The 50,673-nt window shown below is 61.4% G+C and carries 50 protein-coding genes, 2 tRNA genes and 1 riboswitch; of the genes, 11 read left to right on the forward strand and 41 right to left on the reverse strand.

The window, feature by feature from the left end:
* Positions 1 to 2: 2 nt before the first annotated feature.
* Together Q8O69_RS20445 and Q8O69_RS20450 are read right to left on the reverse strand one after the other, a co-directional pair.
* Positions 3 to 76, reverse strand: a tRNA-Met gene (locus tag Q8O69_RS20445).
* A 202-nt stretch (positions 77 to 278) separates the two neighbouring features.
* Positions 279 to 355, reverse strand: a tRNA-Met gene (locus tag Q8O69_RS20450).
* Between the two features lie 205 nt (positions 356 to 560).
* Here Q8O69_RS20450 and Q8O69_RS20455 point away from each other — a divergent pair.
* The gene (locus Q8O69_RS20455) at positions 561 to 776 is read left to right on the forward strand and encodes a zinc-ribbon domain-containing protein (protein WP_305594103.1); all 216 of its coding nucleotides are present in this window, start codon (positions 561 to 563) and stop codon (positions 774 to 776) included.
* 23 nt (positions 777 to 799) lie between these two features.
* Positions 800 to 1,861, forward strand: coding sequence for a DNA polymerase IV (gene dinB, locus Q8O69_RS20460; protein ID WP_305594105.1), 1,062 nt, complete (start codon positions 800 to 802; stop codon positions 1,859 to 1,861).
* A gap of 63 nt (positions 1,862 to 1,924) precedes the next feature.
* Here dinB and rhlB read toward each other — a convergent pair whose 3' ends face one another.
* The 5 genes from rhlB to rnd form a co-directional block, all read right to left on the reverse strand.
* The gene (gene rhlB, locus Q8O69_RS20465; protein WP_305594107.1) at positions 1,925 to 3,367 is read right to left on the reverse strand and encodes an ATP-dependent RNA helicase RhlB; all 1,443 of its coding nucleotides are present in this window, start codon (positions 3,365 to 3,367) and stop codon (positions 1,925 to 1,927) included.
* A gap of 104 nt (positions 3,368 to 3,471) precedes the next feature.
* On the reverse strand, positions 3,472 to 4,635 hold the full coding sequence (locus Q8O69_RS20470) for a dipeptidase (RefSeq protein ID WP_305594109.1): 1,164 nt from the start codon (positions 4,633 to 4,635) through the stop codon (positions 3,472 to 3,474).
* Between the two features lie 175 nt (positions 4,636 to 4,810).
* Complete coding sequence (locus tag Q8O69_RS20475; RefSeq protein WP_305594111.1) at positions 4,811 to 5,767, reverse strand: D-2-hydroxyacid dehydrogenase; 957 nt, start codon at positions 5,765 to 5,767, stop codon at positions 4,811 to 4,813.
* Positions 5,768 to 5,772: 5 nt separating this feature from the next.
* Positions 5,773 to 6,066: a YcgL domain-containing protein gene (locus tag Q8O69_RS20480; protein ID WP_090253148.1), complete on the reverse strand. Its 294-nt coding sequence runs from the start codon at positions 6,064 to 6,066 to the stop codon at positions 5,773 to 5,775.
* Positions 6,063 to 7,196, reverse strand: coding sequence for a ribonuclease D (gene rnd, locus Q8O69_RS20485; RefSeq protein ID WP_305594113.1), 1,134 nt, complete (start codon positions 7,194 to 7,196; stop codon positions 6,063 to 6,065). Before rnd ends, Q8O69_RS20480 begins: the two co-directional genes overlap by 4 nt.
* Positions 7,197 to 7,343: 147 nt before the next feature.
* Between rnd and Q8O69_RS20490 the strand changes: the two genes are divergently transcribed.
* Positions 7,344 to 8,405: an SMP-30/gluconolactonase/LRE family protein gene (locus Q8O69_RS20490; RefSeq protein ID WP_305594115.1), complete on the forward strand. Its 1,062-nt coding sequence runs from the start codon at positions 7,344 to 7,346 to the stop codon at positions 8,403 to 8,405.
* 66 nt (positions 8,406 to 8,471) lie between these two features.
* On the opposite strand, the gene Q8O69_RS20495 is transcribed toward Q8O69_RS20490, so the two are convergent.
* The gene (locus Q8O69_RS20495) at positions 8,472 to 9,155 is read right to left on the reverse strand and encodes a spermidine synthase (protein WP_305594117.1); all 684 of its coding nucleotides are present in this window, start codon (positions 9,153 to 9,155) and stop codon (positions 8,472 to 8,474) included.
* A gap of 169 nt (positions 9,156 to 9,324) precedes the next feature.
* On the opposite strand from Q8O69_RS20495, the gene Q8O69_RS20500 reads away from it, so the two are divergent.
* From Q8O69_RS20500 to Q8O69_RS20515, 4 genes are all read left to right on the forward strand, one after another.
* Positions 9,325 to 10,179 carry a sulfurtransferase gene (locus Q8O69_RS20500; RefSeq protein ID WP_305594119.1) on the forward strand — a complete coding sequence of 285 codons (855 nt, stop codon included), beginning with the start codon at positions 9,325 to 9,327 and terminating at the stop codon, positions 10,177 to 10,179.
* A gap of 235 nt (positions 10,180 to 10,414) precedes the next feature.
* The gene (locus Q8O69_RS20505; RefSeq protein WP_305594121.1) at positions 10,415 to 10,894 is read left to right on the forward strand and encodes a hypothetical protein; all 480 of its coding nucleotides are present in this window, start codon (positions 10,415 to 10,417) and stop codon (positions 10,892 to 10,894) included.
* A gap of 165 nt (positions 10,895 to 11,059) precedes the next feature.
* Positions 11,060 to 12,307, forward strand: a complete 1,248-nt coding sequence (locus tag Q8O69_RS20510; RefSeq protein WP_305594123.1) for an OmpP1/FadL family transporter — start codon at positions 11,060 to 11,062, stop codon at positions 12,305 to 12,307.
* 70 nt (positions 12,308 to 12,377) lie between these two features.
* Positions 12,378 to 12,995, forward strand: coding sequence for a response regulator transcription factor (locus Q8O69_RS20515; protein WP_305594125.1), 618 nt, complete (start codon positions 12,378 to 12,380; stop codon positions 12,993 to 12,995).
* Between the two features lie 8 nt (positions 12,996 to 13,003).
* Here the strand turns inward: Q8O69_RS20515 and Q8O69_RS20520 are convergent, their stop codons facing one another.
* From Q8O69_RS20520 to ttcA, 24 genes are all read right to left on the reverse strand, one after another.
* Complete coding sequence (locus Q8O69_RS20520) at positions 13,004 to 14,890, reverse strand: hybrid sensor histidine kinase/response regulator (RefSeq protein WP_305594127.1); 1,887 nt, start codon at positions 14,888 to 14,890, stop codon at positions 13,004 to 13,006.
* 3 nt (positions 14,891 to 14,893) lie between these two features.
* Positions 14,894 to 15,964 (reverse strand): lipase secretion chaperone, encoded by a 1,071-nt coding sequence (locus tag Q8O69_RS20525; protein WP_305594129.1) that lies wholly within the window; start codon positions 15,962 to 15,964, stop codon positions 14,894 to 14,896.
* Positions 15,965 to 16,011: 47 nt separating this feature from the next.
* Positions 16,012 to 16,938 (reverse strand): triacylglycerol lipase, encoded by a 927-nt coding sequence (locus Q8O69_RS20530; protein ID WP_275962511.1) that lies wholly within the window; start codon positions 16,936 to 16,938, stop codon positions 16,012 to 16,014.
* 107 nt (positions 16,939 to 17,045) lie between these two features.
* A complete protein-coding gene (locus tag Q8O69_RS20535) occupies positions 17,046 to 17,597 on the reverse strand; it encodes a glutathione peroxidase (protein ID WP_305594132.1) in 552 nt (183 codons plus the stop codon).
* A gap of 40 nt (positions 17,598 to 17,637) precedes the next feature.
* Complete coding sequence (locus Q8O69_RS20540) at positions 17,638 to 17,763, reverse strand: hypothetical protein (RefSeq protein ID WP_256665152.1); 126 nt, start codon at positions 17,761 to 17,763, stop codon at positions 17,638 to 17,640.
* Positions 17,760 to 18,968, reverse strand: coding sequence for an MFS transporter (locus tag Q8O69_RS20545; protein ID WP_305594135.1), 1,209 nt, complete (start codon positions 18,966 to 18,968; stop codon positions 17,760 to 17,762). The genes Q8O69_RS20540 and Q8O69_RS20545 overlap by 4 nt, the downstream gene beginning before the upstream one ends.
* Positions 18,969 to 19,181: 213 nt before the next feature.
* Positions 19,182 to 20,069, reverse strand: coding sequence for a hypothetical protein (locus Q8O69_RS20550; RefSeq protein ID WP_305594137.1), 888 nt, complete (start codon positions 20,067 to 20,069; stop codon positions 19,182 to 19,184).
* 37 nt (positions 20,070 to 20,106) lie between these two features.
* The gene (locus Q8O69_RS20555) at positions 20,107 to 20,832 is read right to left on the reverse strand and encodes an adenosylcobinamide-GDP ribazoletransferase (protein WP_305594139.1); all 726 of its coding nucleotides are present in this window, start codon (positions 20,830 to 20,832) and stop codon (positions 20,107 to 20,109) included.
* Positions 20,829 to 21,404 (reverse strand): alpha-ribazole phosphatase family protein, encoded by a 576-nt coding sequence (gene cobC, locus Q8O69_RS20560; RefSeq protein WP_305594141.1) that lies wholly within the window; start codon positions 21,402 to 21,404, stop codon positions 20,829 to 20,831. Before cobC ends, Q8O69_RS20555 begins: the two co-directional genes overlap by 4 nt.
* Positions 21,401 to 22,456 (reverse strand): nicotinate-nucleotide--dimethylbenzimidazole phosphoribosyltransferase, encoded by a 1,056-nt coding sequence (gene cobT / locus Q8O69_RS20565; RefSeq protein WP_305594143.1) that lies wholly within the window; start codon positions 22,454 to 22,456, stop codon positions 21,401 to 21,403. Before cobT ends, cobC begins: the two co-directional genes overlap by 4 nt.
* A complete protein-coding gene (cobU, locus tag Q8O69_RS20570; RefSeq protein ID WP_305594145.1) occupies positions 22,453 to 22,974 on the reverse strand; it encodes a bifunctional adenosylcobinamide kinase/adenosylcobinamide-phosphate guanylyltransferase in 522 nt (173 codons plus the stop codon). The genes cobT and cobU overlap by 4 nt, the downstream gene beginning before the upstream one ends.
* Before the next feature lie 202 nt (positions 22,975 to 23,176).
* Positions 23,177 to 24,628, reverse strand: coding sequence for a cobyric acid synthase (locus Q8O69_RS20575; RefSeq protein ID WP_305594147.1), 1,452 nt, complete (start codon positions 24,626 to 24,628; stop codon positions 23,177 to 23,179).
* A complete protein-coding gene (gene cobD / locus Q8O69_RS20580) occupies positions 24,625 to 25,617 on the reverse strand; it encodes a threonine-phosphate decarboxylase CobD (protein WP_305594149.1) in 993 nt (330 codons plus the stop codon). The genes Q8O69_RS20575 and cobD overlap by 4 nt, the downstream gene beginning before the upstream one ends.
* 8 nt (positions 25,618 to 25,625) lie before the next feature.
* Positions 25,626 to 26,534 (reverse strand): adenosylcobinamide-phosphate synthase CbiB, encoded by a 909-nt coding sequence (gene cbiB / locus Q8O69_RS20585; RefSeq protein ID WP_305594151.1) that lies wholly within the window; start codon positions 26,532 to 26,534, stop codon positions 25,626 to 25,628.
* On the reverse strand, positions 26,531 to 27,178 hold the full coding sequence (gene bluB / locus Q8O69_RS20590) for a 5,6-dimethylbenzimidazole synthase (protein ID WP_305594153.1): 648 nt from the start codon (positions 27,176 to 27,178) through the stop codon (positions 26,531 to 26,533). The genes cbiB and bluB overlap by 4 nt, the downstream gene beginning before the upstream one ends.
* Positions 27,175 to 28,482 (reverse strand): cobyrinate a,c-diamide synthase, encoded by a 1,308-nt coding sequence (locus Q8O69_RS20595; protein WP_305594155.1) that lies wholly within the window; start codon positions 28,480 to 28,482, stop codon positions 27,175 to 27,177. Before Q8O69_RS20595 ends, bluB begins: the two co-directional genes overlap by 4 nt.
* The gene (gene cobO / locus Q8O69_RS20600) at positions 28,479 to 29,090 is read right to left on the reverse strand and encodes a cob(I)yrinic acid a,c-diamide adenosyltransferase (RefSeq protein ID WP_305594157.1); all 612 of its coding nucleotides are present in this window, start codon (positions 29,088 to 29,090) and stop codon (positions 28,479 to 28,481) included. The genes Q8O69_RS20595 and cobO overlap by 4 nt, the downstream gene beginning before the upstream one ends.
* Positions 29,091 to 29,199: 109 nt before the next feature.
* Positions 29,200 to 29,565: riboswitch (cobalamin riboswitch) on the reverse strand.
* A 63-nt stretch (positions 29,566 to 29,628) separates the two neighbouring features.
* Positions 29,629 to 29,949: a hypothetical protein gene (locus Q8O69_RS20605; protein WP_167144814.1), complete on the reverse strand. Its 321-nt coding sequence runs from the start codon at positions 29,947 to 29,949 to the stop codon at positions 29,629 to 29,631.
* A gap of 6 nt (positions 29,950 to 29,955) precedes the next feature.
* Positions 29,956 to 30,618, reverse strand: coding sequence for an O-methyltransferase (locus tag Q8O69_RS20610; RefSeq protein ID WP_305594160.1), 663 nt, complete (start codon positions 30,616 to 30,618; stop codon positions 29,956 to 29,958).
* Between the two features lie 196 nt (positions 30,619 to 30,814).
* On the reverse strand, positions 30,815 to 31,339 hold the full coding sequence (locus tag Q8O69_RS20615) for a C40 family peptidase (RefSeq protein ID WP_305594162.1): 525 nt from the start codon (positions 31,337 to 31,339) through the stop codon (positions 30,815 to 30,817).
* Positions 31,340 to 31,499: 160 nt separating this feature from the next.
* A complete protein-coding gene (locus Q8O69_RS20620; RefSeq protein WP_305594164.1) occupies positions 31,500 to 32,114 on the reverse strand; it encodes a C40 family peptidase in 615 nt (204 codons plus the stop codon).
* Positions 32,115 to 32,190: 76 nt separating this feature from the next.
* Positions 32,191 to 32,949, reverse strand: a complete 759-nt coding sequence (locus tag Q8O69_RS20625; protein WP_305594166.1) for an NAD-dependent deacylase — start codon at positions 32,947 to 32,949, stop codon at positions 32,191 to 32,193.
* Between the two features lie 97 nt (positions 32,950 to 33,046).
* Positions 33,047 to 33,718 carry a DNA-3-methyladenine glycosylase I gene (locus tag Q8O69_RS20630; RefSeq protein ID WP_305594168.1) on the reverse strand — a complete coding sequence of 224 codons (672 nt, stop codon included), beginning with the start codon at positions 33,716 to 33,718 and terminating at the stop codon, positions 33,047 to 33,049.
* 31 nt (positions 33,719 to 33,749) lie between these two features.
* Positions 33,750 to 34,574: a tRNA 2-thiocytidine(32) synthetase TtcA gene (ttcA, locus tag Q8O69_RS20635; RefSeq protein WP_090253070.1), complete on the reverse strand. Its 825-nt coding sequence runs from the start codon at positions 34,572 to 34,574 to the stop codon at positions 33,750 to 33,752.
* Positions 34,575 to 34,671: 97 nt separating this feature from the next.
* On the opposite strand from ttcA, the gene Q8O69_RS20640 reads away from it, so the two are divergent.
* The 3 genes from Q8O69_RS20640 (at position 34,672) to Q8O69_RS20650 (ending at position 36,641) form a co-directional block, all read left to right on the forward strand.
* Complete coding sequence (locus Q8O69_RS20640) at positions 34,672 to 35,274, forward strand: DNA-J related domain-containing protein (RefSeq protein WP_305594170.1); 603 nt, start codon at positions 34,672 to 34,674, stop codon at positions 35,272 to 35,274.
* Positions 35,275 to 35,432: 158 nt separating this feature from the next.
* Positions 35,433 to 36,032 (forward strand): Yip1 family protein, encoded by a 600-nt coding sequence (locus tag Q8O69_RS20645; RefSeq protein ID WP_305594172.1) that lies wholly within the window; start codon positions 35,433 to 35,435, stop codon positions 36,030 to 36,032.
* Positions 36,033 to 36,146: 114 nt separating this feature from the next.
* Entirely contained in the window at positions 36,147 to 36,641 is a 495-nt protein-coding gene (locus Q8O69_RS20650; RefSeq protein WP_170048746.1) for a SprT family zinc-dependent metalloprotease, read from the forward strand.
* Positions 36,642 to 36,652: 11 nt separating this feature from the next.
* Here Q8O69_RS20650 and Q8O69_RS20655 read toward each other — a convergent pair whose 3' ends face one another.
* The 8 genes from Q8O69_RS20655 to Q8O69_RS20690 form a co-directional block, all read right to left on the reverse strand.
* Entirely contained in the window at positions 36,653 to 37,270 is a 618-nt protein-coding gene (locus tag Q8O69_RS20655; protein ID WP_275962486.1) for a hemolysin III family protein, read from the reverse strand.
* Between the two features lie 127 nt (positions 37,271 to 37,397).
* Positions 37,398 to 38,834 carry a response regulator gene (locus tag Q8O69_RS20660; protein WP_305594176.1) on the reverse strand — a complete coding sequence of 479 codons (1,437 nt, stop codon included), beginning with the start codon at positions 38,832 to 38,834 and terminating at the stop codon, positions 37,398 to 37,400.
* A gap of 15 nt (positions 38,835 to 38,849) precedes the next feature.
* Complete coding sequence (locus tag Q8O69_RS20665; protein ID WP_305594178.1) at positions 38,850 to 39,968, reverse strand: two-component system response regulator; 1,119 nt, start codon at positions 39,966 to 39,968, stop codon at positions 38,850 to 38,852.
* Positions 39,968 to 43,012: a response regulator gene (locus Q8O69_RS20670; protein WP_305594180.1), complete on the reverse strand. Its 3,045-nt coding sequence runs from the start codon at positions 43,010 to 43,012 to the stop codon at positions 39,968 to 39,970. The genes Q8O69_RS20665 and Q8O69_RS20670 overlap by 1 nt, the downstream gene beginning before the upstream one ends.
* Before the next feature lie 2 nt (positions 43,013 to 43,014).
* A complete protein-coding gene (locus tag Q8O69_RS20675; protein WP_305594182.1) occupies positions 43,015 to 43,530 on the reverse strand; it encodes a molybdopterin-dependent oxidoreductase in 516 nt (171 codons plus the stop codon).
* Between the two features lie 188 nt (positions 43,531 to 43,718).
* A complete protein-coding gene (locus Q8O69_RS20680; RefSeq protein WP_305594184.1) occupies positions 43,719 to 44,900 on the reverse strand; it encodes a CaiB/BaiF CoA-transferase family protein in 1,182 nt (393 codons plus the stop codon).
* 90 nt (positions 44,901 to 44,990) lie between these two features.
* A complete protein-coding gene (locus Q8O69_RS20685; RefSeq protein ID WP_305594186.1) occupies positions 44,991 to 46,628 on the reverse strand; it encodes an AMP-binding protein in 1,638 nt (545 codons plus the stop codon).
* Between the two features lie 138 nt (positions 46,629 to 46,766).
* Positions 46,767 to 47,906 (reverse strand): acyl-CoA dehydrogenase family protein, encoded by a 1,140-nt coding sequence (locus Q8O69_RS20690; protein ID WP_305594188.1) that lies wholly within the window; start codon positions 47,904 to 47,906, stop codon positions 46,767 to 46,769.
* A 160-nt stretch (positions 47,907 to 48,066) separates the two neighbouring features.
* Between Q8O69_RS20690 and Q8O69_RS20695 the strand changes: the two genes are divergently transcribed.
* A complete protein-coding gene (locus Q8O69_RS20695) occupies positions 48,067 to 49,065 on the forward strand; it encodes an AraC family transcriptional regulator (protein ID WP_305594190.1) in 999 nt (332 codons plus the stop codon).
* 175 nt (positions 49,066 to 49,240) lie between these two features.
* Here the strand turns inward: Q8O69_RS20695 and Q8O69_RS20700 are convergent, their stop codons facing one another.
* Positions 49,241 to 50,584 (reverse strand): hypothetical protein, encoded by a 1,344-nt coding sequence (locus Q8O69_RS20700; RefSeq protein WP_305594192.1) that lies wholly within the window; start codon positions 50,582 to 50,584, stop codon positions 49,241 to 49,243.
* Positions 50,585 to 50,673 lie beyond the last annotated feature (89 nt).

Raw genomic sequence — 50,673 nt, forward strand, 5'->3', positions numbered from 1 at the left:
GGTTGCGGGAGCCGGATTTGAACCGACGACCTTCGGGTTATGAGCCCGACGAGCTACCAGACTGCTCCATCCCGCGCCGGCCATTCTATATAGGAATGATCTTTTGTCAATTGATTGTTGCTGTTTAATCAATAACTTAAATGATGCGTTGGCGGAGAAACAAAAAATCGCAGGGGCAATCTTTGATGTCGCGCAGCGATGGGCCCGGCGAGGGAGGGCTGCTATAGGACGCAAGAAACAAAAAAGGCCACTCGATTGAGTGGCCTTTTCTGAGTATCTGGTTGCGGGAGCCGGATTTGAACCGACGACCTTCGGGTTATGAGCCCGACGAGCTACCAGACTGCTCCATCCCGCGGCGCCAATTCTAGCGTCTAAATGCTGCTTGTCAACCTAAAGGTGGCTAGAAGTTGTTTTTATTCAGGTGCTTAGCCGTGCGCTGGCGAGTTTTGCGCTGCAGAACCCTGTGCTAGAGCCTGATTGGGTGGACAGGTTTGCTTTCGGCATAGCCCGCAACCGGGCTGTTGGGCTAGAGTCCGTGCCCATTAAACGGGAGGAAAGTTATGAGCGTTGAATGCAAAGCCTGTGGTGCTCAGGTGCCAGCTGATGCCAAGACCTGTCCGGGTTGCGGCGCTGCCGTGGTGGCGAAGACCAAGTTGGTGCCGCTGGCGGCTTTTATGCTGATTGTTATCCTGATTATCCAGTCTTATATGGGCAAGTCTGAGGATGCGGCGAACGAGGCCAAGCCAGCAGCGCCTGTTAGTTCAGCTGAGCAGTAGCAGCAGGGTTGGTAGGCCTGGCAATGAGCAGCCGCAAAATAATCCACGTCGATTGCGACTGCTTCTACGCGGCAATCGAGATGCGGGATGACCCGAGCCTGGCCAGCAAGCCCTTGGCGGTCGGTGGTTCGGCGGATCGGCGCGGGGTGATTGCCACCTGCAACTACGAGGCGCGCAGTTATGGTGTGCGTTCGGCGATGGCCTCCGGGCAGGCGCTGAAATTGTGCCCCGATCTGGTGATCGTCAAACCACGGATGGATGCCTATAAGGCAGTGTCGCGGGAGATTCAGGCGATCTTTCGTGATTACACCGAGTTGATCGAACCCTTGTCGCTGGATGAGGCCTACCTGGATGTAACGGACAGCCCGCATTTTGCTGGCAGCGCCACGCGCATCGCCCAGGATATTCGTCGGCGGGTCTCGCAGGAGCTGCATATCACCGTCTCGGCGGGCGTGGCGCCGAACAAGTTCCTGGCCAAGATCGCCAGCGACTGGAAGAAGCCTAATGGCCTCTTTGTTATCACTCCGGATCAGGTTGAGGATTTTGTTGCCGCCTTACCGGTGAGCAAGCTGCATGGGGTGGGCAAGGTCACAGCCGACAAGCTCGGGCGTTTGGGCATTCGTACCTGCAGCGACCTGCGCGAATGGAACAAGCTGGCGTTGGTTAAGGAGTTCGGCAGTTTCGGCGAGCGCTTGTGGGGGCTGGCGCGCGGGATTGATGATCGGCTCGTGCATAACGACAGTCGGCGTCAGTCGGTCAGCGTAGAAAACACCTTTGATAAGGATTTGCCGGACTTGGCCGCCTGCCTGGAGCAGTTGCCCGCGCTGCTGGAGCAACTGGCCACCCGTATGGCCCGGCTTGATCCGAGTTATCGACCGGATAAGCCGTTCGTCAAAATCAAGTTTCACGACTTCAGCCAGACCACCCTGGAGCAGGGCGGTGCGCGGCGCGATCTGGAGAGTTATACGCGGCTTATGAGCGCCGCCTTTGCCCGTGGCAACAAGGCGGTGCGCCTGCTCGGCGTTGGCGTGCGCTTGCATGACCTGCGCGGCAGGCATGAGCAGCTGGAATTATTTGCGCCCTGACAGCGGCGCTGAAAATAGAAAAGGCGAAGCCGCAGGGCTTCGCCTTTTTTAGTTGCGCAGGGATCAGTGCTTGCGCGGGACCGGCTTGAGCAGCTCATCCGGCGGCATTTCGCAGGCGATCTTGCGGCCCAGCAGGGCTTCGATGGCCGGCAAGGCGTAGGCGTCGTCTTCACCAGCAAAGCTGATTGAGGTGCCACTGCTGCCGGCGCGGCCGGTACGACCGATGCGGTGCACGTAGTCGTCCGGGGTTTCCGGCAGGGTGAAGTTGATCACGTGGCTGATCGCATCGACGTGGATACCGCGGCCGGCCACGTCGGTGGCGACCATCACGCGGATCTTGCCTTCGCGGAAGCCTTCCAGGGCGCGGATGCGCTTGTGTTGTGGCACATCGCCTGACATCTGCACGGCGCTGATGCCGTCACGGGTCAGGCGTTCTTCGATGCGCCGCACTTCATCCTTGCGGTTGGCGAAGACCATCACACGAATCCAGTCGTTCTGGGTGATCAGGTTGTACAGCAGCTTGTATTTGTCGCTGCCGGCCACGGCATAAACGTGCTGTTCAACCGTGTCGCTGGCGACGTTTTCCGGCTCGATCTCGACGATCGCTGGCTCCGTGGTCCATTGCTTGGCCAGATTCATCACGTCTTCGGTGAAGGTCGCGGAGAACAGCAGAGTCTGGCGTTCGCCCTTCATCGGGGTCTGGCGGATGATCTGGCGGACCTGGGGGATAAAGCCCATGTCGAGCATGCGGTCGGCTTCGTCGAGCACCATCACTTCGACCATATCCAGGTGCACTTCGCCGCGCTGATTGAAGTCGAGCAAACGCCCCGGAGTAGCCACCAGAATGTCGCAGAAGCGCGACTCCAGCAGCTTGAGCTGTTTGTCGAAGTCCATGCCGCCAACAAAACTCATCACATTGAGGCCGGTGTATTTGGTCAGGTCGGCGGCGTCTTTGGCGATCTGCACCACCAGCTCGCGGGTCGGCGCGATGATCAGCGCGCGCGGCTCGCCCATATAACGCTCTTTCGGCGGCGGGGTTTGCAGCAACTGAGTGATGATCGAGATCAGGAAGGCGGCGGTTTTTCCCGTGCCGGTCTGGGCGCGGCCAATGGCGTCGCGGCCGCTGAGGGTATAGCCCAGTACCTGCGCCTGGATCGGCGTGCAGTACGGGAAGCCCAGATCATGGATGGCATGCATCAGCTCGGGGGAGAGCTTGAAGTCATGAAAACGGGTCTTGCCCTCGGCTGGCGCTACGGCGAAGTCTTCCAGTTTCCAGGTGTCGACTGGTTTGGCAGGGCGTTCGCGGCGCGGTTTCGCCGGTTTTTCCTTGCTCTGTAACGGTTTTTCAGCGGCTTCAGTGGGGCGCGGTGAGGCGCTGCGGCTGGATTTGTCAGCGGTGGCGTCAGGCTGGACGCGCGGTGCGCTGGGCGTTACAGGTGACGGAGTTGCTGGGCTGGGCTGCTCGCCCTCGGCTTTGCCGAATATTTTCTTGAGTGCTTTGAGCACGGTCATCTCATCAATTGGTTAAGGAGTGAACGGCCGCCAGTGTAAAGCAAGAAGCCGGCGCGGCGAAGTGCCGCGCCAGATGGCGGAGGTTGGCTGTTTTTTACTCAATTTTCGGGAAGGCTGGCAAGCAGCAAACGCTGCACGTTGCCACCCATGATGGCGGCAATTTCGTCATGGCTGAAACCTGCCTTGAGCAGGCCTTCGGTCAGTTGCGGCAGTCCGGTGACATCAAACGGCGCATGAATGGTGCCGTTGAAATCCGAGCCCAGGGCCACATGTTGCACGCCAATCAAGCCGGCGGTATAGCGGATTGCCTTGACGATGGCCTCGACCGACGTGGCGCAGACGGCAGCATCCCAGTAGCCGATACCGATGACCCCACCGGTGGCTGCGATGGCTTTCAGGTGTTTGTCGCTGAGGTTGCGCGTGCCTTTGCAGGTGCCTTCCACGCCTGTGTGGGAGACCAGAACCGGACGCGTGCTGATGGCCAGCACGTCATCGATCAGCGGGCGCGAGGCGTGGGCCAGGTCGATCAGCATGGCTTTTTCTTCCAGGCGCTTGATCACTTGCCGGCCCAGCGGCGTCAGGCCGCCTTTTTCCAGGCCGTGGGCCGAGCCGCCGATTTCATTATCAAAGAAGTGGGTGAGGCCGGTGATGCGAAAGCCGGCGTCATAGAGTGCGTCGACGTTTTCCAGCTTTCCCTCGATCGGTTGCAGGCCCTCGGTGGCGAGAATCGCCGCTACACGCTGCGGGTCTTTCTGCCAGGCGCTGACAAAGCTGGCCAGATCGCTGCGGTTCTTGATCATGACCAGGCGGCCGTCGCTATTGGCGCTGGCCTGATTGAGTTTGTGCGCCTGGTATAGGGCGCGTTGCAGCAGGCTGTCCCAGGTTTCCTTGGGCCAGCGTTGGGCCATGGCCAGCAGGGTGATGTTGTCGGTCTCTCCGCTATTGCTTTCATAGTTGATGCCGCGCGGCGTCTTGGTCACGGTGGAGAACACCTGCAGCCCAACGCGGCCTTCGAGCATGCGTGGCAGGTCGCTGTGGCCAAAGTCATAGCGCTTGAGCAGGTCGCGCTCCCACAACAGCACATCGTCATGCAGGTCGGCGATAAACAGCTGCTGATGCAACTGATTGGCCGGTTCACTGGCGGGGTAAGGCGCGGGGGATTCGACGCTGTTCATCTTGCGGTCAAGCAAGGAGGGCAGGGCAAACACACTGCCCGCAGCGATCAACAGGATTATCAGCAGGGTGATCAGAATTTTGCGCATATAAGGTGCCATCCGGGCGTTGTTGTTAGAGCCTGTTCCCGATCTGCTGCGCGTCGGCCCTGCGGCGTTAAAAACAGGCTCGGAATGCGCATGTACAAAAGTACACTCCGCTTCCTCGCCGGTTTTTGCCTTGCATGACTCTAGCTCGCGAGATCGTAAACAGATTCTAGAAACTTCAATAACCACGAACAAAGTCCACGTGCCCACGCAGTGTGTGGCCGGCCTGCCAGCGCGCCAGGTTATCGACAAACAGCTGCACCAGCAGGCGCGGATCAGTCGGCGCCGAGCTGTGTCCGGTAAGCAGCAGACGCGGCGCATCCCAGAATGGGTGGCCTGCGGGCAACGGTTCTTCACGGCAGACATCAATCACCGCGCCCACCAGTTGCCCCTGTTGCAGCGCACTGACCAGCGCCTGATCGACCACCGCCACACCACGCCCGGCATTGATAAACAGCGCGCTGGGCTTACAGGCGGCAAACAGCGCGGCGTCATAAATATCGCGGGTAGCCGGAGTATCCGGTAGCAGGTTGATCAGGTAATCGGCCTCGCCCACCAGGCGCAGCAGTTCGTCGAGCCCCGCCACCTGACGGAACGGAGACAGATTGCGCGGACTGCTGGCGATGCCGAGCAACTCGATGCCAAACGGTGCCAGAAACTGCGCCACGCTCAGGCCGATATCGCCCGCGCCGACAATCAGCGCCTTGCGCCCGGCCAAGCTGCGCGGCATGCGGTTGTCCCAACGCTGTTCGACCTGGGCAGCCAGTGCTGCAAACAATTGGCGCTCGTGCGCCAGCAGATGGCACAACACATACTCGGCCATCACCTGGCCAAAGATGCCCACGGCGCGGGTTAACGCGTAATCCGTTGGCAAGTCCTTGGTCAGCAGCGGCGTAATGCCCGCCCAGGTTGATTGCAGCCACTGGGGTTTAACGCCTTGACGCAGCAGCGCCGCAAGCAGATCCGGCTGGCCCAGCCAGAGCGGGCAGCTCGCGGCGTATTCGGCTAACTCAGCCGGCCGATTGCTGCCAAACAGCTCAAGCTCAGGTGCCTGCTGGCGCAGTAACTCGGCATACCGCGCGTGTTCGGCTTCGGCAATCAACACACGTACAGGGGCATTCGCAGTGGCGGGCATGGTGGTTACATCGGGTCGTTACGGCGCAGCAACTCGTCCGGCAGATGCTCGATATATTCATCTTCCGGCGGCGGCATCTGCAGGTGGTAGCCCTGCTCGTCGAGGTTGGCCAGCACCTTGTGGATGTCTTCGCGGGCCAGCACGCGCTCGGGTGTCAGCACCATCTCGAAGGCCAGGGCCGGCGGGCCGAAAGCCAGCAGCAGGTTTTCCGGCACGCGCTTGAGGCCATCGCTGCGCAGCACGTAGAGGTACATCTCGTTCTTGCGCGGGCTTTTGTAGATTGAGCAGATACGTTTCACGCGGACTCTCCGGTTGCAGCCAGGCAATCAAGCAGCGCCTGGCCCATCAATTCACGCCGCCAGCCGCGCAGCGACTCCGGCAGCTGGTAAGGCCCATTGGGGTAGCCGGTTTTCAGCAGGGCTTCGAGGGTTTTCTTGCGCAGCATCAGCTCCGGGGCGATGTTCAGGCGCTCACCTTCGCGCTGGCCGATGGCGCGCAGCTTTTTCAGCAATGACGCTGCTTCCAGCGGCAATGGCTCTGGCAGGGCTTCAGGCCACTCTTCAGCCGGGGTGGCTGCCGCCTGCTTGATCAGCTGCAAAATAAACTCGCCGTCCTGGCGCACGGTTTTCGGGTGCATATCCTCGATCCGCGCCAGGGCCACCAGGTTGTCCGGCTGGGTGCGCGCCAGTGGCCACAGCGAATGCTCACGGATAATCCGGTTGCGCGGCTGGTTGCGTTTGCGCGCCTGACCTTCACGCCAGCTGCACAGCGCTTTCAGCACGGCCAACTGCTGCCGGTTGAGTTTCCAGGCCAGCTTGGCTTCGCGGTAGGCCAGCTCCGGGTCGACTTCGCGGCAGAGGTTACTGACCAGCTCGGCGCCGTCTTCCAACACCCAGGCGTATTTCTCGGCAGACAGCTGCGCCTTGAGCTGCGCATACACCTCAGCCAGGTGCAGCACGTCTTCGGCCGCATAACTGACCTGAGTGGCCGACAACGGCCGCTGCAGCCAGTCGGAGCGGGTCTCGCCCTTGGGCAGTTCGATATTCAGCACTGCCTGCACCAGGCGCGAATAGCCCATGGAGAAACCGAGGTTGAGGTAACCGGCGGCCAGTTGGGTGTCGAACAGCGGCGTGGGCAGGCTGCCGGTCAGGCGCAGAAAGACTTCCAAATCCTCGCTGCAGGCATGCAGCACCTTGACCACGGCCGGGTCCTGCAGCAGCTCGGTAAAGGGCGCCCAGTCGCTGATCAGCAGCGGATCGATCAGATACGCCCGCTCGCCCTCGCTAACCTGCAGCAGCCCGGCAATCGGGTAAAAGGTGTCGACCCGCATAAACTCGGTATCCACCGCGACAAAGGCCAGCGTGCGCCAGGTTGCACAATGCTGCGCCAGGCTGGCGTTATCACCAATCCACTGAATATCAATCGCCACGCGGCTCTCCCATCAAGAATGCCGCGCAGTATATATGCCCAGGCACTGTGCCGGGCATTTGCTGCCTTGGGCATCACAGATGCGAATGAACCCTGTAATCTGGCCGGCGCTTGCATCTGCTTACCTTCATCACAGGGAATAAAAACAATGAAGAAACTGCTTGGCCTGCTTGTGGCCTTGATTGCTGCGGCGGCGATCTACCTCGCCGTCACACCCAGCCCGATTGATCCACTGGCCTGGGAAGCCCCGGCCATCCCGCCGATGACCGGCGTACTGGAACCCAACGACACGCTGATGAAGGCCGAACTGCTCGGCCGCGGCCAGGTGCATGGCCCGGAAGACACCGCCGTAGATGCCCAGGGCCAGGTATACGCCGGCCTGCATGACGGCAAGATCGTGCGCATCAAGGCCGATGGCAGCGTGGAAACCTTTGTCGACACCCAAGGCCGCCCGCTGGGCATGGACTTTGACGGCGCCGGCAACCTGATCGTCGCCGACGCTTACAAGGGCTTGCTGAGCATCGACGCCCAGGGCCAGATCAAGGTACTGACCACCGAAGCCGAAGGCGTAGCCTTCAAGTTCACCGACGATCTCGACATCGCTCGCGACGGCACCATCTACTTCAGCGATGCCAGTCAGCGTTTTGAGCAACCGGATTACCTGCTCGACCTGCTCGAAGCCCGCCCCCATGGCCGCCTGCTCAGCTACAACCCGGCTACTGGCGAAACCAAGGTGCTGCTCAAGGACCTGTACTTCGCCAACGGCGTGGCGCTGTCGGCCAATGAGGACTTCGTGCTGGTCAACGAAACCTACCGCTACCGCATCACCCGTTACTGGCTGAGCGGCGACAAAGCCGGCACCCACGACATCTTTATCGACAACCTGCCGGGCCTGCCGGACAACCTGCAGGGCGACCGCAACGGCACTTTCTGGGTGGCCCTGCCGACCCCGCGCAAGGCCGATGCCGATATGCTGCATCGCTCGCCCTGGGCGAAATCGCAGCTGGCCAAACTGCCACGGGCCTTCTGGCCCAAAGCCGTGCCTTACGGTTTTGCCATCGCCCTCAATGAGCAAGGCGAAATCACCCAGAGCCTGCACGACACCAGCGGCACCCACCTGCGCATGATCACCTCGGTCAAACCGGTGGGCGACTACCTGTACTTCGGCAGTCTGGATAATGACCGGATCGGTAAGCTGAAAATCCGCTAAGCCATCAGCACAAAAAAACCCGCGCAACTGCTTAGCTGCGCGGGCTTTTTAATGTTCGCGATTTACCTATTTGATCTTTTCGGCGATCCAGATGGTGTGACGGGTGCCCTTGTTGCCATGAGCATAGACCTGCACTTCCTCGACCTTGAAGCCGGCCTTGCGCACCTTGTCGCTGAATACCCGGTCGGCGCTGGCCGACCACACCGCCAGCACGCCTTTGTTACGCAATGCCTGGTAGCAGCGCTGCAGGCCCTGGGCGGAATACAGCCAGCTATTGCGCTTCTGGGTCAGGCCTTCGGGGCCGTTGTCGACATCCAGCATGATCGCGTCATAACGCTGGTCGGCGCTCTTCAGGCAATTGGCGACATCGTCCTGAATTACCCGGGTGCGCGGATCGAGGATCGGATAACCGGCCTTGGCGCCCAACGGGCCGCGGTTCCATTCCACCACCCCAGGCACCAGCTCGGCCACTTCCACTTCAGCGGTCTTGCCCAGGTTCTGTAATGCTGCCGCCAGGGTAAAACCCATACCCAAGCCGCCGATCAACACCCGCGAGTCCGGCCGCCCAGCGACCTTCTTGCAGGGAATCACCGCCAGCGCATCTTCAGAACCATGCATGCGCGTGTTCATCAACTGACCGCCATCGCCGCCGGCAATCTTGATCACAAAATCCTCACCGTACTCGAATAGGCACAGCGCGCCCGAGCCATCGGGAATCGGGGCGGTATCGAGCAATACAAAACGCTTCATGGCGTGCGGCAACCTGGGTCAGCTAAAACGGGGATGCAGCATGCCCATAAACCGACAAAGATGCAGCGCCCTATCGGCAGAAATTCTTCTGTGCGCGGCGTCTCGACAGCCCAACGCCAGGGTTTATGATGCCGGCTGCTCCTTTCCCTTTGCCCACAGGATGACTGGCATGCCCCTCGCCCAACTGATCAGTGCCGCCCAGCTACAGCGACGCCTTGATGAGCCCGACCTGCTGATTCTCGATTGCCGCTTTGCCCTGGATGATCTGACCTACGGCCAGCGCAGCTACGCCGAAGGGCATATTCCCGGCGCGCAGTTTGCCGATTTGGAGCGCGACCTCTCCGGGCCGATCCATAAAGGCATCACCGGCCGTCATCCCCTGCCGGAGCCTGCGCAACTGCTGCAGCGCTTGCGCGAATGGGGACTGAACCATCACAGCGAAGTGGTGCTGTACGACGACGGCCCGGGCGCCTTTGCCAGCCGCGCCTGGTGGTTGCTGGCCTGGCTGGGCAAACGTGAGGGCGTGTACCTGCTCGATGGCGGCCTCAAAGCCTGGCGCGAAGCCGGCGGCGCATTGACTCAGGACCTACCCGCACAGGCTGCTGGCACCTTCAGCGGCAACGCCGATGCCAGCCTGCTGGTCAGCGCAGCCCAGCTGCAGCAGCGCCTGGGCGATCAGCAGATGACCCTGCTCGATGCGCGTGGCCTGCCGCGGTTCAGAGGCGAGGTGGAGCCGATTGACCCGGTCGCCGGGCATATCCCCGGCGCGCAGTGCGCAGCGTTCACGGACAACCTCGACAGCGACGGCCACTTCCTCAGCCCAGAGCAGCTGCGCCAGCGCTTTGCTACACATCTCGGCGAGCGCCCGGCCAGCGAGCTGGTCGCCTACTGCGGCTCAGGCGTAACCGCCTGCCACAATCTGTTCGCCCTGTGCCTGGCCGGCTACCCGTTGGCGCCGCTGTATGCCGGTTCCTGGAGCGAATGGATCACTGACCCTGCTCGTCCGGTAGCCACTGGCGACTGATTTCAGTTCAGGCAGGCTGGCCGCGCGGCTAATGCTCGCCAGCCGTGGTAAGCACCAACTGGAATATAGGCAATAACCGAAAGCCGAAAACAATTTAAAAACAGCCCTTTACAGTAGAAAGGTCGCACTACACTTCAACATGAGCGGCTAACCCCGCTTCCGGTGGGGCCTTTATTAGAACAAGCAGAAGCTGCCAGCGCCCCGGCCCCATCGGTCACCTGTCGCCGAGGGCTTTATGGGAATTGCCGCCTGCGAGTTAAGCCAGTACGTCATCCGCCCTACCCTGCTCTACCTGGGCCGCCACTCCACCGCCGCCGAAGCCTTGTTGCTCGGAGCCGCCGCCAGCCAATCCGGGCTCGGCTCAGCCCTCGATGACAAACATGGCCATGGCCTTTACCGCATCGCCGCACAGCGCCACCAACAGCTCTGGGATCAGCACCTGGCGCTGGACCCGGACCTCGCCAGCCAAGTACGTGGCCTCGCCAGCCAGCATGCCTTCCTCGCCGCGCCGCACCTGGAACTGACCGTCAACCTGCGCTACGCCACGGCGATTGCCTGGATGCTGATCGAAGCCGAACACCGCGAACTGCCGGCCGCCGATGATCTGCTGGGCATGGCGCAGGTCTGGCGTCGGGTATTCAGGCCCCACGGGCGCACCAAAGACTTTATCGCCGCCTGGCAACGCTGCATCGGCAGCCTCAGCCAAGTGGCCTGACCCCTTCGACAACGGCCAGCATTGTCCGACAAGATCCAAGCAACTAGCAGAAAATAGCGTCACGTTAAAGGCATAAAACCGCTCTATCTCGGGAACTTCGCGGGCTTGGCAGGGGTCAGGAAAAGTTGTTAGTTTCCGCCCCCCGTTAAAACCTAGGAGTCCTCCGTGACTAGAAGAGTCGTCAAGACCTGCCTGTCCCTTGCCCTTGCCTCTGCCGCCAGCCATGGCTTTGCCAGTGGTTTTGCCATCAACGAACAAAGCATCAGCAGCATGGGCACCGCCTTCGCCGGCCGCTCCTCCTCCGCCGATGACGCCAGCACCGTATTCGGTAACCCGGCCGGTATGGCGCGCATCAAGCGCGAACAAGTCAGCGGCGGCATTGCGCTGATCCACGCGAAAACCGATATCGATAACGCCAGCGGCTCTGCCAGCGGCAGCAATGATGGCGATATGGTGCCTTTTATCGGCGCGCCCATGGGCTATTACGTCAAACCGCTGGACGACAACTGGAGCTTCGGCCTGGGCCTGTACGTGCCGTTCGGCCTGGTGACTGATTACGAGCGTAACTTCCAGGGCCGCTATCACGGCGACCGCAGTGAAGTGCGGGTGATCACCCTGCAGCCAACCCTGAGCTATCGCTTCAACGAGCAACTGTCGATCGGTTTTGGCCCAACCATCAACCGCATCGACGGTGAGCTGACTTCGGCCATCAACAACCCGATTCCTGGCGCGGGTGACGGCAAGGTCGAAATCAAGGGCGATGACACCGCACTGGGTTACAACCTCGGCGTGCTGTTTGAAATCACCCCACAAACGCGCTTCGGCCTGACCTACCACTCCAAGGTGGATTACCGCCTGAAGGGTGACACCACAGTGTCTGGCCCAGGTGTCATTGCAACTTCGGCCGGCACCTACGATGCGTCACTGGAGCTGACCACCCCGGAATCGGTGGACTTCTCGGTCACCCACGAGCTGAGTGCCGATTGGACCCTCTACGCCGGTAGCACCTGGACGCGCTGGAGCCGTCTGGAAGAAATCCGCGCAAACAACAAAGGCGTCGGTGGCTTGCTGGCGGGCAAGCTCAGCAGCATCAGTGAGCCGCAGAACTGGCACGACACCTGGGCTCACGCCGTCGGTGCCGCCTACAAGCTGAACCCGCAGTGGACCCTGCGCGCCGGCCTGGCCGTGGACCAGTCGCCGACCAATAACGCCGACCGTTCGCCGCGCATCCCCACCGGTGACCGCACCATCCTCAGCCTGGGCACAGCCTGGAGCCCGAATGATGACGTGACCATCGACCTGGCTTACTCCTACCTGATGGAAGACGACGCGCACATCGAAAGGGACGACTACCGCGCAACCTACAAAAACACCGCCCACGGCCTGGGCGCACAAGTGACGTACCGCTTCTAACTCAACCAGCGGTTTGGGTTAAACTCGCGCGGCGCCCACAAAAATAATAACGCCGCCTGAGACAGCCCTTATGACTGCACTCTGCACTGCCCTGCCCGAACAGCTCAGCCTGTTGCTGGTGGATGACCACCGGATTTTTCTCGACGGCCTCAGCCTGGCCCTCGCCCCGCTCTGCGCCGATCTGCAGATTCGCACCGCCGAATCCGCTGCAGCCGCCGAAGCCTGCCTGCAACACGCCAGCTTCGACCTGATTCTGCTCGACCTGCGCCTGCCTGATATGCCGGGCCTGGAGTTGCTGCAACGCTGGCAACAACAAGGCCGCATGACCCCAGTAGCGATCCTTAGCGCCAGCGACTCCAATCTGGACGCCCAAGCCGCGCTGGCCGCCGGCGCGCTGGGCTTTATCCCGAAAAGTGCCAATAGCGATGAACTGCGCCAGGCAGTAACCCGCGTACTGCTGGGTGAAACCCTACCCGCACCGCAGACGGGCGACAAACCACAGCTCACGCCCCGGCAGATGGAAATCCTCCAGCTGCTGGCCGAAGGCTTGCCGAACAAGTCCATCAGCCGTCAGCTGGGCGTCTCCGAGGACACGGTGAAAACCCATCTGAAATCACTGTTTCAGGAGTTTTCCGTCCATACCCGGACTGCATGCGTCAGTGCGGCGCGGCAACGGGGCTGGCTGTAGGAGTCTATTCAACGCCTGCTACGCGTCGGCCCTGCTGCGTTAAAACCAGGCTCGGAATGCTCATTTACACCAGTAAACTCCGCTTCCTCGCCTGCTTTTGCCTTGCAGGTCTCTAGCTCGCGAGACGTTGAACAGCTCCTATCCGCCGCATTGGCGGGCAACAGCACCGCCAGGGCCTGCCGCAAACGGGCTGGCAGCAGCGGTTTGCCGAGCAAGGTGACATGGGCGCGGGTGCAGCGCTCCTGCAGGTCGGCGCTGACGTCGGCGGTAATCAGCAAGGCCGGCAGCATGCGCCCGGCCTCTTCGCGCAAACGCTCGATAACGCGCAAGCCGTCCTCGGTGGCGGCCAGGCGATAGTCGCTGATCAGCACCTGCGGCTGCGCCTCGGGCAGACACTGCAAAGCCTCGGCTGGATCGGCGCAGGCCCAGACCTCGCAACCCCAGCGCTGCAATAACCCGGACAGTGCCTCGCGCCCTGCGGCGTCGTCTTCCAGCAACAACACCCGTCCGCTCAATGCTGCGGCAACTGCCGGCGGTGCTTGCCACTCACCGGCCTCAGCCTGCGGCAGGCGCAGGATAAAGCGCGCGCCCGCGCCTGGGCTGGAATCCAGCTGCAGCGGATGCCCCAGCAACTGCGCCAGTTGCTGGACGATGGCCAGGCCCAGACCCAGACCGCGCTCGGCATTGCGCCCAGGGTTATCCAGCTGACGGAACTCTTCGAAGACCTGACTCTGCTCTTCCTCGCTCAAACCCTGACCATCGTCACCGACCTCCAGCTGCACCACGCCCTGCTCGACACGGGCATGCAGCCAGACATGCCGCGCCTGGGCATGGCGCAAGGCGTTGCTCAGCAGGTTGCGCAGCACGCGCTCCAGCAGCAGCGGATCACTGCGTACCCAAAGCTCCGCGCATTGCAGTTGCAGCTCGACACCCTGAGCGTCGGCCTCGGCGCGGCTTTCACCACTCAGGCGCGCCAGCAAGGGGCGCAAGGCAAACACCTCCGGCTTGGCCTGCACTCCGCCGGGCAGGGTCAGGCGGGTGTAATCGAACAGCGACTGCAACAGCCGGCTGAGCTGCTCCACGGCAATCGCCAGGCGGCTGCTGATGCGGTGCACGCCGGGGTCCTGGTTCTGTTCCAGCAGATGCTGGGCATACAGGCCCATGGCGTTGAGCGGTTGGCGCAGATCATGGCTGGCGGCAGCCAGCAGGCGCAGCTTGCGTGCATCGTCAGCTTCGGCGCGCTGCCGCGCCAGGTCCAGCAAACGCAAATTGAGCCAGGCGCCGCGCTGGCCGTGTTCCTGCAGGTAGGCGCCGACACTGCCAATCAGATTGGCGCAAAACAGAAACAAGCCCTGATAACCCAGCGCCACGCTGCCGCCCGTGGCGACAAGCCCCAGCCAGAGGAACAGCCCGCACACGCCCCAGGAAGCCAGGCTGACGGAGCGGAACGATACACCCAGCAGCACGTAACCAAACAGCAGCACCAGAAACAGCCCGTCATAGGGCATGGCTACGCCCAGGCTCCAGCACAGATGAATGATCACTGCGACGGAAATACCGTTGAGGGCATAGGCCGCTACATAGACCAACAAGGCGCGGCGCGGCGGGCTCAGTGGGCGACGACAGTAGAAGAAAGACAGCAACGCACCGACTATGCCCAGCAGCCGCACTGGCAAGGTCGCAAGACTGGCATGGAGAGGCAGCAGCAATAGATCGAGGGCGGCGTAGACCAGTTGAAAGATCACCGCCGTGCTGATGATCAGCAGCAGGCGGCGACGAATGCGCTGCACCCGGTGCTCGACAAATTCATCTTCCAGCACACCAGTAAAGCGCAGCCGCCGGTAGCCGCGGCGCTGTTGCGTCAACAGCAGAGACTCCTGACGCTCGAGGCTCATGGCTTACAACTCGGGGGACTGGCTGTCCTGCTGCTTGGCGGCAATGGCGTCATAGGTTTCCACCCGGTGCTGATCTTCGGCGCTGAATAGACGCTGGCGCAAACGCTGCTGCTCCTGCTGCTGATCCGCAGCACTGAGGCCATTGCCCTGCAAGGCGGCAAGCTCCTGCTGGTAGGTGGCATAGCGTTGTTGCCAGGCGCGCTCGTTGCGCTGCTCGCTGAGCAGACGTTCGACCGTGGGCGGATCATAGGTCAAGGCAAGCAGCTGGCGCACCTGCTCTTCGCTTGCCCCCTCCTGCCAGAGCTTGTCTGTCTGGACCTGTAATACCTGGGCCTGAGCCTGACGCTCTTCGCTAGCGCGCATGGCTTCGGGGAGCTGGGCACGCAAAAGCTCCTGCGCCTGAGCCTTGGTGTGCTCACTCAGATCAGTACGGGCCATCAGCGCCAGATTATCCAGGGTGTAGCGGCCGTAAGCCTCTTCGGCACCAAACAGGGCCTCGGCAGCGGCACTGGAAAAATGTGCACGGCGCAACTCTGCAAGCTGCTCGAAGGCTCGCTGCAAGGCAACCAGTTGGCCATCCGGGGTGCTTTGCTGGGCTGTGCTCAAGGGTTGCTGCAGCAACGCCAGGCTGGCGCGCTTGTAATCCATATAGTCGCCCAGCAAGCCAATAAACTGGCCCAGGGCGGGTTCCGGTAAACGTCCGCGCGCATCGGCGAGCATCACCTCGACCACGGTTTCCAGCCCAGCCTGATCTGCAGCGCTGAGGAAATAATCCAGGTAATCACGCAGCGCCAGGTTCAGTTGCAGATTGCCGGCACTGTCCGCTTTCAATTCACCATCCACTTCGGTGCCCTGCAAACCTGGCAGGCTTGCAGGTGCTCTAGCAGTTGAGGTGTCTGGTTTGGCGGTTGCCAGCAGAGGGCTGGGGGCGACGGACAGAGGCGCCGTAGCGGCAGCAGAAACAGCTGGCGCGACGGGTAACGCAGCGGCTGGCCACTGCCAGTAAAGCGTAAGGCCGGCAACGCTGCCGGCCAGTACCAGGAGAGGAACAGTTGAGCGCAACGACAGGGCCATATGACCTCCAGAATGCGGGCTGCATGGCGCAGCCCGCCGGGTGACGGTCAGACGCCTTTGCTTTTCAGGCGGTTGGCATGTTGGCGATACAGTGAAACCGGCTCGGTCCAGCCACGCACGCCGAACAGGTGGTTGATCGCATCCACGTGGTTCATGTTGTAGTCATCACCGATCACCTGCCCCAGGTAAGTGGAGCAAACGCCGACCAGGCCATCGTTCTTCTCGCTACCAAAGGCCAGCCCAGTGATGGCGAGAAACGGATCGACCGCATCAAAGACGTTGGTGTAGGAGGTGTTGCCGGTCCAGGAGTAGTAACGGATGTTGTGCCCACGCACGTTATGCACTTCGGTGGACTTGGCGCAGTAGCTGCTGCTGTTCACGCCCCACGGATGGCGACCATTCAATGCAGTGGTGCCAGCAGTGGTCAGGGTTTTCAGCGCAGCCAGGCCGTTTTGCGGGTTGCTGCTGCCAGACAGCAGGTTGATCACCGCGCCTATGGCGTTGGCCAGACCATTGGCCCCGCCTTCGATGGCGCTGTTTGGCGGGATCACACCGCGCAGCACATCGGCAACTTTCGAGCCTTTGTTCACCCCATTGACCGAGGTTACCGAGGCCACCAGATCCGGACGCAACGAGGCGGCAACGCGCGAAGTTGGCGACCCCTGACTGTGGCCGATCAGATTGACTTTGCCGCCATTGGCACCGGCCCACGGCACAATCTGCTGCGCCAGGGCGGCGCCGCGCTGTTCGCTGTCATTGAGTGCCGACACACTGGCCACATAGACCTTGGCGCCATCGCGCTCGAGGTTCCAGGGGATGGTGTGGAAATAGTTGATCAGGCCGCCGATGGTGTCGAAGCCGGTCACCCCGTGCACCAGCACGATCGGGTATTTGGTCTTGGTGTAATTGGCCTGGGCCTCAACCGCGCCGACCAGGGCGCATACAGCTAGAGCAGAAGTAATAACGCGACGCATGGGTGCCTCCTTATTTTTCTTGTTGGCACGCCGGGAAACTGCGTCCGGCGTACTCACAACTCTAAGGAGGTGCTGCGGTATGGGCTATCGCCCAGATGGGTGATGCCTCAATGCTGCGAGGCGATGGCCTGTGCAACGGCGGCCAGCAATGCCGGGTCATCCGGGGTAGTGCTACTGGGGAAGCTGGCGATCACCTTGCCCTGGGCGTCGATCACATACTTGGAAAAATTCCAGCGCGGCGCCTGGCTTTGCGCGGCCAGTTCCTTGAACAGCGGCAGTGCATCGCTGCCGGTAACGCGCTGGGTTTCGCTCATGGGGAAGGTCACGCCGTAATTGACGTAGCAGACCTTGGCGATTTCTTCGCTATTGTCGGCTTCCTGACGGAAGTCATCGGAAGGCACCCCAAGAACCTGCAGGCCCTGCTCCTTGTAGCGCTGGTAGAGCGCTTCCAGGCCTTTGAACTGCGGAGTAAAGCCGCAGAAGCTGGCGGTATTGACCACCACCAGCGGCTTGCCGGCAAACTGTGCGCACAGGTCAATGCGCTCCTCGCTGCGCAGCTTCTGCACCTCCCCCTGCAGCAACGCCGGGCATTCGGCAGCCTGCGTCGGCCCAACCCAGGCACTGAGCAGAGCGACAACCAGCAGGGGAAAACGCCACATACACATCACCTTGAGTAACTGGAACGACAGAGTAACAGCCTTAACATACACCCAAACCCAGCTGCAGAAAGGCCAGGCCACTTTGCAGCCAGCCCCACCAGGCCAGGCCCAGGGCCAACATGCCGCCCATCACCAGCGCGGTGTTCCAGCCATAGTCGGTATTCATGCATTCGCCTCCTGTTGTTGCAAGCGGGCCACGGGCAGCTCGCGTACTGGCCAGTTCAGCGCGGCGGCCAGCAGGCTGAGCAGCACGGCAATCTGCCAGACCAGATCATAACTGCCGGTATGGTCATACAGATAGCCGCCCATCCAGCCGCCGAGAAAAGCCCCCAACTGGTGGAACAGAAAGACGATGCCGCCAAGCATCGACAGATTGCGCACACCGAACAGGGTCGCCACCGTGCCATTGGTCAGCGGCACCGTCGACAGCCACAACAGGCCCATGGCCACGCCAAAGGCATAGGCGCTCCACACCGTCAGTGGCGTCAGGATAAACGCCACAATCACCACCGCCCGTGCCAGGTACAGCGCGCTGAGCAGGCGCGGTTTGGACATCCGCCCGCCCAGCCAGCCGGCGATATAGGTGCCAAAGATATTAAACAGACCCACCAGCGCCAGCACCGTAGTGCCGACCAGTGCAGGCAGATGCTGATCGACCAGATAGGCCGGCAGATGCACGCCGATAAACACCACCTGAAAGCCGCAGACGAAAAAGCCCAATGCCAACAGCCAGAAACCGGAATGGCTGCAGGCCTCACGCAGCGCTTCACCCAGGGTTTGTTCCTGACCGGTAAGCGGTAGTGGCGTGTCCTTAAGCATTGCCGCTAGCGGCACAATCAATGCCACCAGCAGGCCCAGCGCCATCAGCGCCACTGACCAACCCAGCCAGCTAAGCAGGCCCAGGGTGCCGGGGAGCATAACGAACTGGCCAAAGGAGCCCGCCGCCGCCGCGATACCCATGGCCATGCTGCGTTTCTCCATCGGTACGGCGCGGCCCACTGCACCGAGAATCACCGAGAACGAGGTGCCGGACAGACCGATGCCGATCAGCAGCCCGGCGCTCAGCGACAGACTCATCGGCGAATCAGCCAGGCCCATGCAGCCGAGGCCAATGGCATACAGCACGCCGCCGACAATCACCGTGCGTTTGGCGCCGAAGCGGTCGGCCAGGGCCCCGGTAAAGGGCTGGGTCAGGCCCCAGATCAGGTTCTGCAAGGCAATGGCAAAGGCAAATACCTCACGGCCCCAGCCGAACTCGGCGCTCATCGGCGGCAGGAACAGGCCAAAACCATGACGAATGCCCAGCGACAGCGCCAGGACCAGCGATGCGCCCAGCATTAACCAGCCACTGGTGCGCCATAACGAAGTCATAGGTTGTCCTTTACGGGTAGCGACCCGCTTATCGAGAAATCGGCAATATGGCGCAGGTATATACCGCTACCCGCTCAGGTAACAGCTACAGCTGTTCGGCAATCCAGTGCTACAGATTGCACCCTGAGCTAGAGATGCTGGCAAGCCGACCATCGGCTAACAGGCCGCTGAGAACACTAGCTGCGAGGGTAAGCCTGCGTTGAAAACGGCCGGCTAATCGAACAGCAGCGGCGCGGCACTGGCGCGCTGGGCGAAGAACGTCAGCAACTGCTTGTGGTAGTGGCTATACACCTCGGGCGGCAGCCAACGCTGGTAGATCGCCAGGGTGCTGGCGGGCGTAGCAGAAAGCTCACGAATGGCCTGATCAATACGCCCAGCCATGCGCGCGCCCCATGGCGTGCGTGAGCAGTAGATGCCCACCGTCACCAGTTCGGCGTTTTCCCGCAGCGGCACGCTGACCAGCGCATCACTGAGGCTGAAATGACGCATCACCTCGGTGTAGATCACCGGGTAATCGAAGACATAATCCAGACGGTGATGGCTGACCATCAGCAGCAGGTTTTCCCCACCTTGGCTGCCACCCAGCTCGGGGAGATGCCCTGCGGCGTGCGCCTGCAGCAGGCGTTCACGAATCGACGCGGGATAGACCCGACTCTTGGCCAGAGCGCCGCGCAGATAAGGATTGCCGAACAGCCAGTCGAGGCTGACCTGGCCGTCTTCGATTAGCAGTTGATCGCGGGTTTGCCGGCGGACCAGCACATGAATCGGCGTGGTTGCCACATAAGGTACGAAGTAACCTTGCTGATCGCGCTCGGGGCTCTGCAGCTGGCCACTGCTGCACATTTCTCCTTGCTCACCCATGCGCTGCTCCACGCGGGCCATGGGCAACACTTCGTAGCGCATCTGCAGCTCGGGCAGGCGTGCAGCCAACAGCTGCATAGCCTCGAACAGCACACCATCAACCACCTGACCATCGCGTACATTGAAGACACCCGGGATCGGCACAACGCCCCACACCAGCTCCTCGGCCTGCAATACGTCAGCACAGGGCAAGGCCCCGAGCAATGCCGCCAACAGCGTCGAGTAAAACAACCTGCGCACCATATACATCCCTGCTACGTCTTGCTGTCCTTACACGCTAGCAGGCCAAGGCCACCAGCACCGCGCACTCGGCTATTTCCAGCAGAGCTCCGGCGGTATCACCGGTGGTGCCATCCAAACGTTTGAGCATCAAGCTGCGCAGCCAGATAAACACGCCACCGGCTACCAACAAGGCCAGCAGCGCCGGCCAGCCAAACAGCAACATGGCCAGGGCATTGGCGCCCAGTACCCAAGGCAGTTGCCGGCGCGGCAGATGCTCGGCCAACGCCTGACCGAGGCCGCCAGCGCGCACATAAGCTGTGGTCAGAAACAGCAGCGGCAGCAGACAGCGCGCCAGCCAGGGCACCAGTACCAGCAGTAACCCTGAGCCGCTCTCCAGCAAGGCCACCAGCGCAGCAAACTTGAGCAATAACAGCAGTACCAGCACCACCACCGCAATCGGCCCGCTGCGCGGGTCTTTCATAATGGCCAGGGTGCGCTGTTTATCACCAAAGCCGCCAACCCAGGCATCGGCGCTGTCGGCCAGGCCATCCAGATGCAGGCCGCCACTGATGCCCACCCACAGCGTCAACAGCAGCGCCGCCTGCAACAGCACCGCGCTATCGCCCAGCAGTTGCTGCGCCGCGAGCAGCAACACACCGATCAACAGCCCCACCAGCGGATAGAACAACAGCGAACGGCCGATCTGCTCAGGCGTCGGCAGGCCTGCCAGGGTCACCGGCAGGCGGGTGAGAAATTGCAGGGCAATCCACCAGGACGTCATGCGCGCTCCCACAGCTGCCCCTGTTCATCCAGACACAGTTGATAGCGCTCGGCATGTCCCACCGCTACCTGCAGCAGATCATTGCGCGGCAAGCCACGGGCCCGCGCCAGCAGCAGACGGATCACCCCACCATGGGTCACCAACAGCAAGCGCTCGCCGGCATGGCGTGCCTGCAAGCGTTGCAAGGCGCTCAATATTCGCGCCTCGAAGGCCAGCAACGGTTCGCCTTCGGGCGGAGTAAAGCCATAGGGGTCGCTCCAGAAACGGCCCAATTCTTCTGCGCTGGTCTGCATCAGCTCGGCGGTGCTGCGCCCTTCCCACGCGCCGAAATGCAGCTCCTGCAGATCCGGCTCCAGGCTGAGTGGCACACCGTGCTGCGTCGCCAGCTCTTCGGCAAAGCGCGCGCAGCGCTGCAGCGGCGAGCTGATAAGCCGATCCCAGCGACTGCCGTCAGCCACCGCCGCGCGCAGCTGCGCCCAGCCGGTTGCAGTCAGGGCATCGTCGAGGCTACCGCGCAGGCCACCGCCCAGTTCAGTTTCGCCGTGGCGCAGCAGTTCCAGGTAGACCGTCATGCCGGGCGCTCGGCCACCGCCGCCTCGGCAAAGGTGGCCATATCGTTGTGCAGGCTGCAGGCCAGTTGCAGCAAAGGCACCGCCAAGGCGGCACCACTGCCCTCACCCAGACGCAGGCCCAGATCGAGCAAAGGTTCGGCCTGCAGCGCCTTGAGCACCCGTTGATGGCCGGGCTCGGCGCCGCTGTGAGCAAACAGCAGCCAGTTGCGACAATCCGGATTCAGCTGTACCGCCAGCAAGGCGGCAACGCTGCAGATATAACCATCCACCAAGGCGGTGATGCCCTGCTGCGCGCAGGCCAGATAGGCACCGCTCAGCGCGGCAATCTCGAAGCCGCCAAGGCGTTGCAAGATATCGATGGGTTCGCTGATCGCCGGGCGGTGCAGCTCCAGCGCGATCTCGATCACTTCGGCTTTATGCGCCACGCCCGCGCTATCCAGACCGGTGCCCGGGCCGGCCAGACCCAGCGCCGGACACTCCAGCAGCAGGCAGGCCATGGCCGTGGCCGCGGTGGTATTGCCGATGCCCATCTCGCCGCCGATAAACAGCTGGCTGCCAGCTTCACGGGCGCGCTGCACACTGGCCTGGCCGGCCTCCAGGGCCAGCAGCAACTGCGCGGCGGTCATCGCCGGGCCCTGGGCGAAGTTCGCCGTGCCCGCGCCGATATGCAGATGACGCACGCCGCGCAGCGGTTCCAGCGGCAACGCGGTGCCCAGGTCGATAACCTCAAGCGTCGCGCCCAGCTGCTTGGCCAATACGCTGATCGCCGCGCCGCCATTGACGAAGTTGCGCAGCATCTGCCCGGTAACCGCCTGGGGGAATGCCGATACACCTTCGGCGACCACGCCGTGGTCACCGGCAAAAATACTGATCCACAGCTGCTCAATCTGCGGCCGCTGACTGCCTTGCATAGCCGCCAGCTCAATCGCCAACTGCTCCAGCTGACCGAGCGAGCCGGCCGGTTTGGTCAGTTCGAGCTGACGCGCCTGGGCCTTGCTGCGCGCGGGCATATCCAGCGCCTGACAGCCCTGTTGCCACCATTGCTCACTCATAGCGCTTTCCCCTTGAGAACCATCGGCAAACCCGCCACGGTAAACACCACACGCTCACAACGCTCGGCCAGGGCCTGATGCAGCCAGCCAGCCTCGTCAACATAACGGCGGGTCAGCTCACCCAGCGGCACCACACCCAGGCCGGTTTCATTGCTGACCAACAGAATCCACCCGGGCAGGCCGCCCACACAGTCCAGTAGCGCATCACGCTCGGCGCTCAGGCGCGCCGGGTTATCCAGCATTAACAGATTGGTCAGCCACAGGGTCAGACAATCGACCAGCAGGCACTTGTCCGCTGCGGCCTGCTCACGCAGCACCCGGGCCAAGGCCAAGGGTTCTTCCACCAGGCCCCACTGCGCCGGACGGCGTTCGCGGTGCTGGGTAATACGCGTATTCATCTCGCCATCCAGCGCCTGGCTGGTGGCGATATAGGTGACCGCCAGGCCGCACTCGGCCGCCAGTCGCTCGGCCAGACGGCTTTTGCCGGAGCGGGCACCGCCAAGAATCAGTTCATGCATGGTTCACCTTTGTTCGAATTCAGTACCACGGAACGTGGGAGGGGCTTTAGCCGCGACACTTCTAGGCCAGCCAATCGCGGCTAAAGCGGATCGCCGCCCGGCCCCTCCCACAAAAGCCCCGCATACAAGCGCGTGCTTCGTAGCCCGGATGCAATCCGGGAGCGATCTTATACCCGCCACCGCGTCCCGGATTTCATCCGGGCTACAGGTTACAAAGCTCACGTAATTTCTGCGTATCCAGATGCGCCTCAACCAAGTCGGCCAGGCGCTCGATATCGCGCTCACGCAAGGCGTGGTAATCCACCTGCTGCACTTCGCGCAACCCGGCCCAGCGCAGCAAGGCGCTGCACGCATCGCTGCTCTCGAACAAACCATGCAGATAGGTGCCAAGCACTTGGCCATCGGCGCTTAGCGCGCCGTCGCTACGGCCATCGTCCAGTTGCACCGCCGCCGCATCCAGGGCTACGCCACTGCTGACCCCGGCATGAATCTCGTAACCGCTGACCAGGGCATTCTCCAGACACAGCTGGCCACGCACATTGCGCAACTGCTTCTCCGGCTCCAGCACGGTAGTGAATGCCAGTAGGTCCAATCCATCACTGGAACCCGCAGCCCCCTCAAGCCCATACGGGTCGTCGATCTGCGTGCCGAGCATCTGCAAACCGCCGCAGATACCCAGCAGCTTGCCGCCATAGCGCAGATGCTTATCGATAGCCGCCGGCCAGCCCTGCTCACGCAGAAACGCCAGATCGCTGCGCACGCTCTTCGAGCCGGGCAGGATAATCAGGTCGGCTGCAGGAATCGCCTGACCAGGGCCGACAAAGGTCAGTTCAACTTGCGGGTGCAGGCGCAACGGATCGAAATCGGTGTGGTTGCTGATGCGGGGCAACACCGGTACCACCACCTTGATCCGCTCGGCGACCTTGGCGCTCTGGCGAATATCGATGGCGTCTTCGGCTTCCAGGTGGAAATCCATCAGGTAGGGCAATACACCGAGCACCGGCTTGCCGGTGCGCTGCTCCAGCCAATCCAACCCCGGCTGCAACAGGGCAATATCGCCACGAAAGCGGTTGATCACGAAGCCCTGTACCCGCGCCTGCTCGCTCTCGGAAAGCAGCGCCAGGGTGCCGACCAGGTGAGCAAATACCCCGCCCTTGTCGATATCGGCAATCAGAATCACCGGGCAGTCCACCGCCTCGGCAAAACCCATATTGGCGATATCGCCGGCGCGCAGGTTGATCTCCGCAGGCGACCCCGCACCCTCCACCATCACCACCGGATAAGCGGCGCTCAAGCGCTGGTGCGACTGCAGCACCGCCTGCATCGCCACCTTCTTGTAATCGTGATAGGCCACGGCATCCATGCTGCTTAGCGCGCGGCCATGGATGATCACCTGGGCGCCGGTATCGCTATTGGGCTTGAGCAGCACCGGGTTCATATCAGTGTGCGGCGCCAGCCCGGCAGCCTGAGCCTGTACCGCCTGGGCGCGACCGATTTCACCGCCGTCAGCAGTGACTGCGCTGTTGAGCGCCATATTCTGCGGTTTAAACGGCACCACGCTGACGCCCTGGCGCTTAAGCCAGCGGCATAGCGCGGTGACCAGAGTGCTCTTGCCGGCATCGGAGGTGGTGCCCTGCACCATCAGTGTGGTCATGGCAACTCTCCAGCGAAGACCGCCAGCGCTTGCTGCAAACGCTGCCAGCCGGTTTCATCCGGCGGCAGACCAAAACGCAGGCTCAGCGGCTGTTCAAACAGGCGGGTAAGAATCCCCTGCAGGGCGAGAAACTCATGCAGCAAGGCGGCCTGCGGTGTGCAACAGAACTGGAACAGCGCACAACCGCCTGTAGGGCTGAGTCCATGCGCAGTCAGCAGCGCCGCCAGACGTTCGCCATCGGCCAGCAACCGCTCACGTTGCACCTGCTGGCCGGCCATATCCTGCAATAACGCCGTGGCCACCACCCGGCTCGGCCCACTGATGGCCCAAGGCCCGAGTAACTCGGCCAGTTGCGTCAGCAGCTGCGGCTGCGCCAGGACAAAGCCCAGGCGAATGCCCGCCAAGCCGAAAAACTTGCCAAACGAACGCAGCACGATCAGCCCCGGCAACTCGCTGAACGCCGCCAGGCTGAAGGCCGGCGTGCAGTCGATAAAGGCCTCGTCCACCACCAGCCAGCCGCCCCGTTCGGCCAAACGCCGATGCCACTCCAGCAAACGCGCAGGTTCGACGCGGCGCCCGGTGGGGTTGTTCGGATTGACCAGCAGCAAGACATCAATGCGTTCCAGCGCCCGTTCAATCGCCCCTTCGCTGAGTTCCAGCAGACGGTGCCCTTCACGCTGCCAGGCCGCCGCATGCTCGGCATAAGCCGGCGAAACGATACCCACCGTGACGTTGCGCAGTAGACGCGGCAGCGTCTGGATCGCGGCTTGCGAACCGGCTACCGGCAGCAGATTGCTCACGCCGTAGTAATCGCGGGCGGCGATTTCCAGGCCGTCCTGCTGCTCGGGCAGACGTGCCCAGGCACTGGCAGGAATTGCCGGCAGCGGCCAACCGTAAGGCGCGATGCCCGTGGACAAATCCAGCCAATCCGCCAAAGCAATGCCATAACGCAGCGAGGCCGCGCGCAAGCGACCGCCGTGCTCAAGCATTAGAAGGTTCAAGCATAAAAAGCCCCCCACAACAGCAGCAGCGCCAACCACAGCAGCACACCGCCGTTGACCAGATTGAGTGCCCGTTCGATATCGCGCGCCTTGGGTTGCGGCCCCGCGCCCAGTTCAGGGCGTATATGCAGCTCGCCATGATATTCCGCCGCGCCGCCCAGGCTGACGCCCAGCGCCCCAGCGCCTGCCGCCATCACCGGGCCGGCATTGGGGCTGTCCCACAGCGGCGCCTGGGTACGCCAGCAGCGCAGCGCCAGCATAGTTTTACCGAGCAGCGCATAGGTCAAGGCGACCAGCCGTGCAGGCAGATAGTTGAGTGCATCGTCGATCTTCGCCGCGGCCCAGCCGAAGCGTTCAAAGCGCTCATTGCGATAGCCCCACATGGCGTCCAGGGTATTACTCAGGCGGTAAAGCACCACGCCCGGCGCACCGGCAATCACAAACCAGAACAATGCAGCAAACACCGCATCGCTGCCGTTTTCCAGCACCGACTCGCTGCCAGCGCGGGCCACACCCGTGGCGTCCAGCTGCGCGGTATTGCGGCTGACCATATAACCAACCCGCTCGCGCGCCAGGCGCAGATCGTCCAGGCGCAGCGCCTGGGCCACCGGCATGGCATGCTCGCCCAGGCTTTTCAGGCCAAGCGCGGCGTACAGCGCAAGAATTTCCACCGCCCAACCCAGCCCGCTGATCTGGCTCAACAGCCAGGCCAGCAGGGTCAGCGGCAATACCGCCAGGCACCAGGCGCTGACGCCATGGCTGCGCCAACCGCCGCCCGCCGGATTGAAGCGCTGCTCGATACGCTCGGCCATACGACCAAAGGCCACTAGCGGATGCCAGCCCTTGGACTCGCCAAAAATCGCATCCAGGGCGACCCCGGCGCAGGTGCTGAGAACCAGGCTCATGGCGTGCCCCACTGGTTCTCAAACAGCAACTCACTGAGCGGTCGTGGCTCGGCCCAGCCTTGCTGCACCAGCATCGGCGCCTCATAGAATTCTGTCACCGGCCCCAGGCACAGCACCGCCAACGGCTTGCTGCCGGCCGGCATGCCGAGCAAATCCGCCAGGGCCTGGGGCTCGAACAGCGACACCCAGCCCATACCCAAACCCTCGGCGCGGGCAGCCAGCCAGAGGTTCTGAATCGCGCAGGCCAGGGACGCCAGATCCATTTCCGGTAAGGTGCGCCGGCCAAACACATGGGCCTCGCGGCCCTCCATCAGCGCCACCACCAGCAGCTCGGCGCAGTCGCGGATGCCCTCGACCTTGAGCTGCATAAATTCGTCGCTGCGCTCGCCCAATGCTTCGGCGGTGCGCAGGCGCTCCTCCTCCACCAGGCCGTGAATCGCCTCACGCAGGGCCGGACGGGTGATGCGAATAAACCGCCAAGGCTGCATCAGGCCGACGCTGGGGGCCTGATGGGCGGCTTCGAGCAGGCGCGAAAGCAGCTCCGGTGCCACTTCACCACCGCTGAAATGGCGCATATCGCGGCGTTCGGCGATGGCGCGATACACCGCCGCGCGCTCCTCAAGGCTGAAGGCCTGCTCGCTCATGCCGGCGCTCCGGGGCGAAACAGTGCGGCGGCGGCAGCCGGATCGGACGGCAGATAGAAGTGGATATAGGAGGCGGTCATCCGGCCCTGGCGATAGACCGCCTCACTGGTGCGCTTGTAGTTCGGGCATTCGCCACGGGTCAGCGGTTGCAGTGCGCTGCTTAGCGCCGAGTAGTGGAAACTGTGGCCGCGCAGCAACCCTTCCGGCAGCTCAGCCTGTTGCAAGGCCATGGCGGTCATGCGCGGTTGCAAGCTTGCCTCGCCGTTTAACAAGCCGAGCATCTGCCCGCTGACACCCTGTTTGTCGGTCAGTTTGTCGAGTAGATAGAGCATGCCGCCGCACTCGGCATGAATCGGCTTGCCGGCTGCATGGTGCGCGCGAATCGACGCGGCCATGGGCTGGTTGGCCTCAAGCGTTTCCAAGTGCAGCTCCGGGTAGCCGCCGGGCAGATACAGGCTGTCGATATCGGGCAATTGCTGATCGCTGAGCGGGGAAAAGAACGTCAATTCAGCGCCCAGCTCGCGCAGCAGATCGAGGTTGGCCTGATAGAGAAAGGCAAAGGCGCTGTCGCGCGCCACGCCAATCCGCACACCCTTAAGCAACGGCTCAATGCCGCAAGACTCAGGTGCGGCAAAGCTGACTGGCGGCGGCAGGCTGGTATCGGCACTGGCGGCCAAGGCATCGGCGGCGGCGTCCAGGCGCGCATCCAGATCAGCCAGTTCCCCCGCCTGCACCAGGCCCAGATGGCGGCTCGGCAAGCCGACTTCGGCGCTGCGCGGCAAGGCGCCGTACCAGCGGATCGAGGCCGGCAGCGCGTCGCGCAATATCTCGCCGTGCCGCGTGCTGCCAACCCGGTTGCCGAGCACCCCGGAGAACGGCAGATCAGGCTGAAAGGTCGCCAGGCCATGAGCCATGGCACCGAAGGTCTGTGCCATGGCCGAACCGTCGATCACCGCCAGCACCGGCACGCCGAAATGCCGGGCCAGGTCGGCCGCCGACGGCGTGCCATCGAACAGGCCCATCACCCCTTCAATCAGAATTAGATCGGCCTCACCCGCCGCCTCCCAGAGCAGACGACGGCTCTCAGCTTCACCGACCATCCACAGGTCGAGCTGATACACCGGCGCGCCGCTGGCGCGAGCAAGAATCATCGGGTCAAGAAAGTCCGGGCCGCATTTGAACACCCGTACGCGCTTGCCCTGACGCGCATGCAAACGCGCCAAGGCGGCGGTCACCGTAGTCTTGCCTTGGCCGGAAGCCGGTGCGGCGATCAATAACGCCGGGCATGAACGAGCGCTGGTCAAAACTCGACCCCCTTCTGCGCCTTAACCCCGGCCTTGAACGCATGCTTGATCAGGCTCATCTCGGTCACGGTATCCGCCGCCTCAATCATCCCCGGCAGCGCACCGCGCCCTGTAACCACCACATGCTGCAGCAGCGGCCGTGCTTCGATATCGGCGAGCACCGCGTCGAGTTCCAAATAGCCGTATTTCAGGGCGATATTCAGCTCGTCGAGCACCACCAGGCCGATGGCCGGGTCATTTAGCAGCTGCGCCGCCACCGCCCAGGCTTCGCGGGCCTTGTCGATATCGCGCTGGCGATCCTGCGTCTCCCAGGTAAAGCCCTCGCCCATTACGTGGTAGCTGACTTCATCGGGAAAGCGGCGGAAGAAGGTTTCTTCGCCGGCGCTAGCCGCGCCCTTGATAAATTGCACCACGCCAACCTTGAGGCCGTGACCCAGGGCGCGGGCGACCATGCCAAAAGCACTGCTGCTCTTACCCTTGCCATTGCCGCTGTGCACCAGCAGCAGGCCGTATTCGTCCTGGGCCTGGGCAATTTTTTCATCGATCAGGGCTTTCTTGCGGGCCATGCGCGCCTTGTGCCGGGCGTCACGTTCAATCGATTCAGTCATCGCACTGCTCCACCGCCACAGGGCGATCTGGCTGGAAAAAGCACGCGGGGATAGGGACAGCGCGGGCCTGCGCATAGGGCAAACCACACGCCAGCCATCGCCCTCCGCAATGCCGTGGACTGCAACAGGCCGGTCTCCGGGCTTGTGAGCGAACCTTAAGGTTCTCAGAACCTACTTATGATCTAGCGAGCTAGAGATAAACGGTGGCGAAAATGGCCGAGGAAGCGGAGTTTACTGATTGTAAATGAGCATTCCGAGGCCGTTTTCAACGCCGTTTAGCCGACGCGCAGCAGATCATAAAAGGTTCTAAGCCGCGCCTTCCCATGCTTGAACACAGTGGCAATAGCGGCGTTTGACTCACTTACCGTTGCGGGGGCAGCGTCGGAATGGTTGGCGTAAATGCACAACGCACCGACTTCCCAGTTTCACCCCGCACACGCACAGCGTCGGGGGCACCTGTTACAAGGCGCGAAGGGTAGAGAGTTCGCGATTAAGCGTCAAACGAATGCGCGGCATGCAGCCGTGAATCAGGGACAGCTCAATGCCTGGGCATAAAGCCTGCAGGCTTGCTGGCCAGCCACTCGACAAAGGTACGCAGGCGCTCATCACTGAGCAGGCTGTCGCGATTGTTGTAGGTCAGCGCCAGCTCCTTTTCGCTGAACAGCCGGTGAATCTGATTGTGGCAAGCGCGACAGACCCAGAGCGTGGCGCTGATGCGCTCGCTTTTGCCGAAGCGCTTCTGCACATACACCTTGTTGTGCAGCGCCTTGGGGATCAGATGGTGACGCGTCAAAGCGGCCGCGCGGGCGCAGAGCTCGCAGGCATCAGGTTGTTCGGGCAGACGAATCGGTTCGGGCATACGGGCTCAGCGTTTACGGCACAGGCTCAGGCCGTCACCTAACGGCAGCAGGGACAGGTCGATGCGCGGATCATCCCGCAGCGCCAGGTTGAGCGCCTGAATCGCTCGGGTGTCGGCACTTTCGGGGTGTTCCTCAAGCACACGGCCACTCCACAGGGTGTTATCGAACAGGATCAGTCCACCCTGGCGCACCAGACGCAGGGCATGTTCCAGATAGGCGGGGTAATTGGCCTTGTCGGCATCGATAAACAGCAGATCGATACTGCCAGCCAGGCCTTCAGCCTCCAGTGCCGCAAGGGTTTTTAACGCGGGGGCCAAGCGCTGTTCGATACGCGAGCTTAGCCCTGCTTCGCGCCAGTAACGCTCGGCCGTGGCGTTGTACTCGCCAGGGATATCGCAGCAGATCAGCCGCCCCTCCTCAGGCATGGCCTGGGCCATGCAGATGGCGCTATAGCCGGTAAAAGTGCCGACCTCAACGATCCGCCGCGCGCCAGTCAGCTGCACCAGCAAGGCCATAAACTGCCCCTGCTCGGGGGCAATCTGCCAACGCGCCATACTCAGCTGCGCGGTTTCCTCACGCAGGCGCTTGAGCAGCGGCGTTTCACGCAGGGAGACATCCAGCAGGTATTGATACAGAGCGGAATCGAGATTGAGCGTTCGGTTGGTCATGCCTACTCCCGCTGCAAACCACAGCTGTCAGAACCTGTTTACGGTCTCGCGAGCTAGAGCCAGACAAGGCGCTACGTAGTAACAGCCTCTGGCTGGTCAAAGCGCCGAGGAAGCGGAGTTTACGAGCTGTAAATGAGCATTCCGAGGCTATTTTTAACGCCGGATGGCCGACGCGCAGCAGATCGTAGACAGGTTCTCAGGGGTTACGCGCCAACTCCGGGGTGAACACGCGCTTGGCATTCAGGTAGGTGCGCTGCCAATACGTATTGCTCAGGCTATCCAGGCGCACGGTGCCGCCGCTGGAAGGTGCATGCACGAAACGCCCATCACCGACATAGATACCAGCGTGGCTGACCTGGCTGCCGCCATTGGTGGCGAAGAACACCAAATCCCCACTTTGCAGGCGGTCGCGGCCGACAGCCGGGGCGCGCATGCTGATCAGCTCGCGGGTCGAGCGCGGCAGGCTGATGCCCGCCGCATCGCGGTAGACATAACCAATCAGACCGCTGCAGTCGAAGCCGCCATCCGGGGTATTGCCGCCGTAGCGATAGGGCGTGCCGACCAAACCCAGGGCGCGAAACAGCACATCATCGGCATTGCCGTTAAAGCTGCCGATTGGCGCATGCACAACAGGTTGCGGGGTTGGCGTGGGGGCATGGCTGGCACAGGCGCTAAGCAGCGCGGCAAGCACAATCAAGCTGAGACGGGCGATAGCGGTCATGGACGAGCGATCCTGAGCCGGGATGCGCCCTACTCTGCCGGCTTGCACATCGTAGTGCAAGCTTTAGCTTTGCTTGGCAGGTTATTGAAAACTATCGAGATGCGCCTGAATTATCGATTAATCGCAGCGACCGAACTGATTCAGCCGCCACTCACAGAGCTCAAGGGTGGCGTACAACCGACTCACTTGGCGCAAGCGCCAGGGCGCGTTTGGCCTCGATAAAGGTACGCGACCAGTAGCGATCATCCAGGCTATCGACCCGCACGCCACCGCTGCGGCTGCTGCTGGAGTGGATAAACTGGTTATCACCCATGTAGATACCGGCATGGCTGACGCGGTTACGGCCATTAGTGCTGAAGAACAGCAGATCGCCCGGTTCCAAGTCATCACGCGACACCAGCGGTGCGTCGATATTGATCATGTCGCGGGACGAGCGCGGCAGTTTCATGCCCAGCTCTTCCTTGAACAGATAACCGATAAAGCCGCTGCAATCGAAGCCGGACTTCACCGAGCTGCCGCCGTAACGATAACGGGTGCCCACCAGCGACAGGCCATGAGTCAGGATGCTGTCAGCCAGTTGCGGCAATTTGTAGGATTTGTCTTCAGTGAAGTCGCCCAGAGCCGCTTCTTTGGCTTGTTCGTCAAACTCGACAAGGTCTGTCGAGGAGAACACTGCAGGCTGGGTTGCCAGCTGCGGCTGTGGGCCATGGTTGGCGCAGGCGGCCAGAACCAGGGAGAGTGCGATAGGCACGAGGGGTGCGAGGCGTTTGAGCATGGGCACGACCGTGTCGGTGAATTTCACAAGAGCGCGACTATGCCCTCTATGGCATGCATTTGCAAATTCTATGGCTCTAGATGTGACTCAGTAGTTCTGGCAAAACATCTAATGCCCGCCCTTGTAGATGCACATCCACCCGGGCGCTCAAGTCGGTGCGCTGCGGGTTGATCTCCACGGTAAAGCCGCCCGCCTGGCGGGTACGCAGCAGCGGCTCGGCGATGTACGGAAAGCTCGCGCTGGTGCCGATGCTGATCACCACCTCAAAGCCTTTACGCACTTCGGTATAGAGCGTGTCGATAGCCTGCTCGGGGAGCATTTCCTCGAACAGCACCACGGGCGGACGCAGCACCCCGGCGCATTTCCGGCATTTGGGTGGCAGCGGCCGTTCAAGGTGTCCTGCCAGCTCGGCGTCGACAGCGCCACAGGACTGACAATACAGCGGCGCCAGCTCACCATGAATCTCGATCACCCGCTCCATCGGGCTGCCGGCCGCGCGGTGGTAGCCGTCGATATTCTGGGTCAGCAGCCAGCACTGAGGCTTCTTGCGCTGCAACTCAGCGATGGCGAAATGTCCGGCATTGGCCTTGGCACCCAGGCAAGCCTTGCCCAGCTCCGCCAGGTATTTCCAGCACAACGCTGGGTCACGCTGCAGCATCGGGCCGGACAAGGCCTCCTCAATCGGCAAGCCTTCGGCGGTGTGGCCGTTGTACAGACCGCCGAGGCCGCGATAGGTGGGTAAACCGGAATCGGCGGACAGCCCGGCACCGGTGATCAGCAGGATGCGCTCAGCCTGTTTGATTGCTTGGGCAACACGGGCAATGACCTTGTCCATCTCGATCCCTCATGCGTCAGGTGGACGACGCTATTTTCGTCCACCGCAACAGCGCCATGGTGGATGGAAAAGCGTCATCCACCCTACACCTACCGGCTCAGTGGTTAACCGTATGCGCCAGCATCACTGACAACTGACACAGCGGCCGCCCGCTCTGCTCGTGCCATTGGTTGAACGCGGCTTGCACGGCTGCCAGCTCTTTCAGGCTGGTGGGCGCCTTGTCGATAATCTTCTGCGCCTTGAGTGCAGCGACCATGTCATCGCTGGGCACAAAGGTGTCCTTGCCGACCATCCGCAGAAAACGCGGCGCAGACAGCCCGCCAAGCTGGCTACCGTGCTTGGCCAGGTACTTCCACAGCCCGACCACATCGCTCACCGGCCAGTCGGCGATCAGCGCGCCAAAGCTGCCCTTCTCTTTTTGCACATCAAGGATGAACTGGGCGTTGCGTGGCACGCTCTTGAGCTTGCCCAGGTGACGGATGATGCGCGCATCCTGCATCAGGTTTTCCAGACGCTCGGCGCCCATCAGTACGACTTTCTCCGGATCGAAGCCGAAGAACACCTGCTCGAAGGCCGGCCATTTGGCGTCTACCAGACTGTGTTTGAGGCCGGCACGAAACACCCGCAGGCTGAGTGTCGACAGATAGCGGTCATCGCTGATCGCGCGCAGCTCCTCGGCGCTGCGCGGCTGCGGCAGGATCGACTCCAGCTCGGCGACCGAGCCGAAGCGGTTCAGGCAGTATTCGTTAAGCCATTTGTAATCGCGCATCGGACAGTCCTTGAGCCGGGAAACCGCTGAGTCAGAGGTTCATCACATCGAGGAAGCGCGGCGTGGCGCTGTCATCGATCTTCAGGCTCTTGAAGTCGAACAGATTGCGGTCAGCCAGCTGCGACGGCACTACGTTCTGCAGGGCGCGGAACATGATCTCGGTGCGCCCTGGCGACTTGCGCTCCCAGTCCTGCAGCATTTCCTTGACCACCTGACGCTGTAGGTTTTCCTGGGAGCCACAGAGGTTGCACGGGATGATCGGGAATTCCTTGAGCTGGCTGTAAGCCTCGATATCCGCCTCGTTGCAGTAAGCCAGCGGACGAATCACCACGTTACGGCCGTCGTCGGCACGCAGCTTGGGCGGCATAGCCTTGAGCGTGCCGCCGTAGAACATATTGAGGAAGAAGGTTTCCAGAATATCGTCGCGGTGGTGCCCCAGGGCCATTTTGGTCGCGCCGATCTCATCGGCAAAGGTGTACAGGGTGCCGCGGCGCAGGCGTGAACACAGCGAACAGGTGGTCTTGCCTTCCGGAATCTTCTCCTTGACCACCGAATAGGTGTCCTTCTCGACGATGTGATACGGCACACCGATGGACTCCAGATAGGCCGGCAGCACGTGCTCGGGGAAGCCGGGCTGCTTCTGGTCCATGTTTACCGCAACAATCTCGAACTTGATCGGTGCGACCTTCTGCAAGTGCAGCAGCACGTCGAGCATGGTGTAGCTGTCCTTGCCGCCGGACAGGCAGACCATGACCTTGTCGCCATCCTCGATCATGTTGAAGTCGGCAACGGCTTCGCCGGCCTGGCGACGCAGGCGTTTTTGCAGTTTGTTCTGATTGACCGAGAGGGTGCCCATGGTGCGCTGGAGTCCGGAAGTCGTTGAGGATGCGGCATTTTACGCAGAAAGCGTGACGCGCCCTACCCCAATCAAAGTGAAATGCTAGGCTGCGCCGATGAACGACGATTTCGACCCGGGCCTCGACCTGCCCGAACAACTGCACCAGCTGCTGCGCGCAGCCCCTGAAGGCCTTGGCGAATACCAGCTGATCCAGCTACTGAAAGCCCGCCAGTGTGTGCATATCCCAAATCTGCCGCTGACCGACAAGCTGGTGCTGTTTCGCACGCACTTTTTGTTGTTCAACGCCCTCTATCGCCTGCGCGAGCGGCTGTGGGCGACGCAGAGCGGTTACCTGCAGATCAGTGCGCTGAATATCCAGTTGCTGCCCTACCAGCCCGGCAGCGCCGAGCTGAGTGAACACGACCCGCTGCGCGACTATTACCTCGACCTGAGCCAGCTCGACGATACCGACGAGCAGGATGTGGCCAAACTGCTGCTGAGCTTCTGGACGCGCATGCACGGCAGCGAGGAAAAACAGGCAGCGCTGGAACTGTTCGAGCTCGAAGGCAACGAGCAAACGCTCAATCTCGCCACTATCAAGCACCGCTACCGGCAATTGGTGAGCCTGCATCACCCTGATCGCGGCGGTAACACGGCACGCCTGCAGTCGATCAACAAAGCCATGGAAATCCTCGAACGCTATTACGGGCGAGTTTGAGAGTCCGATTTGCTCTAACGCTACGCCTTTGTCCTTATTAATGGCTGCCTATACTGCGACATACGGTCGCATAGGTTCGGCCTTGTACCTGATAACGCTGCACACGCGAATCAGGCGCTGCGCTGGGGGGCGACCGCTATAACAAGAGGAGGTCTGGCATGATCCATCACGTTTGGGGGCTATTCACCCATCCCGACCAGGAATGGCAGGAAATCCGTGGCGAAGAAGAAACCATCAGCCACATGTATCTCACCCACGTACTGATTCTCGCGGCAATTCCCGCAGTCTCAGCCTATATCGGCACCACCCAGGTCGGCTGGGCAATCGGTGATCGAGCGCCGGTGATGCTGACCGAGGCCAGTGCGTTGCAAATGACCGTCATGACCTACCTGGCAATGCTTGCCGGGATCGCAGTGATGGGCGCGTTTATCCACTGGATGGCACGCACCTACGATGCCAGCCCAAACCTCACGCAATGCGTGGTATTTGCGGCCTACACCGCTACACCGCTGTTTATCGGCGGGCTGGCGGCGCTCTATCCACATCTCTGGCTGGCCATGGTGGTGGGCACGGCAGCCATCTGCTACACGGTGTACCTGCTCTACGTCGGCATACCGACCTTTATGGGCATCCCCGAAGATGAAGGCTTTATGTTCTCCAGCTCGGTGCTCGCGGTAGGCCTGGTGGTACTGGTGGCGATGATCGCCGCCTCGGTGATTCTCTGGGGCTTTGGGGTCGGCCCGGTGTACACCAGCTAAGGCAACGCCTGATGACACACAACGAAACCACCTGCGGGTGGTTTCGTCGTTTCAGGGCTGTGATCGCTGCGCTGCTTGGGCATAATCGCTGCCCCCATCTTGATCGCCGCACTTATGTCCGAACACCTTCTGAGCCGCGTAGAGCAGTGCTACCAGCAGGCTGAAGCCTTTTTCAAACGCCCTTTTGCCCGCGCCGAGGTGAGTTTCAAGCTGCGCGGACAAAAAGCCGGCGTGGCGCACCTGACGGAAAACAAGCTGCGCTTCAACCCGCAGCTGTACCGGGAAAACCGCGAAGACTTCCTCAAGCAGACCGTGCCGCATGAAGTAGCGCACCTGATCGCGCATCAGCTGTTCGGCCTGAAGATTCAGCCCCATGGTGAGGAGTGGCAACTGATCATGCGCGGCGTGTATGAGCTGCCGCCCAACCGTTGTCACAGCTATGCGGTACAGCGGCGCACGGTCAGCCGTTATATCTACCGTTGCAGCTGCCCGCAGGGTGAATTTCCGTTCTCGGCCCAGCGCCATGCCCTGGTCAGCAAAGGCCGGCGCTACTACTGCCGACGCTGCAAGGTGACCTTGAGCTATACCGGTGAACAGCGCGTCGAATAACCGACCGGGGATTACAGGACGTAACGCAGCACCGCAACAAAGTGCATCAGGCTGCCGCCCATGACGAACAGGTGCCAGATGCCGTGCCAATGGCGGAAGCGGCTGTCATAGGCGAAGAAGATGATGCCCACGGTGTACAGCACCCCGCCGCCGGCCAGCCAGATAAACCCGGCCATGCCCAGTGCGGCAATCAGCGGTTTGACCGCGATCAGCACAATCCAGCCCATCACGGCGTAGATCACAATCGACAGCACGCGCGCCTCGGAGCGTGGCTTGATCTCCTGCAGCATGCCGATGATTGCCAGCGTCCAGACGATTCCGAACAGCGTCCAGCCCCAGGTTCCTTCCAGGGTAATCAGGCAGAACGGCGTATAACTGCCCGCGATCAGCAGGTAGATCGACAGGTGATCGAGCTTGCGCATCAGCACTTTCGCCCGCCCCTGCACGCTGTGGTAAAGCGTGGAGATGCTGTACAGCAGCACCAGGGTCAGGCCGTAGATTGCCACACTGATAATCTTGCGCAGCTCGCCATCCAGGCTCGCCAGCACCAAGAGCCACACTGCGCCCGCGCAGGCCAGAAGCGCCCCGACCAGATGGGTCCAGGCGTTGAAGCGTTCCCCGTGATACATGTTTTCTGTTCCCAAGCTGCCCGATGGCGAAAATGCATCAGGCTTATGCCGGAAAAAAGCCTATTTGACGAGCACCACGTTGCCGCCCCGCATAAAGTACGGCGCCAATCACACGCTCAGGATCTGCTCAGGCGCGCGGCAGGCTGACGCGAATCACGCAACTCTCGCCGTCATCTTCCTGCTGCACATCGCCGCCCTGGGCGCGGGCCAACGCGCGGGCGGCGGCGAGCGGTTTATTGCTGGCCGGGCGCGCAGGCAGCAGCAGTTTCACCTGCGCCTGGTTCTCATCAATCATCACCAGGCTCAGCTGGCTGCCCACTGGGCAAGCGCTATGGGCGTGTTTGAGCACGCGGTAGAGCAAGGCATGGCAAAGCCCAGGATCGGCCATCACCTCGGTACTGCTGCCCAGCGCGGTTTCCAGCTGAATATCGACGCCGCGCTCGCCATAACGCTGACGCAACTCGCCGATCAACTCACGCAGCAGCGGGTTCAGCCGAATGCTTTCAGGGCGCAATTCACGCTGTCCGGCTTCAAGGGACAGCTGCTCGCCCGCCAGCTCCAGCAGCTCCTTCATCTGCTGGCTACTTTGCGTGGCCAGTTGCACCTGCTGTTTCTGCGCCGGATTGAGCGCGGCATCCTGCGTCAGGCTCTGCAACGCTTCGGCGCACTGGTTAAGCGGTTGCTGCAGCTCATGGCTGATCAGGTGCAGCATGTCGGCACGTAAAGCAGCCAGTTCCAGCAACTGATCCAGGTCGGTCTGCAGCTGCCGGCGATGTTCGACGTAGCGCATCAGGTTGCGCACACGAATGCGCAGCAGGGTTGGGTCAATCGGTTTGAACACATAGTCCACCGCGCCCAGCGACAGCCCTTGCTCACGGGAGCGTTCATCACTCAGGGCGGTCACGAAAATAATCGGGATATGCTCCGAAGCATGGTGCTGACGCAGCCGGCGCGCCACCTCGAAGCCGTCCATGTCGGGCATCATCACATCCAGCAGGATCAGGTCCGGCGGGTTGTCTGAATGGCAGATGGCGATGGCTTTCTCGCCGTTGTGCGCCAGCTTTACCTTAAACTGATCGCGAAACAGTCCGGCCAGCAACTGCAAGTTCTCCGGCGTGTCATCGACCACCAGAATACTCGCGCGCTCTTCGCCTTGCGGCAGGCTGGCTTGCACCAGCAGATCGTCGCGCTGCAGGGAGCGCTGCACGCGTTCCAGCAAGCGCTGGGTAGTAAAGGGTTTGACCAGCAGATCGCGGATACCCAGTTGAATGGCGCGCTGCACATCCTGGCGCTGCATGGCGCTGGACATCAGTACAAAGGGAATCTCCGCCAGCGCTTCATCGCTGCGCATGCCTTCAAACAGCGCCAGTCCGGTTGAACCGGCCAGGTTCTGCTCACTGAGCACCAGCGACACCGGTGTTTGCCGCAGCTGCTGCAGTGCGCTCGCCACATCGTTGGCCTGCAGCACCTGGGCCACGCCATGGCGCTGCAACTCCTCAACCAGGGCGCGGGTCAGCACCGGGTCGCTATCGACAACTAACAGCGTGGTGGCATTGTTCGACATACAGCAAGACACCTCTTACTCGTTGGAAGCCGGCTCATCACTGTATTGCCGGGCGATCTGGGCGAAGGCTTCGCTGATCTGTTCAAAGCCATCGACGATATCCGGATCAAAATGACTGCCGCGCCCCTCGCGGATGATCTCCAGAGCTTTTTCATGGCTAAAGGGCGGCTTGTACACCCGCCGCGAGATCAGCGCGTCATACACATCGGCCAGGGCCATCAAGCGCGCCGACAGCGGGATCGCCTCCCCCACCAGGCCTTGTGGGTATCCGCTGCCGTCCCATTTTTCCTGGTGGCTAAGCGCAATTTCCTTGGCGTGGCGTAAAAAGGCGATGGACTCGCCCAGCTCCTGCTCGGCATGCACGATGGCGTCGCGGCCCAGGGTGGTGTGAGTTTTCATGATTTCAAACTCGTCAAAGTCGAGTTTGCCCGGTTTGAGCAGGATGCTGTCGGGAATGCCGACCTTGCCGATGTCATGCAGCGGCGCCGATTTGAATATCGACTGAATCGTGTCTGCGGTTAGTTCAGCGCTAAACCGTGGGTGCGTCTGCAGATGCTCGGCCAGCGCCTTGACATAGAACTGGGTGCGGCGAATGTGGTTGCCGGTTTCGTTGTCGCGGGTTTCCGCCAGGGAAGTAATCGCCCGAATGGTCACATCCTGAATTGCCATCACTTCACGGGTGCGCTTTTCCACCTCGTGCTCAAGGAAAACATTCTGGTTCTGCAGCAAATCACGGGCGAATTTCAGTTGCAGCTGGGTGTGCACGCGGGCCAGAACAATCGCTGGATTGATCGGCTTGCTGATGTAATCAACGGCGCCCAGGTCCAAGCCGATTTTCTCATCCTCGGCAGCGGTCATGGCGGTGAGGAAAATCACCGGAATCGTCGCAGTAGCAGCATCCTGCTGCAGGCGACGCAGCACCTCGTAGCCATCCAGCCCCGGCATCATGATGTCGAGCAGAATCAGATCGGGTTTGACCTCACCGCTGACAATCTGCAGCGCACGTTCGCCGCTGGGTGCCAGCTTGACCTTGTAGTCCTCACGTAACAAACCGCTCATCAGCGAAAGGTTATCGGGGGTGTCGTCCACCACCAGAATCGTCGGTTTTTCTCTGCCGGCCAGTAGCCTGTCCATTACATCGCGTCCTTACTCAGTGCCGGATTGCTGTGTATCGCCGCCCGTAAAACCGCCAGGGCGTCGTCCAGAATATAACTGTTGATGGCCCGCTCCAGCGCCGCAAACCCCGAGCCCAGCACCGCCTTGAACAAGGCCGCCTCCTGCTGGAACAACTCGATGGCATCGGCATCGTCATCACCGAGCAAGTACTCCAGGCGAGCCACCAGTTGGCGTACACGCGGCCAGTCGATAGCACCGGCCGCGGCCTCCGTTACGGCTTGCGCGGGCAGCACCGCCTGCAGACGCGCGATCAACTCAGCGCAGCTTTCGCCCAGTGCGCTGAGCTGCACATCGAACTGGCTATCCGGCGGCCCTAGCCTGAGGCGGTCTTCCAGCACCCCGGCCTGTTCGGCCAGGCCATTGGCGCCGATGGTCGCGGCAGTGCCCTTGAGCGTATGCAGGGCACGCAGGGCATCCTCGTGCAGGCCTTCGGCAAGCAGGCGCCGCGTCTGCTCGGCGGCATCGGCCTGACCCTGAACAAATTTGCGCAACATCGACTCATAAGCCGTGCGCTTGTTGAGTACCCGGCGCAAGCCGCCCTGCACATCCACGCCGGTAATTTCGGGAAAGCCTGCTTCAGCCTGGACCGGCGCCCGCGCAACTGGCACCGCGTTGCCCGTGTCAGCCGCCGCCGGCAGCCATTTCAGTAACAGCGCGAACAGCTCGTCCGGGTCGATGGGTTTGGCCAGGTGCGCATTCATGCCGGCGGCCAGGCACCGCTCGCGGTCGCTGCTCATGGCGTTGGCAGTCATGGCCAACACCGGCAGCTCAGCCCAACGCGGGTTGGCGCGGATCTGCTGGGTGGCGGTCAGGCCATCCATCACCGGCATCTGCATATCCATCAGCACCAGCTGGTAATCGTCAGCGGCCAGCATATCCAGGGCAACCTGACCATTTTCGGCCACGGCAACGCAGACCCCGGCAGCCTCCAACAGGTCACGGCCAACCTGCTGGTTCAGCTCGTTATCATCCACCAGCAGCACCTGCGCGCCCTGCAGCGCGCTGAGGTCCTGCACGCTGACGTTACTGGCCGGGCGCAGGCTGCTCTCGCTGGCGCTGCTGCCACCTAAAGCGCGAATCGCCGCGTCGAACAGCAACGACGGGCTCACCGGTTTGACCAGCAGCAAGGCAATCCCGGCCTGCTCAGCCTCATGGAAGACTTCTTCGCGGCCATAAGCCGTAACGATCACCGGCTGCGGCGCAGGGTCGAGCAAGGCCAGCTGGCGGCAGGTTTCCAGGCCATTGATGCCGGGCATTTTCCAATCAACAAAAGCTGCCTCAAACGGCGTTCCGGCAGCGCAGGCCTTGGCAGCAAGCTCCAGCGCCTGCTCGCCGCAGTCGGCTTCCGCCACCTGAAAACTCATGGAGCGCAGCAGGCTGGCATGGATATGCAGGGCCTGCGGGTTATCGTCCACCACCAGCACCCGGCGGTTGCGCAAATCCGGGGTTGGCAGCAGCGACAGCACAGGTTTTGGCGCAGCAACCACGCCCAGATGAGCGGTAAACCAGAAGGTGCTGCCCTGCCCCAACACGCTGTCGACGCCGACTTCGCCATGCATCAGCTCGGCCAGCTTGCGCGAAATCGCCAGGCCCAGCCCGGTGCCGCCGTACTTGCGCGTGGTCGAACTGTCGGCCTGCTGGAATGACTGAAACAACCGCGCCTGTTGTTCGGGCGAGAGGCCGATACCGGAGTCCTCGACCTCAAAGCGCACCTGAACACCCTTGGCATCCTGCGCCAGCAGCCGCGCGCGAATCACCACGCCGCCCTGTTCGGTGAACTTAACCGCATTATTGGCGTAGTTGATCAGCACCTGGCCCAGGCGCAGCGGGTCGCCGATAAAACTCTCGGGCAGTTGCGGGTCAATGTCGAAGATCAGTTCCAGATCCTTAGCAGCGCATTTCTCACCGATCAGGCTGGCCATGTTTTCCAGCACTGTGTGCAACTCGAACGGCACCGACTCGACATCCAGCTTGCCGGCCTCGATCTTGCTCAGGTCGAGGATGTCGTTGATCAGCCCCAGCAGATGCTGGCCCGAACGCTGAATCTTCTCCACATAGTCGCGCTGCTTGGCAGTCAAGTCGCTGCTCAGCACCAAGTGGCTCATGCCGATTACCGCATTCATCGGCGTGCGAATCTCGTGGCTCATATTGGCCAGGAAGTCCGACTTCAGCTGCGATGCGCTTTCGGCCTTGGTCCGGGCGATCTGCAGTTCTTTTTCGTGTTCACGCAGCGTCTGGTTGGCCTCGGCCAACTCCTGAGTGCGTTGCTGCACGCGCCCCTCAAGCACCTCTTCATTTTCCTGCAGGGCTTCCACCAACTTGCCCTGCGCCGCCAGCAGCTCGCGCTGGGCGCGCACGCGCTGGCGGGTCTGGCGCAGCATGGCGAGACCAAACATCAGGGTGAGAAAGCCTTGAAACAGGGTTAACGCCGTGGTGACCACAACCTGGGAACGCAACTCGGCGTTGCGCCCATCGACGGTACGCGCCGCCAGCTGCGCCGAGGTGTAGACGAGATCCTGAATATCGAACTGGAGCAGTTGCAGCTGCTCACGCAGCAAGCTGGCATTCAGCGGCGTGCCACGTCGAACAAAGTCTTCAAGTGCCGCATCGGCCGTGCGGATAAAGCTTTCCAGGGCTTGCAGGGTTTGCTGGTAGATCGCCTCATCGCCCATCAGGCGCTGCGCCGACTCGGTCTGGATGGTGCTGACGCGACTGACGAAGATGTCGTAACGCAGCTGCAGCTCATCAATGCCGATACTGCCAAGCTGGTCAGACGCCTGATTGCGGCGCGACCTCACCGGATCAAGGATGTAGGTGTGCAGCGCATGATCAAAGCGCTGGTACTCGGTGCTCAGCTGGGCAAAGGCCCACAGCGCGTTGTCGTCACCACTGCGCATAACCTCGCTGAGGCTGCGGTACTGGTGAGCGAGAATCGCCCCGATGGCCACGTATAGCAGCACCAGGCTGATGATCAACAGCCATAACAGGCGGAACTTGCGCATGGCTATTTGATCTGCAGGGCGCGCAGTTGCCAGGCCGAGCGATTATAGAAAGTCGCAGCCTGCAGCTCGGCTTTGCTATCGAACGGGTACACCAGAAACAGCGGGCCCTTTTCGCGCACAGGCATGGGTTGGCCATTCATCAGAATGGCCACAATCAGGTCGTATTTAATCGCGTCGCTGAAGGGAATCTCGGTGCGGTAATCATTCAGGGCAATCGCGGTAATGCCCTCGCCTTTGGCCCCGGCGGCGGCCAGCACATCACGCAGCAAGGGACCTGTGAACTTCACCGGTTCGGCATACCAGGGTGTTTGCGTGGTGAAACTGCGCTGCGGCAAGGCTTGCAGCATCGGCATATCGAACACGGCTTGCTGCTGCATATTCGGCTGTGTAACCAACCCGGAAATACTCAGCACAGCAGGCCCAACGGGCTTGTCGAGCGCCAGACTCAGGCCCGAAAACAGTAGCAATGTGCTCAGCGCAAGCGCCTGCAGGTGATAGTGGCTGGTAGACACAGGCATTCCCCTCAACATCCATTATTCGGAGATGACACGGCAGGCAGCAGCACTGTCCATGACAACCATTCGTGCAGAGCAGCGAATGATTCTCGAAGCGTAGAACAGTTGCTCGCCACCAGCCGTGTTTGTGCCGATTAATGCATGAGTTTGAGAGGCAACGCCAGCACTTTGGCGATGCCTGCCGGCCTGAATCAGGCCACCACTTTGGCCGCCTTGAGCTGGGCGATCTGCTCGGCGTTGTAGCCCAGCTCTATCAGCACCTCGCTGGTGTGTGCGCCCAGGGTTGCACCGATATGCCGGGGCGCGGGCAAGCCGCTGGAGAATTTGATCGGGCAGGCGATCTGCGCCTGTGGGCCACTGCCCGCACGTGGCACTTCGGTGACCAGGCCGCGGGCCTTGATCTGCGGGTGTTCGACCGCCTCGCTGAGGTTAAGCATGGGCTCCACGCAGGCATCCAGGCCGGCGAACACCTGGCTCCATTCAGCGAAATCGCGTTTCTCGAACTCGATTTCGATCTCACGCTTAAGCGCCTGCTGATCCTCGGGCTTCTGCGACAGGCCACGCGCGGCCAGCTCCGGGCGGCCGATGGCGGCGCAGAATTGCTGCATAAACTGCGGCTCCAGGCTGCCGACCGAGAACCAGCGGCCGTCGCGGGTGCGGTAGTAGTCGTAGAAGCTGCCGCCATTCAGCGCCTGGTTTTCCATGGCCGGCTCCACGCCAGCGGCCAGATAGCCCGCGCCGGCCATGCCATGCAGGCTGAAGGCGCAGTCGGTCATGCTGATATCCACCTGCTGCCCCTGCCCCGTGGCCTGACGCTGGATCACCGCCGCCAGCAGGCCGATCACTCCGTGCAGCGAGCCGCCGGCAATATCCGCCGCCTGAATGCCCAGTGGCAACGGCCCGGTATCGCGGCGGCCGGTGTAACTGGCGATACCGGCCAAGGCCAGGTAGTTGATGTCATGGCCGGCGCGGTCCTTGTACGGGCCGCTCTGCCCATAGCCGGTGATCGACACGTAAATCAGCTTCGGGTTGATCGCCTTCAGCGCTTCGTAACCGACACCGAGCTTGTCCATCACCCCGGGGCGGAACTGCTCCAGCACGATGTCGTACTCGGCCACCAGCTGCTTGACCAGCGCCACCGCCTCGGCCTGTTTCAGGTCCAGGGCGATGCAGCGCTTGTTGCGATTGAGATAGGCATGGCTGGCCGATACGCCGCCATCGTGCGGCGGCAGTACGCGCACCAGATCCATGCGCGAAGGCGACTCGACCCGCAGCACCTCGGCGCCCATATCGGCCAACAGCAGCGAGGCAAACGGCCCCGGCAACAGGGTGGAGAAATCCAGCACTTTCAGTGACGACAGCGGGCCTTGCATAACAGCTCCTCAGGGAACTCAATCCCGTAGCCCGGATGCAATCCGGGGAATATCAACAGACTCCCGGATTGCATCCGGGCTACCCAGCGCTCACTGCCAATGCAGCGGCTGCTTGGCATCCAGCTCGCTGAGCTGGTCGGCAAAGCGTGCTTCCAGTACGTTGCGGCGAATCTTCATGGTCGGGGTCATACAGCCGTTGTCCACGGTCCAGGCCTCGCTCACCAGGACAAAGTGGCTAAGCCGTTCGTGGGCCTCAAGCTGGGCATTGAGCTGCTGCAACGTCTGCGCAAGGTCGGCCGCCACCTGTTCACGGGCATGCTCGCGAGCCGCTGGCGACAGTTCGATCAGCGCCAATGGCTGATCCATATTGCTGCCCATCAGGCACACCTGCTCGACCCAGAGGTTCTTGGCGATCTCGCCTTCAATCGGTGCCGGGGCGATGTACTTGCCCTTGCTGGTCTTGAAGATGTCCTTCACCCGCCCGGTGATTTTCAGGTAACCGGCCGCGTCGACCTCGCCTTTGTCACCGGTGTGCAGCCAGCCATCGGTGATGGTTTCAGCGGTTTTCTCCGGGTCCTGGTAATAGCCCAGCATCAGGCTCGGGCAGCGCAGGAGGATTTCGCCATTCTCGGCGATGCGCAATTCATTGCCCGGCATCGGCCGGCCCACGGTGCCGAAACGCACCTGCCCCGGCCGGTTGAAACAGCCATAGGCCAGGTGCTCGGTCATGCCGTAGCCCTCGCAGATGGTGATGCCGATGCTCTGATACCAATCGAGTAACGCGCGTGGGATCGCCGCCGCGCCGCTGACCAGAATGCGCGCACGATCCAGGCCCAGGCCCTTGCGAATCTTGCGTGCGACCAGGCCGCCGATCAGCGGAATACCCAGCAACCGCGCCAGCTTAGGCTGCGGCAGTTTCTCCAGTACGCCCTGCTGAAAGCGCGTCCACAGCCGTGGCACGGAGAAGAACACGGTCGGCCGTACATGGCGCAGGTCGCTGGCAAAGGTCTCCAGCGACTCGACAAAAGCCACCCGCCCGCTGCTGTAGAGCGCATTCATTTCCACCAGAAAACGCTCGGCGGCATGCGACAGCGGCAGGTAGGAGAAATACTGATCCTGCTCGGTGATCTGCAGCTCCTTCACCGAACGCCCACCGGCAATGGCAAAGGCCTTGGCCGAGAGCATTACGCCCTTGGGCTGGCCGGTGGTGCCGGAGGTATAGAGGATGCTCAGCAACTCATCCGGCGCCTGCGTGTGGCCATCGCGTAACGGCTGATGCGCGGTCAGCAAGGCATGCCAGCCGTGACCGGCCTCAATGGTCGGGTACGGCATGGCGATACGCATGACTTCGGCCGGAATACCCGGCGCGAGTTTGGCCGGCTCATCCAGCTTACCGAGGAAGATCGCCTTGCACTGCGAATGGCGCAGCACATAGTCGATGCTTTCCGCCGACTGCAACGGATACAACGGCACGCTGATCAACCCGGCGAGCATGATCGCCATATCAGCGATGATCCACTCGGCGCAGTTCTTCGCCAGCAGCGCGACCCGATCACCCGGTGCGCAGCCCAACGCTTGCAGGGCCGTGGCCATGCGCCGCGCCTGGTCATCCACCTGCGCCCAGGTGAAGTCATGCCACTGGCCGTTTACCGGCTGGCTGAGCCAGACCGCATCGGGGCGTTTCTCGACCCAGAGCGCGAAACGCTCCAGGGGCAGTTGATCGGTCATCGCAATCCCTCGTTCTTATTGTTGTACCGACATGAACGTTAGCGCTTGAACAGCTTCCCTCGGTAAAAAAACATCGCTCGACCAGGAACCTGGCAATCCCGCTAAACCGCAGGGATCACCTGGCGGGTTGCACCCGCCCTACAGCTTCATCCCACGGCTGATGATCTCTTTCATGATCTCCGAGGTGCCGGCGAAGATGCGCTGGATGCGCGCGTTCGCGTACATCTTGCAGATCGGGTATTCCCACATATAACCCCAGCCACCGTGCAGCTGCACACCTTCGTCGACCACCTTGCACAGCAGCTCGGTGGTAAACAGCTTGGCCTCGGCGGCCACTTCCGGGGTGAGTTTTTTCTCGTTGTGGTCGGTGACGCAGCGGTCGACAAACACCTGCGCCACGTCGATCTGCGTACGCATCTCGGCCAGCTTGAAACGGGTGTTCTGGAAGTGCGAGATCGGCCGGTCGAAGGCCTTGCGTTCTTTCACGTAATCGATGGTGGTCTGCAGCGCCGCCTCGGCCGCTGCCACCGCACCGCAGGCGTTGGTCAGGCGTTCCTGGGCGAGCATATTCATCAGGTAGAAGAAGCCGCCCTTGGCGTCGCCCAGCAGGTTGGCCTTGGGCACCTTGACGTTATTGAAGAACAGCTCGGCGGTGTCCTGGCTCTTCATGCCGAGTTTTTCCAGGTTCTTGCCGCGCTCGAAACCCGGCATGCCGCGCTCAACCAGAAACAGGCCCATGGCGTGCTTGTTGGCCGGGTCGGTCTTGGCCGCGACGATCACCACATCGGCCAGCAGGCCGTTGGAGATAAACACCTTGGAGCCGTTGAGCACGTAATGATCGCCCTGATCCACCGCGCTGGTGCGCATACCGGCGAGGTCCGAACCGGCGCTCGGCTCGGTCATCGCCACCGCAAGAATCAGTTCGCCGCTGATAATGCCCGGCATAAAGCGCGCCTTCTGCTCGGCGTTGCCGTACTCGGCGATATAGGGGCCGCACAGTGCGGAATGCAGCGGCAACATAAAGCCCGGCTCGTTAATCTTCGCCAGTTCCTCGCACATGATCTGTTCGTAACGGAAGTCCTTGAGCCCGGCACCGCCGTACTCCTCATCCGCCCACGGCAGCAGAAAGCCCATGTCGCCGGCCTTCTTCCACACCTCACGGCTGACCACGCCGGCCGCTTCCCATTCGTCCTGATGCGGCACCACTTCCTTTTTCAGAAAGGCGGCGAACGCGTCGCGGAACATGTTGTGTTCGGTGTCGAAAATAAGGCGCTGCATGCGGCTGTGCTCCCTGAGCTGAAGTCGTGCAGCAGGTTAGGCCCCACGCCCCCGCCGCCTCAATGACCCATGCGCTCAGCCTGGATTGACCCAATCGCTCGACCGGCTTGTCGGCGGCGCAGTCAGCTGCCTACCATCGGCGTACTTTCAAGGAGCCGTCATGCGCGAACGCACCATCGCCAGCCACTTTGTCCGCGCTGCCTTGCGCGGCGCCGAACGCCAGGGCCACGACTGCACGCCGTTGCTGCGCCAACTGGGCATCCAACCGGCGCTGCTCGACGAACCGCGCGCACGGGTCGCCCCCGAACAGTTCGCTCGCCTAGTGCAGCTGTTATGGGAAAGCCTCGACGACGAATACCTGGGCTTCGGCCGCCTGCGCAGCAAACGTGGCACCTTCGCCATGATGTGTTACGCGATCATCCACTGCCATTCGCTGGAAAAAGCCCTGGGCCGTGGCGCGCTGTTCTACAGCCTATTCCCCGAAGCCCCGGCCATCAGCATCCAGCGCGAAGGCGACTGGGCACGCCTCAGCGTGGACGACTCCACCCTGTGGGACCCCGACCACTTTCTGGTGGAAAGCCTGCTGGTGATCTGGCATCGCCTCGGCAGCTGGCTGATCGGCCAACGCATCCGCCTGGAAGAAGCCACCTTCACCTACATCCAACCCGCCCACGCCGGCGAATACGAGCTGCTATTTCCCTGCACTCGGCGCTTTACCGCCGGGCGCACGAGCCTGCTGTTCCATGCGCGCTACCTGGCCATGCCGCTGCTGCAGGACGAACGCACGCTCAAGCAATTCCTCCAGCACTCCCCCGCCGACCTGCTAGCCCGCCCGGATGGCGGCGACAGCCTGATCAGCCAGATCCGCCGCCTGCTCGGCCGCGACTGCAGCAACTGGCCGGACCTGGATGCCGTCGCCCAGCAACTGCATATGAGCCCACAAACCCTGCGCCGGCATTTGCGTGAGGAGGGGTCGAGCTTTCAGGAGTTGAAGGACCATCTGCGCCGGGACTTGGCGATTTACCACCTGGGGCGCGATGAGCTGGCGATTCAGGATATTGCCGAGCAGCTGGGGTTTTCCGAACCGTCGGCGTTTCATCGGGCGTTTAAGAAATGGACGGGGCTAACGCCGGGGGCATATCGGGCGCAGGAGGGGTGAGGGCTGAGTGGGTTTGTTGTTTCTGACGCGAGTGCATTAGGGTCAAGTTCATATCGCTGGCCCGTTGCTACTTGATAATTTTATTCCCCCGCCACCATGAAAATAAATTCGCTTCTTTTATTTACAACCATAAACCCCCACCACATAAAATACGAAGCATAAGATAGCAACCCAACTACAACCCCTCCCTAGTAACTTTAACCCCGCCCAAAATATCTTTTGCTGTCAGCATTGGAACTTCAGGCCGCACTGGGGAAATATCAGAGACAGATTTCGACAAGGCACTTATAAGCTGCATACTTAGGTGAGCATATTGCAAGGCATCTTTTACAGAATCAACATCTTCCAAGGCATTGGAGAATCTTGCAAAATTAAGCTCGGGATCAGAAAAATAGCGCCCTGAAGAACGGCCACCACTTATTTCAAATGGATTATTAGGTATTGGCAGTTTTATCCCAGGCAATCTTTCCCCTTGAGGCATAGCAGATGAGTGACAAACCGCAAAAAGAGCCCTATCAGCCTGAGCTAGTGGAGCAGAATGAACAACCAAATCTCTATAAGCACCAAGTTCAAAAAGCCACCCACCTAGACATGCTGAAGCTTTAATTTCTTTACCTAACTTATCGCTAGGAGGATTTTTTCTCCATTCTTTCAAAAGACCTCCAAGCGTTGTAATTTTTTTATCACCCACCGCCTTTTCAAAATTTGAAACCCAATAAAACTCAGAAAGATAATCTCTCAATATGCAAACCTCGACTAAAAATGACTGAAAAGCCAAATAACATAAAGAAGTATACCCATTTGAGAACCGCCTACCTTCGTCAAAACTCTTGCTCTTCAAAGTACTGCCCAACTGATCTCTATAACTTTCAGACAACTGCCTAAGCCTCCACTCACAAGCTCTTAACTGGTGAGATATACGCGAAGCCATATCGAAAAATATTCCATTTTTTTGCTTAAACGCAGAATGCGCAATAAAAGACCATTCGTGACCTTGATCAGTACACAGCCAAGAAGGATTAACCAAGCACTTCGTTCTCCACTGAGGCGGGCTTATACCTTCGACCTCAATGGAGTGAGTAAAAAAATCACAACCAACAATACCCATATTTAAATCACGCAGCTCTTTGAACAAGCTTCCAAACCCGCTCAACCTAAACCTTGCAGTCTTGCCACTCACTGTATCTGGCACAATATTTACAAGGGGCTCCATATAATTTATGGCTCTTGCACCGCCGAACAAATGCACTTCTCGTATAACCGGCTGCCACTCTTCATTACTGCTCATATCTACCCCACCTAACTCAAATCGCTTGCTACTGAGCAATATAAAGGAATTATGGACATAATTATTTTCTCCGTCGTCTTTCCTACCGGTTTCGCCCTTACGGCGAGTTACTTTCTCTTTGCTTGTGCAAAGAGAAAGTAACCAAAGAGAAAGCACACCCGACATCCGGGTTTCGCTTCGCTCAACTTCCCTCGCTCCGGCGCTGTTCCGAGGGTCGTCACGGTGGGCCATCCCTGGCCCATCGTTCCTCGTTTGGCATCCATGCCAAACGCCCCTCTCCACAGCACCTCCACTCGGCCTCCTGACGGGCCCCGGATGCG

Source organism: Pseudomonas sp. (genome assembly GCF_030690725.1).
Taxonomy (GTDB): Bacteria; Pseudomonadota; Gammaproteobacteria; order Pseudomonadales; family Pseudomonadaceae; genus Aquipseudomonas.

What these genes read in the sequence shown, in the direction of transcription:
- Q8O69_RS20505 (WP_305594121.1), top strand. Translation starts at nt 10,415, where the DNA reads ATGGGAATTGCCGCCTGCGAGTTAAGCCAGTACGTCATCCGCCCTACC.
- Q8O69_RS20455 (WP_305594103.1), top strand. Translation starts at nt 561, where the DNA reads ATGAGCGTTGAATGCAAAGCCTGTGGTGCTCAGGTGCCAGCTGATGCC.
- Q8O69_RS20690 (WP_305594188.1), bottom strand. Translation starts at nt 47,906, where the DNA reads ATGCAGCGCCTTATTTTCGACACCGAACACAACATGTTCCGCGACGCG.
- Q8O69_RS20645 (WP_305594172.1), top strand. Translation starts at nt 35,433, where the DNA reads ATGATCCATCACGTTTGGGGGCTATTCACCCATCCCGACCAGGAATGG.
- Q8O69_RS20660 (WP_305594176.1), bottom strand. Translation starts at nt 38,834, where the DNA reads ATGTCGAACAATGCCACCACGCTGTTAGTTGTCGATAGCGACCCGGTG.
- ttcA (WP_090253070.1), bottom strand. Translation starts at nt 34,574, where the DNA reads ATGGGCACCCTCTCGGTCAATCAGAACAAACTGCAAAAACGCCTGCGT.
- cobU (WP_305594145.1), bottom strand. Translation starts at nt 22,974, where the DNA reads ATGCATGAACTGATTCTTGGCGGTGCCCGCTCCGGCAAAAGCCGTCTG.
- Q8O69_RS20650 (WP_170048746.1), top strand. Translation starts at nt 36,147, where the DNA reads ATGTCCGAACACCTTCTGAGCCGCGTAGAGCAGTGCTACCAGCAGGCT.
- Q8O69_RS20545 (WP_305594135.1), bottom strand. Translation starts at nt 18,968, where the DNA reads ATGACTTCGTTATGGCGCACCAGTGGCTGGTTAATGCTGGGCGCATCG.
- Q8O69_RS20610 (WP_305594160.1), bottom strand. Translation starts at nt 30,618, where the DNA reads ATGACCAACCGAACGCTCAATCTCGATTCCGCTCTGTATCAATACCTG.
- Q8O69_RS20695 (WP_305594190.1), top strand. Translation starts at nt 48,067, where the DNA reads ATGCGCGAACGCACCATCGCCAGCCACTTTGTCCGCGCTGCCTTGCGC.
- cobD (WP_305594149.1), bottom strand. Translation starts at nt 25,617, where the DNA reads ATGCTTGAGCACGGCGGTCGCTTGCGCGCGGCCTCGCTGCGTTATGGC.
- Q8O69_RS20515 (WP_305594125.1), top strand. Translation starts at nt 12,378, where the DNA reads ATGACTGCACTCTGCACTGCCCTGCCCGAACAGCTCAGCCTGTTGCTG.
- Q8O69_RS20525 (WP_305594129.1), bottom strand. Translation starts at nt 15,964, where the DNA reads ATGGCCCTGTCGTTGCGCTCAACTGTTCCTCTCCTGGTACTGGCCGGC.
- Q8O69_RS20625 (WP_305594166.1), bottom strand. Translation starts at nt 32,949, where the DNA reads ATGGACAAGGTCATTGCCCGTGTTGCCCAAGCAATCAAACAGGCTGAG.
- dinB (WP_305594105.1), top strand. Translation starts at nt 800, where the DNA reads ATGAGCAGCCGCAAAATAATCCACGTCGATTGCGACTGCTTCTACGCG.
- Q8O69_RS20535 (WP_305594132.1), bottom strand. Translation starts at nt 17,597, where the DNA reads ATGTGGCGTTTTCCCCTGCTGGTTGTCGCTCTGCTCAGTGCCTGGGTT.
- Q8O69_RS20605 (WP_167144814.1), bottom strand. Translation starts at nt 29,949, where the DNA reads ATGCCCGAACCGATTCGTCTGCCCGAACAACCTGATGCCTGCGAGCTC.
- Q8O69_RS20495 (WP_305594117.1), bottom strand. Translation starts at nt 9,155, where the DNA reads ATGAAGCGTTTTGTATTGCTCGATACCGCCCCGATTCCCGATGGCTCG.
- Q8O69_RS20555 (WP_305594139.1), bottom strand. Translation starts at nt 20,832, where the DNA reads ATGACGTCCTGGTGGATTGCCCTGCAATTTCTCACCCGCCTGCCGGTG.
- Q8O69_RS20670 (WP_305594180.1), bottom strand. Translation starts at nt 43,012, where the DNA reads ATGCGCAAGTTCCGCCTGTTATGGCTGTTGATCATCAGCCTGGTGCTG.
- Q8O69_RS20500 (WP_305594119.1), top strand. Translation starts at nt 9,325, where the DNA reads ATGCCCCTCGCCCAACTGATCAGTGCCGCCCAGCTACAGCGACGCCTT.
- Q8O69_RS20640 (WP_305594170.1), top strand. Translation starts at nt 34,672, where the DNA reads ATGAACGACGATTTCGACCCGGGCCTCGACCTGCCCGAACAACTGCAC.
- Q8O69_RS20470 (WP_305594109.1), bottom strand. Translation starts at nt 4,635, where the DNA reads ATGCGCAAAATTCTGATCACCCTGCTGATAATCCTGTTGATCGCTGCG.
- Q8O69_RS20675 (WP_305594182.1), bottom strand. Translation starts at nt 43,530, where the DNA reads ATGCCTGTGTCTACCAGCCACTATCACCTGCAGGCGCTTGCGCTGAGC.
- Q8O69_RS20615 (WP_305594162.1), bottom strand. Translation starts at nt 31,339, where the DNA reads ATGACCGCTATCGCCCGTCTCAGCTTGATTGTGCTTGCCGCGCTGCTT.
- Q8O69_RS20680 (WP_305594184.1), bottom strand. Translation starts at nt 44,900, where the DNA reads ATGCAAGGCCCGCTGTCGTCACTGAAAGTGCTGGATTTCTCCACCCTG.
- Q8O69_RS20665 (WP_305594178.1), bottom strand. Translation starts at nt 39,968, where the DNA reads ATGGACAGGCTACTGGCCGGCAGAGAAAAACCGACGATTCTGGTGGTG.
- cobO (WP_305594157.1), bottom strand. Translation starts at nt 29,090, where the DNA reads ATGACTGAATCGATTGAACGTGACGCCCGGCACAAGGCGCGCATGGCC.
- Q8O69_RS20655 (WP_275962486.1), bottom strand. Translation starts at nt 37,270, where the DNA reads ATGTATCACGGGGAACGCTTCAACGCCTGGACCCATCTGGTCGGGGCG.
- Q8O69_RS20620 (WP_305594164.1), bottom strand. Translation starts at nt 32,114, where the DNA reads ATGCTCAAACGCCTCGCACCCCTCGTGCCTATCGCACTCTCCCTGGTT.
- Q8O69_RS20685 (WP_305594186.1), bottom strand. Translation starts at nt 46,628, where the DNA reads ATGACCGATCAACTGCCCCTGGAGCGTTTCGCGCTCTGGGTCGAGAAA.
- Q8O69_RS20475 (WP_305594111.1), bottom strand. Translation starts at nt 5,767, where the DNA reads ATGCCCGCCACTGCGAATGCCCCTGTACGTGTGTTGATTGCCGAAGCC.
- cobC (WP_305594141.1), bottom strand. Translation starts at nt 21,404, where the DNA reads ATGACGGTCTACCTGGAACTGCTGCGCCACGGCGAAACTGAACTGGGC.
- Q8O69_RS20540 (WP_256665152.1), bottom strand. Translation starts at nt 17,763, where the DNA reads ATGAATACCGACTATGGCTGGAACACCGCGCTGGTGATGGGCGGCATG.
- Q8O69_RS20700 (WP_305594192.1), bottom strand. Translation starts at nt 50,584, where the DNA reads ATGGCCCACCGTGACGACCCTCGGAACAGCGCCGGAGCGAGGGAAGTT.
- Q8O69_RS20520 (WP_305594127.1), bottom strand. Translation starts at nt 14,890, where the DNA reads ATGAGCCTCGAGCGTCAGGAGTCTCTGCTGTTGACGCAACAGCGCCGC.
- Q8O69_RS20575 (WP_305594147.1), bottom strand. Translation starts at nt 24,628, where the DNA reads ATGACCACACTGATGGTGCAGGGCACCACCTCCGATGCCGGCAAGAGC.
- bluB (WP_305594153.1), bottom strand. Translation starts at nt 27,178, where the DNA reads ATGAGCGAGCAGGCCTTCAGCCTTGAGGAGCGCGCGGCGGTGTATCGC.
- Q8O69_RS20630 (WP_305594168.1), bottom strand. Translation starts at nt 33,718, where the DNA reads ATGCGCGATTACAAATGGCTTAACGAATACTGCCTGAACCGCTTCGGC.
- cobT (WP_305594143.1), bottom strand. Translation starts at nt 22,456, where the DNA reads ATGAGTGAGCAATGGTGGCAACAGGGCTGTCAGGCGCTGGATATGCCC.
- Q8O69_RS20490 (WP_305594115.1), top strand. Translation starts at nt 7,344, where the DNA reads ATGAAGAAACTGCTTGGCCTGCTTGTGGCCTTGATTGCTGCGGCGGCG.
- cbiB (WP_305594151.1), bottom strand. Translation starts at nt 26,534, where the DNA reads ATGAGCCTGGTTCTCAGCACCTGCGCCGGGGTCGCCCTGGATGCGATT.
- Q8O69_RS20530 (WP_275962511.1), bottom strand. Translation starts at nt 16,938, where the DNA reads ATGCGTCGCGTTATTACTTCTGCTCTAGCTGTATGCGCCCTGGTCGGC.